The following is a 57,671-nucleotide window of genomic DNA, read 5'->3' on the forward strand; positions in this document are numbered from 1 at the left end:
AGTTGAATTTTCTGTAACAGAAGTCCCAGCTGTTGTTTCTGACATAAATTCATCAACATTAATATATCTTGATGAAGATTTAAAAGAGCCTTTTAAGATGCCTGTATTTGTGGTTGCATAGTTAAAGACATTCTGCAAATAACCATTCATTTTAAAATCAGACTTTCCGTATGTGGCCAAAAAGTTGTTGAAATACATTTTGTCCTGATTGATCTTAAAAATTCCTTCTTTGATGATGAATTTTTTAGGAAGATATTCAGATGTAATGCCGATGTTTCTCAATTCAAGCGTTCCTTTATTGTGCAATTTGCTGTAATTTCCTTTTTCAGCGTCGCTTTGTTTTCCTTTTAAGACCACATCAGCTTTCACGAAACCATCTAAATCAAGACCTTTTTGAGAGAAAACTTTATAGATTTTATTTACATCCAATTCTCCTTTAGCTTTTATGTCATAAGTCAAATCATCAAAGTTGCTCAAGTCAGCTTCTACAAAAACAGGTTTTCCTTCAAAAGTAAATTGCGCCGGTTTTAGTTTTACTTTCAAATCGTCATAAGTTCCTTTTTGATTGTCAATTCTCGATTTTACGGTAATATTGGTAATTGGGTTTGGATAATAAGGCGTTTTTAAATAACCGTTTTCCAAGTTAATTGTTCCTTGTGTTTTTGGAAAAAGCCTGTTCTTTTGGTCAAATTTTCCGTTTACAACAGCGTCTCCGTCAAGATTTCCTTTTAATACGATATTTGGAATTCCTAGAGCTGACATCAATTTTCCAAGATCGATTTTAGCTTTTAAATCCGCGTCAATATTTGGAGTATTTACACCAACAACGTGAAATTTCGATTTCAAATAATCTTTATTGATGTTTAATGATAGGTTTTTGGCCTCAATATCTGCAAGATCTGGATTTAGATTCGGGACTCTGGTTTTAATGTCTAGATTCAGGTTTGAAACCGGAAATGCACTTTTGTTATAATTTACAAATCCGCTGTCGATTTTTACGTCTAAATCTAATTCGGGAGCAATATTTTGAGAAGCAATATAATCGCCTTTTAACGTCAAAAGAAGATTCGTATTTCCTTTTAATTCGGCTTTAGAAAGCCATGTAATGTATTTTGGCGGAAACGCTGTAAAAACATCATATAAGTTGCTATTGTTTGATTTTATAACAAAATCCATATTGTAGCCGTCTTTCAGAAAGTCAAATTTCCCTTTAAAATCTACTACAAGCTGATTGATTTTCAAGTTGTTTTGTTGGAAGAAAAAGGATAAGGAATTTACATTTACTTTCGTAATCAAATCAGCATCGACTTTTTTGTTCATTAAATAAGGCTCATTTTCATAAATCACATTCAGCTTCTCGATTTTGGCTTTCGAATACAAATCAAAAACGGATTTATTTAAATCTCCATTTCCTAGATAATTAAATCCAAAAGCATCAAGATGAACTTTGGTCGATTGGTCGTCGTAAATTATTTTACTGTTTAAAATCTGAATTCGTTCTAATTTTAAAGCGGTTTCAGTGCTGTCTTCGGGTTTTGATGAAGCTTTAGATTTGTAAATATTGTAGTTTGCCTCACCATTTGGATTCACTTTTACATTGATAAACGAATCTGATAAATAAATCTGATCAATTTTTACCGTTTTGCTGAAAACTAAGCTGGCAACATTTATTCCGAAGGAAACTTCTTTTGCCGTAATGAATTTTTCATTCGCATAAGGCGCTGATCCATTCAGGTTTAAGTCGCTTAAGGTTAGAGTAAGTGAAGGGAAATGATGGAAAAATGAAACCGAAACATCAGAATAATTCAGTTCTGCGCTCAGTTTTTCATTTGCTGTTTTCTTAATTTGTTCTTTAATCTTATCTGCAAAAATAATCGGAGTTAAAAAAAGCAGTGCTACGATAACCACGAAAGTTATTCCAAGATATTTTGCAGTTTTTAATAAAATGGATTTGATTTTGCTTTTGGACATGATAAAATATTTAGATTAGAAAAAATGATAAAAAAACATGGATTTTATTTATCCGTGAACAGTTTCATTTTTACCATAATTGGTAATGATAGAACCTTCGTATTCAATCCACTCTTTCCAGCGTTTGTCAATGTCAATATTGTCTTGGTATTTTCTGGCAAATCCTAAAAACGTAGTATAATGTCCGGCTTCAGAAATCATTAAATCACGATAAAATTTAGCTAATTCTTCATCTTTTATATTTTCCGAAAGTACTTTAAAACGCTCACAGCTTCTCGCTTCGATCATTGCCGAGAATAATAAACGATCACAAAGTGCATCTCTTCGGCTTCCGTCTTTTTTCATGAATTTAAAAAGCTCGTTTACATAATGATCTTTTCTTTCACGGCCTAACGTAAGTCCGCGTTCCTTAATGATATTATGAACCATTTGAAAATGTTCCAGTTCTTCTCTGGCAATTTCAAGCATTTCGGTTACCAGTTCTTCAATTTCAGAGTTATAAGTGACGATACTGATCGCGTTTGAAGCTGCCTTTTGTTCACACCAGGCATGATCCGTTAAAATTTCTTCGATATTTGACTCAACGATATTTACCCAGCGAGGGTCTGTAGCTAATTTTAATCCTAACATAATTTCCCAGCATTTAGATTTTGCAAAATTAGTGTTTTTTTACGACCGAATATCTGGAAATTGGGTGCAAATCCGCAGAAAAAAGCATTATTTTGTAATATGAAACAAAGATTATGAATCAAATTAAAAAACTTTTGATTATTGGGTTTGTTTGGCCCGAGCCAAAGTCCTCTGCAGCAGGTGGAAGAATCATGCAATTGATTTCTATTTTTAAGCAAAACGGCTTCGAAATTACATTTGCAAGCGCAGCTCAGGACAGCGATTTTATGGTTGATTTGTCTGAATTTGGAGTAATAAAAAAAAGTATTGAACTTAATTCTTCGAGTTTTGATGATTTTATAAAAGAATTAAATCCAGATGTTGTTTTGTTTGATCGTTTTATGATCGAAGAACAGTTTGGTTGGAGAGTGGTTGAAAAGTGTCCAAAAGCGATCCGAATTTTAGATACTGAAGATTTGCATTGTTTAAGAACCGCAAGGCAAAAAGCTTTTAAAGAAAACCGCATTTGCGAATTAGAAGATTTACTGTCTGAAGAAGTGGCAAAAAGAGAAATTGCTAGTGTTTTACGTTGCGATTTATCTTTGATTATTTCTGAATTTGAAATGAATATTCTAAAAGATGTTTTCAAGATTAATGGAGACTTACTTTTTTATCTTCCTTTTTTGGTTGATGAAATGAAAGAGGAAGATTTGCTAGAATTGCCTTCTTTTGAAGATCGAAAGAATTTTGTTTTCATCGGAAATTTTCTTCACGAACCCAATTGGAATACCGTTCAATATTTAAAAGAAGCCATTTGGCCTTCTATAAAAAAAGATTTTCCAGAAGCAGTTTTGAAGGTTTATGGCGCTTATCCTTCGCAGAAAGTGTTGCAGTTGCATCAGCCTAAAAACGGTTTTTGCATTATGGGAAGAGCAGAAGATGCCAACGAAATAGTAAAAAATGCAAAAGTACTTTTAGCGCCAATTCGCTTTGGAGCTGGTCTGAAAGGAAAACTATTAGAAGCCATGCAATGCGGAACGCCGAGTGCAACCACAACAATTGGTTCTGAAGCCATGCATGCAAATTTGCCTTGGAATGGTTTTATTGAAGATGATGCAGTAGAATTTGCTAAAAAAGCTATTGCGCTGTATCAAAATGAAAATCTTTGGAAGCAGTCTCAGAAAAATGGAATTGCAATTATTAATGAATGTTATCAAAAAAGCAATTATTCTGTTCAACTAATTTCTTTGGTAAATTTACTTTTAATAGATTCTAAAAGTCATCGTCTCCATAATTTTATGGGAAATCTGTTGCAGCATCATGCGTTTAAAAGCACAATGTACATGTCAAAATGGATTGAAGCGAAAAATAAGTAAGCAGTAACAGTTTACAGTAATCAGCAGACTGCGACTGAAAAACTGCGACTCTAAACTAAGCTTCCATTTTTCCAAAACCAACTGTTTCGCGATAAATCTGAGGAGAAACATCTGCATTGGTTTTAAAGAAACGGCTGAAGTAATGTTCGTCGTCATAACCTAACTCGTAGGCAATTTCTTTTACAGTTTTGTTGGTCAAGTACAATTCTCTTTTGGCTTCAATAATAATTCTTTCTGAAATTAAATCGGTTAAGGTTTTATTGAAATAATTCTTAGATAATTTTGCCAAAGCTTTTGGAGAAATATTCAGCAATTCCGCATAATTTCCGGCTGAATGTTTGGTTTTAAAATTCAATTCAATTGCATCTTTCAAGCTTTGAAGAATTAAAGGTTCTTTTGAATCTGGAACCGATTTCATTTCTTCTAATTGTTCTGTTTTTAATCTCGAAGCGGTGATTAAAAAGATTTTTAAATATGAAATCAGCAACTCATATTGCGCCAATTCAGCATTCTGAATTTCAGCTTTCATTTGATCAATAACCATATTAATAGTCTTCGAAGCTTGTTCTGTAACTTGAACATACGGAGGCTGATAGATGTTATTGAACAAAACACCATTGCACGAAACCTCTTTTTGATGCATATGAATGCAATAAAAATCAGGATGAAAATGAATGGCAATTCCTTCAATCGGTTCGTTTACACAAAGCATAAAAGGCTGATACGGAGAAAAGGCGAGAAGAGAGTTTTCTTCAAAATGATGTTCAGCAAAATCAGCTTTTACTTTGCCTTTTCCTTTGGTGACCCAAATTAATGAGTAATAATTGTTTCGTTGTAAATGGTCGAAATGGCTGTTGTCATCAAAAGGAAGGATTTTAAAAGCCAAATTCCCATTCTGCGGATTGATTAAAGTAAAAACATTTTGAGAACTCATGATTTCTTTTGTTTTTGAAAGTATAAAGATAGCCATGAAATAAATTCACAGCTATCTTTATAAATTGTTTTTTGTTATAGTGATTGTGCAAATCTTGATTAAACTGCCGGAAAATCAATTTCTGTATTTGCTACATTATTAAAGTAGTTTGTTAAAACGTTTAAAGCTACGTGACCAATAATTTCTGCAATTTCAGCATCAGAAACTCCTGCATTTTTGGCTTTATTTACATCTTCGTCATTTACTAAACCGCCTTTGCTGATTAATGTTTTAGCCAATTGTAAAATTGCTTCTGTTTTCGCATCATCAGAATTTCCAGATCTTGCTGCTTTTAAAACTGCTGGATCTGCTTTCACTAATTTTTCTCCAATAAAAGTGTGAGCTGCTAAACAGTAATCACAAGAATTGCTTTCTGAAACTGCCAGAGCGATTAATTCTCCTGTTTTTGCGCTTAATTTTCCGTGGCTTAGAGCACCACTTAAGTTTAAATATCCTTCCAGAACTGCTGGAGAATTTCCCATTGTTCTCATCATGTTTGGTACAACGCCTAATTTTGCCTGAACTGCGTTGAATAAATCTTTAGTTTTTCCTGTTACTTCTTCTGGGTTTAAAGCTGTTAATCGTGCCATTTTTATTTAATTTTTAAAGTTGTTATTTGTTGTTGTCTTTTGACATTACAAAGTTGCGACGATTACAGATTTTAGAACATGGAGAATGTACGCTATGTGATGGACAATTTTCCCTGAGCTAATTTTTAGTGTTTTTTAGGAGCTAATCCAGCTTTCCGTTTCAAGTCCTCGCTCAAAACTTTAATTTTCTAAACCATAAAACGAGCTTCCGTTGGTCGCTGTTTTCTGGTAAGAAAATTAGAGTTTCGAGCTCCGGGCTTTCCACTTCAATCTGGGCTAGGGCACTCGTTTTCATAAGAATGTTTTCGTTTATTTTGTCATTTCGAGGAACGAGAAATCACACTAGAAATTCTGCAAACAATTCACGCAATCTTGTCATTTCGATGGAGGAGAAATCTTCGCAAGTAACTCCGCAACGAAAATCCAATCTTTGTCGAGCTTCTCGCGAAGATTTCTCCTCCGTCGAAATGACAAAAAAAGCGTAAAAAAAAGAGTCTGTTCCTTAGGAACAGACTCTTTAAAGCTTATATTTTAGAAAAAAAATTATTTCAAAACCCCTTCAACAGCCTGAATAGTTGTTGCATGATAACCAGATTTTGCTTTATCAAAAACCTGTTTTGCCCAAACTTTTCCTTCAGGAGTTTTAACCATTTCTTTATAAAGCATCATTACAGATCCAGTTCTGCTGATTCCAATTAAAAACTGCTCAATTGCGGGATATGCTGGTTTGTATTGATGACGTAAAGCCTGAACAAACCATTGGCGTTTGATAATGAAATTTCCACCTTTTGTAAAATTGAATTCTTTATCAATTGCTTCCATTTCTTTTACTGTAATATCAGCTGGAAGATGATCTATAAAATGTTGTTTTTCGGCAGTAGTGGTGATTTTTTTGCTTAAACCTGCAACGCCAGTTTCTCTCCAGCTTTTTTGGATAGCATCAATAGCATCAAATTCTGCAGAACTTACCGGAAGGATATTTGATGGAATTCCTGGTTTGTAAATCCAGTTGTCTAATTGGATTTTATCGGCTAAAGCTTTATCTCCTTTAATTAAATTTTCATTTAAATATTTAACGAAATCTTCTGTTGTAATAGATTTGAAAGCATGCGAATCAAAATAATTCTTAATAAACGGGTCAAATTTCTCGCGTCCAACTGCATTTTCAATCACTCTTAAAAAAGCATATCCTTTTACATAAGGAATTTGGCTGATGCCATCGTCAGGATTTCTGCCAGTTAAACTCACTTTTAATTTTGTGTCTGGATTTGTATCTCCGAATTCTGCAACGTTATCAACCAATTCTTTGTTGGTGATTACATTTTGCATGTCAAATTCTTTCTTCCCGAAAATCGCTTCTCCAATTCTGTGTTCAACATAAGTGGTGAAGCCTTCGTTTAGCCAAATATCATCCCAAGTTGCGTTTGTAACTAGGTTTCCGCTCCAGCTATGGCCTAATTCATGTGCTAACAAACTTGTTAAAGAACGATCGCCGGCTATAATTCCCGGAGTTAAAAAAGTCAAGTTTGGATTCTCCATTCCGCCATAAGGGAAACTTGGAGGTAAAACCAATACGTCGTAGCGTCCCCAACGGTATGGCCCGTATAATTTTTCTGCCGCATTTACCATTTTGCCAAGTTCAGCAAATTCATAAGCAGCGCTTTTTAAAACAGATGGTTCTGTATAAACTCCAGTTCTGTTATCGATTGCTTGAAATTCAATATCTCCAACTGCAATTGCCATTAAATAAGAAGGAATTGCTTTGTCTTGTTTGAAAATATAAACTCCGGTATCGTTTTTCTTCTGTGGATTTACTGCGCTCATAACCGCTAATAAATCTTTAGGAACTGTAACTTTTGCATTATAAGTGAAACGAATTCCCGGCGAATCTTGACACGGAATCCATGTACGCGACCAAACGCTTTCGCCTTGAGAGAAAACAAAAGGTTTCTTTTTATCTGCAGTTTGTTCTGGTTTAAGCCATTGCAGTGCAACACCGTCTTTAGTGGTGTTGTAGTAAATGTTTACTCTAGTTGTATTTGGCTCAATAGTAATATGAATTGGCTTTCCGTGAAATTCAACGTCTTTCCCAAGTTCAAATTTGGTTTCTTTTTCTTCTTCTCCTTGCCCTAAAGTAACTTTTGTAATATTCAAAGTGTTTTCATCGAAAATAATTTCATTTCCTTTACTTTTATTGTCAATCGTCCAAGATGCTTTTCCTGAAATGGTCTGAGTATCAAAATCAACTTTGATGTCAAGATCAAGATGTTTTGCAACAGCAAGTTCTGGTTTAGAATAACTGTGTTCGTCAACAACAATAGCTGTTTTTTCTGATTGCTCTTTTTTCTGGCAAGCAAATGCCGTAAGAAATAAAGCGACAAGAATTAATTTTTTCATTTTATGAGATTTTGAATTTGAAGATGAAAATTAAACAAAAAATCCCGTTCTGAAACTTCGGAACGGGATTTAATTATAAAATTAACAAAGATTACGCCAACATTGTAACTGGGCTTTCGATGTATTGTTTTAATGTTTGTAAGAATTGAGCGCCAGTTGCACCGTCAATAGTTCTGTGGTCGCAAGCTAATGATAACATCATTGTGTTTCCAACTACGATTTGACCGTTTTTAACTACTGGTTTCTCAACAATTGCACCTACAGAAAGGATAGCAGAGTTTGGTTGGTTGATAATTGAATTAAATTCAGTAATACCAAACATACCAAGGTTAGATACTGTAAAAGTACTTCCTTCCATTTCTTGTGGTACTAATTTTTTGTTTTTAGCTCTTCCAGCAAGATCTCTTACTGAACCACCAATTTGAGATAAACTCATAGCGTCAGTAAATTTCAATACAGGAACAACTAATCCGTCTTCAACAGCTACAGCAACACCAATGTTTACGTGGTGGTTGATGATGATAGCATCTTCTTTCCAAGTAGAGTTGATTTTTGGATGTTTTTTCAATGCTAAAGCACAAGCTTTGATTACCATATCGTTGAAAGATACTTTTGTATCTGGAACGCTGTTGATAGCAGCTCTAGCTTGCATTGCTTCGTCCATGCTTACTTCGATCACTAAGTTGTAGTGAGGAGCAGTGAATAAAGATTCAGAAAGACGTTTTGCAATAATTTTACGCATTTGAGAGTTTTTGATCTCTTCTGTGAAAACTTCGCCAGCAGGAACAAAAACTTTTGGTGCAGCAGGAGCAGATGCTTCTTGTTTAACAGCAGGTGCTGAAGCAGGAGCTTGTGCTTGCGAAGATGGAGTAAAGTTCTCGATATCGCTTTTTACGATACGTCCGTTTTCTCCAGATCCTTTCACTTGGTTTAATGCGATTCCTTTGTCAGAAGCGATTTTTTTAGCTAATGGTGAAGCTAAAATTCTTCCTCCGTTTGAAGTTTCGGCAACAACTTCTGTAGCTTGTGCAGCGGCAGGAGCAGCTTTTGTTTCTTCAGCAGCAGGAGCACTTGCAGGTGCAGCACCTCCGGCAGTATAATTTTCAGCAATTCCAGAAATATCAGTTCCTGCAGGTCCAATGATAGCTAATAAGCTGTCAACAGGAGCAGTGTTTCCTTCTTGAATTCCAATGTATAATAATGTTCCAGCATTGAAAGATTCAAACTCCATTGTAGCTTTATCTGTTTCAATTTCTGCTAAAATATCACCTTCCGCTACAGCGTCTCCAACTTTTTTTAACCAAGTTGCTACTGTACCTTCAGTCATTGTATCACTCAAACGTGGCATTGTTACTACAATAACACCTTTTGGTAATTCAGTTGCTGCTTTTGCAGGCGCAGCAGTTTCAGTTTTTGCTTCAGCAGCTGGAGCATCCGCTTTTGGAGCTTCGGCAGCAGGAGCGTCACCACCAGCTAAAAGAGCAGAAATATCTTCTCCTTCGTTACCAATGATTGCTAATAATGAATCAACTGGAGCAGTTTCTCCAGCTTGAATTCCAATATGTAAAAGAGTTCCTTCGTTAAAAGATTCGAACTCCATTGTTGCTTTGTCTGTTTCGATTTCAGCTAAGATATCTCCTTCACTGATTTTGTCGCCTACTTTTTTAAGCCAAGTCGCTACCGTTCCTTCCGTCATAGTATCGCTCAAACGAGGCATTGTTACTTTAATCGCCATGATGTTATAGTTTATGAGGTGTAAATGGATAGTCTTCTTGTGCGTATACTACATCGTATAATTGTTGTAAGTCTGGATATGGAGATTCTTCAGCGAATTTCGCACACTCTTCAACCAAGTCTTTAACTCTTTGGTCAATTACTTCGATTTCTTCTTCGGTAGCATATTTTTGATCCAAGATTACATCAAGAACTTGAGTAATTGGGTCGATTTTTTTGTACTCTTCAACCTCTTCTTTAGAACGGTATAATTGTGCATCAGACATAGAGTGTCCTCTGTAACGGTACGTTTTCATTTCAAGGAAAGTTGGTCCATCTCCGCGACGCGCTCTTTCGATAGCTTCGTGCATTGCTTCGGCAACTTTTACAGGGTTCATTCCGTCAACAGGTCCACAAGGCATTTCGTAGCCTAAACCTAATTTCCAGATGTCAGTGTGGTTTGCAGTTCTTTCTACGGAAGTTCCCATTGCATAACCGTTGTTTTCAACGATAAATACCACTGGAAGTTTCCATAACATAGCCATGTTGAAAGCTTCGTGAAGAGAACCTTGTCTAGCAGCTCCATCACCAAAGTAAGTCATGGTAACACCGCCAGTGTTGAAATATTTGTCTGCGAAAGCAATACCAGCTCCCACAGGAATTTGAGCACCTACAATTCCGTGTCCTCCGTAAAAACCGTGCTCTTTAGAGAAAATGTGCATAGAACCTCCCATACCTTTAGAAGTTCCTGTTGCTTTTCCTAAAAGCTCAGCCATTACATTTCTTGGATCAACGCCCATACCGATTGGCTGAACGTGGTTTCTGTAAGCAGTAATCATTTTGTCTTTAGTCAAGTCCATAGCGTGCAATGCACCTGCTAATACAGCTTCTTGACCATTATATAGGTGTAAAAAACCTCTAACTTTTTGTTGAATGTATAATGCTGCAAGTTTGTCTTCAAACTTTCTCCAAAGTAGCATGTCTTCGTACCACTTTAAATACACCTCTTTTGTAACTTCTTTCATCTGAATTCTTTCTTTTGCTAAAGTTTGTTTGTGTTATCAATTGTTGCCTATAACGCAAAATAGTTTCCTCCCACAAATTTGCGCCCGAAAGGTCGGGATGCAAAAATAAGACATTACATTTAAGAACTAAAATTTAAACGCTACTTTTTGGCTTTTTTTTACAAGAACTTTTTATCAAACATAAAAGGAAGCAAATTTTTGAGGGATGCCGATTTGTAAACTTCACCAATTTCGCCCATAAAATAGATTTCTATAGGGGTGTCTTGCTTGATTTCGTATTCTGCAATTGATTGGCGACAAGACCCACAAGGCGGAATAGGAGCGGTGGTTTGATTGGTGTCTGAAGCTGCTGAAATGGCTATTTTTAAGATTTTGGCTTCCGGATATGCGCTTCCTGCGTAAAAAATAGCAGTTCTTTCTGCACATAGTCCTGATGGATAGGCGGCATTTTCTTGATTAGATCCTAAAATTATTTTTCCGTTATCAAGAAGTAGCGCGGCTCCAACTCTAAATTGAGAATAAGGGGCATAAGCTTTTTTACGAATTTCGATTGCCTGATTCATTAAATCCTGTAGATCCTGAGAAAGCTCATTGATGCTGTCGTAAATTGTAAATGATGATGTAATGCTTATTTCTTTCATTGTATTTTGAGGAAAAAAAATCCAAATTCCTAAAAATAGAAATTTGGATTGTTATTGTTTTGTTATTTTGATCGATTAATATTCTTCATATTTGTCTCCAAAGTTAAACGTTAAAGAAAAACGAAGCGTATTTTCTAACGGATTTTTAACTTTTGAAGTTGAGAATAAGTACGAAACGTCAACTTTTACGATGTTGTATTTGAAGCCAGCTCCTAAAGAAAAGAATTGACGAGCTCCTTTTTCAGGACTTTCGTGGAAATATCCTGCACGAAATGCAAACGAATCTTGATACATATATTCTCCTGCAAGGCTGTAAGTTACTTCTTTTATTTCCTCGCTAAATCCGCCTGGCGCATCTCCAAATGATTTAAACATTCCTTGAAACCAGCCTATGTCATTGTATTTATTGTAGGCAATTGTGCTTTGTTCCTGTGCGCTTTCTCCTGGGTCAGTAAAATCGCCATCTCCGTTTAAATCTACTGCTGCTTGTTGCCCTGGAGGAGTTGGTACAAGTAATTTTGTGAATTCAACGCTAACTGCAAATTTGTTGTAATCGTCGAGAATAAAATCAAATCCTCCTCCTAAACGCATGTTGGCAGGCAAAAAATTTGAACTTAAATCATCATTATCGTAACTGATTTTAGGTCCCATATTCTGAAAGTTGAAACCTGCTCTCCATCTTCCGTTAAAACTGCTATAAGCGATTTCTTCAGATTGATAAAATCCAGCAACGTCAACAGCAAATGATGTTCCAGCTGTAGCATCTACATCTTCTGAAGCCACTTTTAAATTAGAGCGAATGTATCTTGCTCCAACAGACATCGAAAAGGTTTCGCTTAATTTCTGTGAATATGATCCGTCTAATGCAAATTCATTTGGTGATACAATATTTGGAACTTCGTTTGGGTCGCCAGTTCTTCTTAATTCGATATCTCCAAATCCGAAATAACGAAAACCTGCCGCAAAGGCGCTTCGATCACTGAATTTGTTGTAATAGGTCAATTGGCCAAGCGAAATATCATTGGCTAAATCTGTTAAATAAGGCGTGTAACTAATAGAAAGCCCTTGCGCATCTGTAGAAAATGCATATTTGGCTGGATTCCATTGTTGAGAGAAAACGTCAGATGACGTAGCCACACCTTGATCCGCTAAGCCTGCTGCTCGTGCATCAGCAGCAACTAATAAGAAAGGAACTCCTGTGGTGATTGGTCGAGTTTCCTGTGCTTTTACGTATGAAATAGTTAAAAGGCAAATTAATAAAAGTGATATTTTTTTCATTTATTAGGACTAATGTTTTGGTGGTGCAAATATATATATTATTACAAGATGACAAGCTTTTCGTACTTTTCTGCTTTTTTATTTGTTAAATTTGATTTTACTGTCAGTTTATAGATATAAACTCCTTTACCTATCCTGTCTCCGTAATCGTCTTTTCCGTCCCAAGTAATTTCTCTTGAAAGGAATCCTTCTGTTGTGATAATTTGGTTTGTCGTCCAGACTACTTTTCCTGTAATAGTCATAACCTGTACTTGAACTTCCAGCGGTTCGTACGGCCTATTGTGTGAAAACCAAAATTGGGTGTAGGTTGAAAAGGGATTCGGGTAATTAAGAACGTGGGTTAAAGATAATGATTCATCTCCAACAACAACAAATTGAATTTCACTAGTTACAGGATTATTGTAAACATCCCATGCTGTAAAACTTATTGTATGCAGTCCAGCTTTTAAATTTCGAAGCGGAAAGCGTAAATTTCCATTAGTATAATCGTCTAATTTTGTTTGATAATAATCATTCAAAATATACGGATTGCTCACGTCTCCATCTAATATCGCTACTATGTCATGTCCAATTCCACTAGCTGTATTAATTCCATTTTCGTCTTCAAGAAAAGCTAAAAGGAACGGATTTTCATTTGTTATGCCACCAGAAACAAATGTTTCGTCGTTCATATATAACTTAACTTTTGGGCTAATATTGTCTTGAGGTGCATTTTCATTTATACCCCCTATTTTAATAGTAGTGTTATAGCCAGATTGGTTTTCTAATCCTTGGTTTTTTTTCGAGTAGAAGCTAATTCGGCCATAATCAACCGGAATTCTAATATCTCTAGGCACAACAAAACTAAATTCAAACTGGCCATTTGTAACTGATGCATTTCCTCTAAAAATAGTTTCGCCAAGTGTTTTGAATGACATTGCAGGGCTGAAACCATCATTGTTTAATGTAGATGTTGTAATCAACTTGTCGAAAATTGCTGTTGCCAATTCGCCATTATAATTGCTTAAAAGTGTGTTGTTTTCATCTGTAATTTCTCCGGAAATTTTGATTTTTGAAAGCGATTTCAAATCGGGAATGGCTTGCGAAATCGCAATGTCATTTATTTTTGTTAAATTAATTCGAGGCTTCGGAATTGCAAGCATTAATGCTGGATCTCCAATATAAAAAATGACATTGCTCGAAGAACTTGGGTTTTCATTTTTCGAAATGCGAAGCGCTTCTGAAATAGTTGTATATTGATTTGATCCATAAGAAAGCAGGTTTTTGCTCAAACTGTCATTAAAATTCTCAGCATTAAATTGGCCAATTGAACGAATTGTCGTCAACATTGAGATTGCGCCTCCTTTTGGGTTCCAATAGGTATATTCGCCGGCAGTTGGTCGTGTTGGATCGTCAAATCTAGAAAATTCGCAAGTAATCGTTATGAACAAAGGATATTTGTATTGATTGTTTGGATTTTGCCCATCTGATTTTTCCCAGATTCTTTCACTGGCCAATCCGTCTTCGCCACCATGGCCTAAATAATTGAAAACCAAAGCGCCTTTTTCAAAAGCATCAAATAGATCAGTTCGTGCTTTTGGATATCGTGATCCGCCGGCAGACGCTTCTTGTGTGTAGGAATCCAAAATGATTTTGTCAATGTTGAAAAAAGGTTTTTGAGTCGCAATAATATCTGCAAGTGCGTTTTGGCGTGATTGAATCGTGGCATCGGAGCTTTGGTCTGAATCGTCGCTTATGAGGACAAAATTATTTTTCCAGCTTCCATAGGATTTGGCGTCGTGATATTCTAGTACTTTATTGACCATTTCGCTGGCCTGAGCATTGTTAGAAACCAGCATTCTGCCTGTAGCGATATCAATTCCGCCAAAGAAACTAGTGATGTTTCCTTCGTCTGCATCCATTAATCCATAAAAATCGTCAGATGCGAATGAGGCTTCTCCCGTAGAGTTGCTAATTGTGGAATGATATATAGGTACAATATTAGTATTGTTTGAAATTCTGTCTTTATAATCATAAGACGCATCTCCAAACAAGTTTACGTATTTGATTCTTTTGTCTGTTGAAGATGCATTTTCATAAACATATCTAATGCAGTTTCTGATGGCGGCAATATCTTGCTTTCCAGAAGAAAATTCTTGATAGATGTTTTCTAAAGCAATAACTTTTACATTCAAATTTGAATAATTCCGATGAAAAGTAGCTAGCTTTTCGGCTTGAGAAGCTAAAGATTTAGGTGAAACTATGATATAATCGATATCCTGAAAGCTGTTTTGCGCATTTTTAAAAAGAGTTCCTTTTAAATTCTGATTCGCAACTTTTGACTGGCTTTCTTTTAAAGGTGTTAAATAATCTAAAGCGTCAATGGCGATATATTTTCTGATTTCTCCCAGAGAAGCTTTAAAGCTGAAAGAGGCTTGATTAGCATTTTCAATTTTGGATACATTATAGATGTCGGTGATGTCCCAAATTTGAGTTATTCCTGCTGCGTTTCCTATCGTGTAATTCACAATTCCGCCCGTAGATCCTGCTTGGTCGTACTGAAATTTGAATTGTTTCCCTGTTCCAAGAAGTTTTCTTTTTGCAATAATATTAATGTAGTCAAGATATCCTTTTGATCCGGGAACACCATTATTATTATAGGTAAGTTTGATTTTTGTGGTTTCAGAAGCTGTAAATGTTGAGTTTGCGGGTAATTTTCCTGTGTAGAATTTAATGTCCGAACTCGACGCTAGTGCATTGAAATTAATATTTCCAATGTTTTGACCATTTGCACTTATTGTGAAAGAAGTCGGGGTAAAGGCTGCTGAAGCCGCAACAACCTCTATTTTTGCCGGAACTGATGTGTCGAGATTTGGGAATGTAAACGAAAATTCCTGTTCTTGGTTAATATCAAATGATTCGCCAAACCATTGACGCCCCAAATGTGCGATGTTTGTTTGGTCAATTTCATGATATTGATAGTCATCAAACGTGTTTAATTCTAAGGTAGCATTGCCAGAAGGCTGATTTAGATTTGAAATTCGTTTTCCATCGCCACCTGTAGTTGTAATGTAATAATAAGATTTCGAGTCATATAGGTTAAGATTGGTCTGGCTTTCTGAATTCCAGTTTTCAACTCCTTCGGCATAAAATAGGATGTAATCTTCATTGTTAAAAGTTCCGTCAGTTTCTCCGATAATTTGGATGGCATTTTCGGTTAAATCATTCGGATAATAAGTGCTATTGGCTAAAGGAAGCATTTCGCCTCCATTTCCGTAGATTTTAATTCTTCTTGGGTCGGTTTTACTAGGATCAAAGCCTAAACTTTGCAAAAAAGATTTGGAAATCTTATAAACGCCTGATTTTTCAACATAAAAGCGATACCAGTCTCCCGAGGCTAAAACGGAATTAGTAATCGCTGCAGTTTTTTGAAAGGAAGAAGTATTGCTGTTTTTTGATGTTGCGCCAGTTGAAGAATAATTGAAAGATTTGATTCGTTTATACCCATTGCCATCTTTTACAATTGGGGAAAGCGACAAGAAAAGTTGCTTTTTGTCTCTTGAAGAAGCAGATTTTAACGTTTCATTTGGTTTTTCGGGAATGTTTTCAAGAGCTAAATCGCCAAGATCATTTGCTGAAATTGCTTCGTAAAAAATATTCGAAAGTTGGATGGAATTGCTCGTTGCCGGACTCGAATCGCTTAAATTAAGAAGCAATGTTAGGCTTTTTTTAGTAGTATCGTACCGAAAACTGTTTCCAGAAAAATAAGGAACAGTGGTTTTGAAATCGCCAAAACTCATTTCTTTTTTACCTTGCCAATCTATTGTGAAGCTCCCATTTATCTGAGAAAAAGCAAGAATCGGAATTAAAAAAAAATATGAGATTAAGACTTGTTTCATAGGTTAAGAAAACGAAATTGATTGCAAAATATTTTAGTAAGTAAAAATATAGTATTTAATGTTATAGTAATAATAAAAAGTATATTTTTGCGTTCGTAACTATAGGTTATTTTCTGGTAAAAAACAGCTAAATAAAATTATTAGAACAGATGTTGCTAATTAAATGTTAATTATTATATTGCAGCACCTAAATTTATCACCTAAGAATGAGTATGAAAGTAAACAAAATTGTAGTCTTGCAATTAATGATGTCAATGGTATTGATGTTGGGCACGGCTAGTTGTAGCAAAAAATCGAGTTCCTCTCACGCTTCTCGAGCGACTGGGTGGGATGTAGATAGTCAAAATGGAACGGCTGCTAGAAATGCAGGAAAAAAACAACAGGCTGGTCCTGGTTTAGTTTTTGTTGAAGGAGGTACATTTACAATGGGTAAAGTACAGGATGATGTTATGCACGATTGGAATAACACACCAACTCAACAACACGTTCAATCATTCTATATGGATGAAACCGAAGTTACGAACGGTATGTACTTAGAATACCTTGAGTGGTTGAAAAAAGTTTTCCCTCCAACAGAAGAAAATTACAAAAACATTTACGAGGGCGCATCTCCTGATACATTGGTATGGAGAAATCGTTTAGGATATAACGAAACTATGACTAACAACTACTTGAGACACCCTGCTTATGCTGAGTATCCTGTAGTTGGTGTTAACTGGATTCAGGCTGTTGAATTTAGTAAATGGAGAACAGACCGTGTAAACGAAGCTGTTTTGGAAAAAGACGGATATCTTAAAAAAGGTGCTAAAACCAACGATGTTACTGCAGAAACGTTGTTTAATACTGAGGCTTATTTAGCTTCTCCTTCAACACAATATGGTGGTAGTGAGGAAATTGTATTAAAGAAAAATCCTAGCGGAAGAAGACCAAAAGCTGGTAAAGATGGAGTAGTTCCAGAAGAGAAAAACGTATATGCACAACGTTCTTCAGGGGTTATTTTGCCTGAGTACAGACTTCCTACTGAAGCAGAATGGGAGTATGCGGCAGCAGCTGATGTTGGACAAAGAGAATACAATATCTACAAAGGACAAAAGAAATATCCTTGGTCTGGAGATTATACTCGTTCAGCAAAACGTAAAAACAGAGGTGATCAATTGGCTAACTTTAAGCAAGGAAATGGTGACTACGGTGGAATTGCAGGTTGGTCTGATGACGGAGCGGATATTACTAACAAAGTAAAAAGCTACGCGCCAAATGATTTCGGATTGTATGATATGGCTGGTAACGTTGCAGAATGGGTAGCCGATGTTTACAGACCTATTATTGATAACGAAGCAAACGACTTCAACTACTTTAGAGGTAACCTTTATGCTAAAAACAAAATTGGCAAAGATGGTAAAATCGAAATCGTTTCAACAGCTAATATTAAATACGATACTTTAAGCAACGGTAAAATTATTGCAAGAAATCTTCCAGGAGAAATTGCTCAAGTTCCAGTTGACGAACAAGAAACTTATTTAAGACAAAACTTTAGCCAAAGCAACAATATCAACTACAGAGATGGTGATAAACAATCTTCTAGATATTTTGACTTCGGAGATTCAGAGTCTGGACCAAAAGCTGATCAAGCAATGTACAACTCTCCTAAACACAACGTAACAACAGACAGTTTAGGAAAAATGATTAGAAAATACGACAGCTCTAGTAAACGTACTACTTTGATCGATGATAAAGTAAGAGTTTACAAAGGAGGTTCTTGGAGAGATAGAGCTTACTGGTTAGATCCAGCGCAAAGAAGATATTTCCCTCAAGATATGGCAACTGATTATATTGGTTTCAGATGTGCAATGTCAAGAGTAGGATCTAAATCTGAAAAAAGAAAATCACCAAGGAATTAAGATTTAGAGATTCCAATATAAAAAATTCCAAATTCCAAAAGCTGAATATTCAGTCTGGAATTTGGAATTTTTGTATTGTTTTTTTTCTACTTTTATCATCTATAAAAAATAATTTAAATGAATATTCAGGACATTCATAATCTGTTTTTACAATGTAAATCGCTTTCAATTGATACAAGAAAGATTGAAAAGGATTCTATGTTTTTTGCTATTAAAGGTGAGAATTTTGATGCTAACACTTTTGCGGCAGAAGCTTTAAAATTAGGAGCTTTATTTGTTGTTATAGACAATGAATCTTACTTTATAGACGAACGGACTATTTTGGTCAAAAACAGTTTAGAAACACTTCAAGAATTGGCCAAATTCCATCGTAACTATTTGAAATTGCCTATTGTTGCCTTGACAGGTAGCAACGGAAAAACAACGACCAAAGAGCTCATCAATGCAGTTTTGTCAAAAAAATATAAAACTAAAGCCACTATTGGAAATTTGAATAATCATATTGGTGTTCCATTGACTTTGTTGTCTTTTACGAAAGAAACCGAAATTGGAATTGTAGAAATGGGTGCAAATCATAAAAAGGAAATTGAATTTTTATGTGAAATTGCACAGCCGGATTATGGTTATATTACCAATTTTGGTAAAGCTCACTTAGAAGGATTTGGTGGTGTCGAAGGTGTAATTCAAGGGAAAAGCGAAATGTACCAATACCTAGCGAAAAATGATAAGGTTGCATTTGTAAATCTGGAAGACCCGATTCAGATCGAAAAATCGGCAGGAATCAAGTCGTTTACTTTTGGTTTGAATAACAAAAATGCTGATGTGAATATCAAAAAGATCGAAGCGAATCCTTTTGTGGTGATTGATTATGAAAATTTCAATGTTGAATCGCATTTAATAGGCTTGTACAATTCAAATAACATAAATGCAGCTGTTTCTATCGGTCATTATTTTAAAGTGAACGATGAGGCTATAAAAGAGGCGATCGAGAATTATATTCCGGAAAACAACAGATCTCAATTGTTGAAAAAAGGCACAAATCAAATTATTCTTGATGCCTATAATGCAAATCCGAGCAGTATGGCTGTAGCGATTGCTAATTTTTTGCAGCTGGATAGCCAGAATAAAATAATGATTTTAGGCGATATGTTTGAATTGGGTGTTGAGAGTCCGCAAGAACATAAAATTATTGTAGAATCATTATCAAATCAAAATAAATCTGAATGCTATTTGATCGGAAAATCGTTTTATGAAAATAAAATTTCGAACGACAAGCTTCACTTTTTTGAGACATTTGATGATTTTGCTGCTCATTTAAAAACACTTCATTTTGACAACAATACTATTTTGATAAAAGGCTCCAGAGGAATGGCTTTGGAACGAACATTAGAATATATTTCGTAACAAAAAGCCATCAGCCGCGGCTGATGGCTTTTTTGCTTTTAAATACTCATCAAAAACCCAATTAGATTTTCTTTTTTATTCAGCCCAAGCTTTTTCCTTAAGCGATATCGGGCTAACTCAACTCCTCCGGTCGAAATATTCATGATTTCGGCGATTTCTTTTGTTGACATATTCATCAATAAATAAGTAGATAAATCTAGTTCTCGTGGAGAGATTGTTGGATATTTTTCTTTTAATCTTTTCAAAAACTCAAAATGCACGTTTTTGATGTGTTTTTCTAAATCCTTCCAACTTTTATCGGTATTTACTTCTTTTACGATGCTTTTGTTGAGTTTGCTAACTTGAAATTTGGTCGAATCGTCAAGTGCTTCAATGTCAATTTCTTTTAGTTTATGAATAATTCCGTTCAAGATCTTGTTTTTCTTTACAACTTGAAGCGAATTGTTTACAAGCTCTTTATCTTTTGCTAAAATTTTAATTTGAAGTTTGTCATTTTTCAGTTTTTCAATCTCTTTTTCAAGATCATATTGTTCCTGTCTGATTTTTGACTCTTTTTCAAGATACAATCTGCGCTGTTCGATTGTTTCGTAATATTTATTCTTTCTGATTTTCATTTTTATTCGATCAGAAATCACATAAATTGCAATTATGATTAAAATAAAATAGATCATCAGTGCCAAGAAATGACGATACCAAGGCGGAGAAACCGTAAATGAAATGGTTGATGGTTCAGACTGGATTCCGTAACTGTTTCTGACTTTTACTTTCATCATATATTCGCCCTCGCGAAGGTTTGTATATTCTTTGATGGAAATGGTTGACCAATTGCTCCATTTGTCGTCAAAAGGCTCTAATTGATATGAAAACTCAACATTTTCAAGGTTTTCATAGGTTGGCGATGAAAAAGTAAAACGCACATGGTTTGACGAATATGGAATGCGAATGTTTTCGATTTTATTTTGATTGTTTCCTAAAATAATAGTATCGCCAGGAAATGAAAAGCTTCTGATAAATGCTTTTGGTTTGGTAACAAAATTGTTCAGTAAATCGGGGTTGTAATGCGCTAATCCGTCAGTCAATCCGATAAAAATATTTTTTGGATCGATTGTGTTTACAGATAGATAATTGCTAACCAGATTTCCTGTCAAATTTGAAAACGGAGCGACAATATTAGTGTAATAATTATTGGTTTTCATTAATACACCAATAGATTCGTCAAAAGCATACCATAAATTAGATTGTGAGTCTTCGCTTAGACTGTTTATTATAGGGATGTTTTTAAACAGTTTTGAAAGGTTTTTATCTTCATAAAATAGGTCTTGTTCTTTAGAATATTTATAGAAATGATTATTGGTCTGAAAATACAATTGATTGTCTATTTTTTGAATACTTCCGATGTTTTTGTACTGAGAGACTAGTTGGTCAATTTTTTTAATTGATGAAAATCGAGTCAAATCTCTGTTTAATGCCATTCTGTAAATCGATTCATCTTTTTTTAGCCATAAATAAGAGTCGTCAAGCTCAAAATTGTTCGATGATTTATCAAATCCAACAACTTGATTTTTATAAACTAATCCGTTTGCTGTGCTTTCAAAAACGGCAAAACCTTCATAGTTGGAACCAATTAAAAATCCGGGATGATTAGGGATTTTTTTAAACCCGAAATAACCCTTTGAGTCTATAATATTAGTTACAGCGCCACCTTTAATAACTAATGCTCCGCGGTTGTTGGAGCAAATCAATTGATTATCTATCACTTGAACGTTCCAGGATTGTGCGGTAGTCCCTTGAACAAGTTTGAAGGTATCTTCTTTAAAACTGTTGTTCCATGCATGATAAAACACACCTTGGTTTGTGGCCACGTATAAATTTCCTTGATAAATTACCGAGGCGTATACAGTACTAATATCGTAGCTGAAGCCAAAGTATGTAAAAGGCGATCCTTCGTTTACAAACGCGATACCATTGTCTAAACCAAGCCAAAGATTGTTTTTGTTGTCAATAAATGAGGTCAGTACTGTGTTGTTCTGCAAGCCTTTTTTACGGTTCAAATGCTGGATTATCTTGCCATTATAATCGCAAATGACAATTCCGTCCAGTACTGAATTTAATACTATAAAATTGTGGTTTATCGTTACGCCTCCGAGAGAGTTGTTTTTTTTGACAAAATTATTGGCTTCAGTATTCCATGGTTTTACAACATTGTTCTCATATACAAATAAGCCTTTTTCTAGGGTTATTATTAAGGTCTTGTCTTTTGTTAAATTATACATTCCCCAAATCTCTGTATTGTTTAGGCTTGTAGTGTTTGGCAAGGAATAAAGTTTGCCATTTTTATATTCTAGAATTCCTTTTTCAATGTCTTGCAAATAAAGTTTGCCATTAACGACAAAAGAAAATTGAAATCGTTTTGGTGCTTCTAATATTGTAAGCTTGTCATCTTTTAAAATATAGACTCTTGCAAAAGACTGAAAAATGGTTTGTTTGTTAATGGTATGAATTTTCCAGATGAAGTCAATTATTTTGATTTTATTACGATCGACTTTTTTAGATAATGATGTGTATTGAAGTTTGCCTTTTTCATTTGGTTTGAAATAGCCAAATTCGTTATAACCGCCTACAAATACTTTTCCATCACTAGCAATCTTTAAACATCTTACAGATGTTAAATTAGGGAGCGGATATTTTCTCCATGACGATCCGTCAAACTGCAAAAGGCCGTTATTGTTGGCAAAATATAGATTTCCGTTTTTATCTTGGTCAATACTCCAGTTTTGTGTTCCTCCCTTGTATTCGTTTCGTTTGTAATTTCTTACATCTGGAAGTCCGATGTCTTTAACTTGTCCAAAAATATTAATTGATAATAATGTAAAAAAAGTAATAATAAAATATGATTTTGTCAATTTCATAAATTTTTTGGCTTTTTTGGGTTTTGGTGGCTTAATTGTCTTGTTTGTAGTGTTTTACAATAGTTTTTTTGCTACTATTTCGTTGTAGAAACACATTTTATTGATAAAAATAAGGAATCTTATACAACTGTAGTGTTTATTTTTATAATTAACATTTCGATAACATCTTAATTTTAATTTTTAATTTATTATAAATCAAATATTTGAAAAAAAAATGATGTGTTTTTGTAATGTATTAAAATTTGTTTTGATGTGTTTTTGTAGTGAATTTTACTTGTTGATAGTAAAAAAATAACATTATTATTGCATCAAATTACTAATTAATTAACCAAAATTTTTAGAAAAATGAAATTAACAAAACTACTTGTTTTTTGTATTTCATCTCTGTTATTCTCGGTTATAGCTGTGGCTCAGGATGTCACAGTAAACGGAATAATAAATGATGAAAATGGGATGCCAGTTCCTGGTGCAACTGTTGTATTAAAAGGTACAAAAAAGTCTACTGCATCAGATTTTGATGGAAAATTCCAAATTCAAGCGCCTTCAAATGGTGTTTTGACAGTTACTTTTATTGGATACAGCACAATTAGTGAAGCTGTAAATGGAAGAACAAAAATTACATTTCAATTAAAACCAGAATCACAATCATTAAATGAAGTTGTGGTTGTTGGATACGGTACTCAAAAGAAATCAGTTGTTACTGGAGCAATTTCTAGTGTTAAAGCTGCAGATTTAGAGAAAGTACCAAACGGACGTGTGGAGCAGTCTTTACAAGGTAGAGTAGCGGGGGTTTCTGTTGCTGCTACTTCTGGACAGCCTGGTTCAGCTTCAAAAGTACGTGTTAGAGGTATCACTACTTTTAGAGAAGGCGGAAACGATCCTTTATGGGTTGTTGATGGTATCGCAGTAGATGCTGGAGCAATTGGTTTTATTAATCAAAGTGACATCGAGTCTATCGAGGTTCTTAAAGACGCTGCTTCGGCTGCTATTTATGGTACTCGTGCTGCAACTGGGGTTATCTTGGTTACAACTAAAAAAGGTAAATCAGGTAAAATTTCTGTAAATTATAATGGTTTTGCAGGAACTTCTGCACCAGCTAAAACATTAAACATGCTTAATGCTACTCAGTATGGAGCAATCATGAATGAGAAATCTTTAGCAGACGGTGGTCCTATTAAATATGCTGACCCTACAGCTTTAGGAAAAGGAACTGATTGGCAAGATGCAATCTTTAATCATTCAGCTTTTAGATACACTCACGAATTAAGCATTAGCGGCGGTGGTGAAAAATCTACTTTCTATGCTTCTTTTGGAATTCAAGATCAAGATGGTATCGTAGCTACAGAAATTTCAAACTATAGCAAAAAGAATTTCCGTTTAAACTCAACACACAAAATTTCTGATTATTTTACTTTCGGACAAACGTTTGGTTATACACACCAAAAAACTAAAGGAATTGGAAACACAAATAGTGAGTTTGGAGGACCTTTAAGTTCTGCAATCAATTTAGATCCAATTACTCCATTAGTTGAAACTGATCCTACTAAAAATACTGTTGGGTTCTATGCAAATCCAAACGTTATTAGAGATGCAAACGGAAATCCTTACGGAATTTCTACTTTAGTTCAACAAGAGATGAGTAACCCATTAGCTTATACTCAAACAAGATTAGGCGGTTACAGCTGGTCTGATGATTTTGTTGGAAACGCTTATTTAGAGGCAAATATTACAAGCCACTTAAAATTAAGAACTACACTTGGAGGTAAATTAGCTTACTGGGGAAGTGAAGGTTTTACACCTGTTTTCTTCTTAAATCCTAATATTAAGGCGGATAGAAACAATTACAACCAAAATAATGAAAAATCATTTGCTTGGACTCTTGAAAATACTTTAGCTTATGCTAACAAATTTGGAGATCATAATGTTAGCGTTTTGGCTGGACAAGGTGCTTATGTAGAGAATATTGGTAAAGCTGTTAACACAACAATGTTTGGACTTCCAATTACTAACTACAAAGATGCTTCTTGGAATTTTAATGTTCCTCAAACGGATAGATCAACATCTACAAGTGATAAAACACAACACAAGTTGGCTTCATTATTCTTACGTGCAAACTATGATTATATGGAGAAATATCTTTTCACTGGTATTGTTCGTCGTGATGGATCTACTCGTTTTGGAGATAATAAAAAATGGGGTGTTTTCCCTTCATTCTCTTTAGGTTGGGTTGTTTCAAAAGAAGGATTCTGGAAAGAAAACAATGTAGTTAATACTTTAAAAGTTCGTGGAGGTTATGGAGTTGTAGGTAACGATAACATTGATGACTTCAAATATAGAGCGGTAGTTGTTGGTGGATATAACTATGCAGTAGGAACTTCAGGTGATATTACAACTGGTTATGGAAACTCAACTTTGCCAAATCCTGATTTAGGATGGGAAGAAACATCTCAAACTACTATTGGTATTGATGCAAAACTTTTCAACGACTTTACATTAACTGCTGATTACTACAAAAAAACTACTAAAGGAATCTTGAGAGATGTTGTTATTCCTGGTTATGTTGGAGTTGTTACAGCGCCATCTGCAAATATCGCAGATATGGATAACAGTGGTTTTGAGATTGAATTAGGTTACAAGAAAAGACTTGGTGAGTTTAACTTAGGAGTTAACGGGAACGTTGCTTACTTGAAAAACGAAATCACTTATGTAGGTTCATCTACAAATTATATTGTTGGAGATGCTAGTTTCCAATCTATGGGACCTGTTACAAGAACTGCAGTTGGTCACTCTTTCAATGAGTTTTATGGTTACAAAACTGCTGGAATTTTTCAAAATGAAGCAGAAGTTGCAGCTTACAAAAATGCAGCTGGAGGATTAATTCAACCAAATGCTAAGCCAGGAGATTTCCGTTGGGTAGATACAAATGGTGATGGAGCTATTTCTGATGATGACAAGCAATTTTTAGGAACAAACTTGCCTAAATATACTTTCGGTCTTACATTAAACTTAGACTACAAAAACTTTGATTTTATGGCATTTGCTCAAGGAACTGCAGGAAGCAAAATTTTCCAAGGTTTAAGAAGACTTGATATCTTAAATGCAAACTACCAAACAAAAGCTTTAGAGCGTTGGGTTGGTGAAGGTACTTCAAATGATTACCCAAGATTAAGTAATAACGATCCAAATAAAAACTTCACTAACATGTCTGATTTTTATTTAGAAAATGGAAATTACTTACGCTTAAAAATCGTTCAGCTTGGTTATACAATGCCAGTTAATTTATCATCTAAAATTGGAGCTGACAAAATTCGTTTTTACCTAACAGGAGAAAACTTAATCACTTTTACAAAATATACTGGATATGACCCAGAAATTGGTGGTCAGGTTTATGGTGTAGATAAAGGAGTTTATCCACAAGCAAGATCTATTCTGTTTGGAGCAAACTTTCAATTTTAAAAATTAAAGAATTATGAAAAGTATAAAATTAAAATATATATATGTTGCATTGGCATTTGCCGCTTTAGGAGCTTGTTCTGAAGATTTTGTAACAATCGACCCAAAAGGACAATTTGACACAGATACTTATTTTTCTAATGAATCTGAGTGTTACGCTGCTTTAGTTGGAGTTTATGACCCACTAAGAAAAAATACTGGTGGTTTTGAAAACATGGTAGCCATGCTGAACGCTGGGTCTGATGATTTCTACGCTGGTGGAGGAGGTCCAACAGATGGAACTGGAATTCAAAATTTCTCTACACACTCACTTACATCTATTATCGTTCCTGGAAGTTATTGGAGCGACCATTATCAAGGAGTTTCTAGAGCAAATCTTTTATTGAATAAGCTACCAGCTGCTTCAATGGATAATAATAAAAGAGCTAGGTTTGCTGCAGAAGCAAAAACACTTCGTGCGTTTTACTATTTCAATTTAGTAAGATTGTTCAAAAATATTCCTTTGATTTTACAACCATTGAATACAAGTTCAATTTATAGTCCAGAGCAAGCAAAACCAGAAGAGGTATATGCACAAATAGAAAAAGACTTGTTAGAAGCAATTCCTGTTTTGCCAAATACAGTTGTAGCATCAACTGAAGCTGGAAGATTTAACAAAGGTGCTGCTCAAGCATTATTAGGTAAAGTATATTTATTTGAAGGTAAAAAAGCCGACGCAGCTGCAGTTTTGGCTCAAGTAAATGGAACGCCTGGACAAGCAAATCAATACGGAAATAAATTGTTGGCTAAATTCAGTGATTTATGGGTAGTTGCTAATAAATTCAACACAGAGTCTTTAATTGAAGTATCACACTCTAGTGCTGGTAACTCAAACTGGGATTTCTGGGGTTCTGGAAGAGATGAAGGAAACTCATTAAACGTTATGGTTGGACCAAGAGGTTATTCTAAAAAAGGTTCAAATGCACCAGATCTTCCATCAGGATGGAGCTTCAGCGTACCAACTCAAAAATTGTATGATTTCATGAAAAACGATCCTCGTTTTGCTGCGACAATTCTTGACGTTAAAGCGCTTAAAGCTGCTGGTGAAGCTGACTATATTGGTGGATACCAAGATACAGGTTATTTCTTGAACAAATTCCTTCCAAGAACTGGCGATGTTCGTACAGGTGGAGGTGCTGCCGAGTTAAACTACAAACAAAATTCTTATGTTATCAGACTTGCTGATACTTACTTAATGGAAGCAGAAGCATTAGGTTCTGGACCAAGAGCGCAAGCATTACTTGATGCAGTTAGAGCTAGAGTTGGTCTTGCATCAGTTCCTGTAACATTAGACGCTATTAAAGCTGAAAGAAGAATGGAGTTAGCTGGTGAAGGACACAGATTCTTTGATTTAGTAAGATGGGGAGATGCTGCTGCGGCATTATCTGATAGAGGTTTCAACGCTGGAACTGACGAGATTTTCCCTATTCCATATACTGAGTTAAATGGAACTAAATTGAAACAAAATCCTAACTACCAATAGTCAATAACTGAATAACAGTAACCAAATACCACAAAAAAATGAACCTAAATATAAATATAAAAAGAAGTGTATTCCTAATGCTAGCTATAGCATTAGGTACACTATCAAGCTGTGATGACGAGGTTAATCCTAATACATTAATAGCTTCAAACGTTGATGCTTCATTTACTCTAACTCCTGTAGCGGGTGCAGTAAACACTTATCTTGCAACAGCACAGACTAAGGGTGTAATCTCATCAATGTGGGATACTGGAACTGGTGCTTCACCAGGAAAAATGACTCAAACTATTGTTCTTCCAGATGCTGGAACTTACACAATTACACATACAGCTATTGGAGCAGGAGGTGCAACAGGTACAGCAAAGACTCAAGTAGTTGTGGCAACTTCAGACCCTGTAAAAGGTAACCTTGTAAAAGGTGGTTCTTTTGCAACTGCTGCTGACCAAGCTAATTGGAAAAAAGTGATTTATGGAGCTGGTGGTGACTGGACGTATAGTGCTAAAGGAGCTACCGTAAGTGGTGGTCACGCAGGAATCTATCAAGCAATAGATGTTGTAAAAGACAAAGAATACACTGTTGATATGGTTGTTTCTGGTGGAGCTTCAACTGATATGTGGTTTGAAGTTTATGCAGGAAAAACAGATCCAGCTACAGTTTCAGGAGATTATAGTGACGGAGGAGCTGTTATGGGATTAAACACTTGGAATGGCTGTGGAAACAATACAGTATCAGGTAAGTTATCTGCTGTTGGATGTGTAAAAAATGCTAGATTAGGTACAGTTAGCAATGTTGTAAAATTTGATATTACAGGAAAAATTTATTTGATGATTAGATGCGGTGGAGGAATTGCTCCAGGCGGTATCACAATCAAAGGCGTGGAATTACGCGGAAAATAATAAAGATTAAGTTAAGTTTAAGTTTGGTTGTAAATAGCCCATAATCGTTATGAGTATGGGCTATTTTTTAAATCCTTCCTTAAGCTGTCAGGAAATGAGTTTCTGAGAACTTGCAATTAGAAATAATATAATAAGGAAAGAATGAAAAATAATAGTTTAAAAATTCTATGTTTTTTGTTTTCAGTGGCAGCCTTTGCCCAGCCTAAAGCAAAAAAAGAATTTACAACCAACGGAAAAAAAATTACCGTATATACTACAGCTGAAAATTCTAATTTAAGATTAACTTCTACAGATAATTTGACATTTTCAGCATCAAAGCAACCCCTTGAAATAGAATCTTCTGTTTTTGTAGAACCATCAAAAAAATTCCAGACTTTTATGGGAATTGGTGGAGCTATTACAGACGCGAGTGCCGAAATTTTTGCTAAACTTTCAAAAGAAAAACAAGAAGAATTTTTAAATGCCTACTATGATAAACAAAAAGGAATTGCCTATTCTTTGCTAAGAACAACAATTCAAAGCTCTGATTTTAGCAGTGGAAGCTATTCTTATATTGAAGAAGGTGATAAAGATTTGAAAACTTTCTCTATTGATCATGACAGACAATTTCGCATTCCATTGATCAAACAAGCTATCGCAAAAGCGGGCGGAAAATTGACAACTTATGTAGCTCCTTGGTCGCCAAATGCGTTCATGAAAGACAATAAAAATGTCTTAAAAGGAGGAACATTACTGCCTGAATACTACCAAACTTGGGCTAATTTTTATGCAAAATTCATTAAGGCTTATGAAAAAGAAGGTATTCCAATTTGGGGAACTTCAACTCAAAATGAGCCGATGGCGGTTCAAACTTGGGAATCGTGCATTTATACTGCCGAAGCCGAAAGAGATTTTATCAAAAATTTCCTTGGGCCAACTTTGAAAAAAGAAAAATTAGGTGACGTAAAAATCATTGCATGGGATCACAATCGTGATTTGATGAATTACAGAGCCAACGTAATTTACTCTGATCCAGAAGCTTCTAAATATGTTTGGGGAATGGGTTTTCACTGGTATGAAAACTGGTCTGGAGGAGCTTCAATGTTTGACAATGTTGGAAAAGTAAACGAAGCGTATCCAAACAAAGGGCTTTTATTCACAGAAGGCTGTGTTGAAAAATTTGATGCAAAAAAATATCAGTTTTGGGCTAATGGCGAAAGATATGGTATTTCAATGATAAATGATTTCAACAACGGAACAGCGGGTTGGACAGATTGGAATATCCTTTTAGATCAAAACGGAGGGCCAAATCACGTTGGTAATTTTTGTTTTGCTCCAATTCATGCTGATACAACAACAGGGGAGTTGATTTATACACCATCTTACTATTACATCGGACATTTTTCGAAATTTATTCGCCTAAATGCTGTTCGAGTTAGTACCGCTGTAAGCAGAAGTGCACTATTAAGTACTTCATTTTTAAATACTGATGGAACAATGGCAACAATTGTCATGAACCAATCAGATAAAGAGATTACCTATAACTTGATTATAGCTTCTGAGAAGACTGTAGTTAAGATTCCTGCACACGCAATCCAAACGCTTGTATATTAATATTTTATTGGTAAATGACGAGGGTTGATCTGAATCATCCAAATCGACCCTCAATTTACTTTTTCTAATCAAATCCCTTTTTTGAAAGTACAATGAAAGCCATAAGCAGCATTTTAATCGCCCCAATACTATTATTGCAATTTAGTTGTAATTCATCAAAAATTGCAGATGCTTCTGCGGTTTCTGGTTCCAAATCAAATAAGAAAATAGAGGTTTATACTACGGCCGAAAATACCAATCTGAAATTAACATTATCAAATAACTTAATTTCAAACAACACATCACAACAAACAAATTCAACAGTATCTATTAATGTAGATGCTGCACAAACAGACCAGACTTTCCTCGGGATTGGAGGTGCAATTACAGATGCAAGTGCCGAAGTTTTTGCCAAGTTATCTCCAAAAAAACAGCAGGAATTTCTAAATGCATATTACGATAAAAATAAAGGAATTGGTTATTCATTAGCCAGAACCAACATACATAGCTGTGATTTTAGCAGTGACAGTTACACTTATATTGCTGAAGGTGACAAAGAACTAAAAACCTTCAACATTGATCACGATCGAAAATATAGAATTCCACTTCTTAAAAAAGCAATCAAAACAGCCGGCGGGAAATTAACCTTATTTGTCAGTCCGTGGAGTCCCCCAGCTTTTATGAAAGACAATAATGATATTTTGCACGGCGGCGTTTTATTGCCAGAATTTGCACAATCATGGGCAAATTATTATGTGAAATTTATTAGAGAATATGAAAAAGAAGGTATTCCGATTTGGGGATTAACCATTCAAAATGAGCCAGCGGCAAAACAAAGATGGGAATCTTGCATATATACTCCAGAAGCTGAAAGAGATTTCTTGAAGAATTTCCTTGGACCAACTTTACAAAAAGAAGGACTTGCTTCAAAAAATGTAATTATCTGGGATCATAACCGTGGAGAAATGCTTGAAAAAAGAGCAAATCTTGTTTTCTCTGATCCTGAAGTTTCAAAATATGCATGGGGAATCGGATTCCACTGGTATGAAACATGGAGTGGCGGTCCACCAAGATTTGAATCTGTTGGTGTTGTCCACAAAGCGTTTCCAAACAAAGGACTTTTATTTACAGAAGGATGCATTGAAAAATTTGATGCGTCAAGATTTCAGTTTTGGGGAAATGCTGAACGTTATGGTCTTAATATGATCAACGATTTCAACAACGGAACAGTAGGTTGGACAGATTGGAATATTCTTTTGGACCAAAACGGAGGACCAAATCATGTTGGCAATTTTTGCTTTGCACCAATCCATGCTGACACGACGAAAGATGAATTGATCTACACGCCGATGTACTATTATATTGGACATTTTTCAAAATTCATTCATACAAATGCGAAACGCATAACACAAACAATAAGTGATAAAACCCTTTTGAGTACGTCTTTTAAAAATACTGACGGAAAAATTGCCACTATTGTTATGAATCAATCAGATAAAGAAGTTGTATATAATTTAACCAGCAACACTTTAAAAACTACTATAACTATCCCGGCACACGCTATACAAACAATTGTTTACTAAGCGGTACTATTAACTAAAAAACTAAAAAAATGAACTTTAATTCGAAAACCACTATAAAAGCACTATTTCTTGCTTTAGCAATTTTTACGCAAGTAAAATGTTCATCGTCAAATGATGCTACAGATCCAACACCTGTAACTCCTCCCGTTGTGACGCCACCAGTAACAGTAACAAATGATGTTGATTTTTGGCTGACAAAGGGAGACCAAAGTGTTCTTTTGGCTAAACAAAATACAACTTTAGGGTTTAATACATCATACAACACATATCCTAATATTGTTGTAGATGACGCATTAAAATACCAAACTGTTGATGGTTTTGGTTACACACTAACAGGAGGAAGTGCTGAAATGATAAATCAATTAACGCCAGCTAAAAAGAGCGCTCTTTTGCAAGAATTATTTGGCTCAAGCGAAACTTCAATCGGCATAAGTTATATCCGAATTAGTATCGGTGCTTCAGATTTACATGGATCATCATTTACTTATGATGATATTGCAACTGGTGAAACCGATTTGGATTTGGCTAAATTTAGTTTAGAAAAAGATAAAGCAGGCGTAATTGCTCTTTTGAAAGAAATTTTAGCGATTAATCCTAAAATTTTGATTTTGGCAACGCCTTGGACAGCGCCACTTTGGATGAAGGATAAAAACAGTTTTGTTGGAGGAAAATTGCAGACTCAATATTATGATGTTTACGCAAAATATTTTGTAAAATACATTCAGCAAATGAAAGCTGAAGGAATTACAATTGATGCCGTAACGCCACAAAATGAGCCATTACACGATGGGAATAATCCAAGTATGTATATGTCTGCTTTAGAACAGACTAATTTTATAAAATCAAATTTAGGACCTGCATTTAAGGCTGCCGGACTTAAAACAAAAATTATTGCTTATGATCACAATTGCGATCAGCCGGGTTATCCAAAAGCAGTGTTGGCAGATGCCGATGCATTTCCTTTTGTAGATGGTTCTGCATTTCACTTATATGCGGGAGATATCAGCGCACTTTCAAATGTGTACAATGCTTTTCCAACTAAAAATGTTTATTTCACAGAACAATGGACTTCGTCTACAGGAGATTTTGGAGGTGATTTAAAGTGGCATCTCAAAAATGTAGTGATCGGTTCAATGAGAAATTATAGTAAGAATGCATTAGAATGGAATCTTGCAAATAATGGATCTTTTGAGCCTCATACGCAAGGCGGATGTACAATGTGTAAAGGTGCTTTGACCATAACATCAAGCGAAACTTTTCAGCGTAATGTTGCTTATTATATTATTGCTCATGCCTCAAAATTTGTTCCGGCGGGTTCAGTTAGAATTTCTAGCAATACTAGTGGAAATCTTCAAAATGTCGCTTTTATTACACCAACAGGTTCTAAAGTTTTAATTGTAGAAAATGACGGATCTGGAGTAGAAGTTTTCAACATCAAATACAATGACAAATGGGTGACTATTACATTGGAAGCTGGTGCAGTGGGAACATTTACTTGGAAATAAAACAATTTTGAACAGAAAATAGTTTTCAGCATGAAAAAAATAATTATTGCAACTCAACTTTTATTTACTGTTGCTTCATTTGGGCAAGGGTTTCTGCATCGAGATGGACAAAATATAGTTGACGGAAATGGCAAAAATATAATTTTAAGAGGTTTAGGTCTCGGAGGATGGATGGTTCAAGAAGGCTATATGTTGCAGACACAGCCTTTTGCAAGTCCACAGTATCAGATTAAACAAAAAATTCAGGACGTTGTTGGAGAACAAGGAACAAAAGAATTTTATGCGGCTTACAAAGCAAACGGAATCACAAAACGTGATATTGATTCATTAGCTAAATGGGGTTTCAATTCGGTTCGTCTTCCAATGCATTACAATCTATATACACCATCAATTCAAGAAGAAAAAAATGGTGAAATTACTTGGATTGAAGAAGGTTTCGCGATTACCGATAATCTAGTGAAATGGTGCGCTGAGAATAAAATGTACTTGATTTTAGATTTGCACGCAGCACCAGGAGGACAAGGAAATGACGCAGCAATTTCGGATTACGATACTACGAAACCATCACTTTGGAACAGCGAAGCCAATCAGAAAAAAATGATTGCTTTATGGAAAAAATTGGCTTCTCGTTACAGAGACAATCAATGGATTGGTGGATACGATATTATAAATGAGCCAAACTGGAATTTTACTGGAACCAATAAAAATGGCTGTGATGAAAATTCAAACGGACCATTGAGAGATTTGATGGTTGCAGTGACAAAAGCCATTCGCGAAGTCGATCCAAATCACTTGGTAATTATTGAAGGAAACTGTTGGGGAAATAATTACAACGGAATTTTTCCTTTATGGGATGAAAATATGGCGTTGAGTTTTCACAAATATTGGAACTACAACACGATTGGTTCAATCCAAAAAATGTTGGATTACAGAAAACAATATAATGTGCCAATTTGGTTAGGAGAAAGTGGCGAGAACTCTAATGTTTGGTTCAAAGATGTTCTGACTTTGGTAGAAAGCAATAATATTGGTTGGGCTTTTTGGCCAATGAAGAAAATAGAAAATATTGCCGGTGTAACTTCGGTTACAAAAATTCCTGACTATGATGTTTTGTTGAAATATTGGAAAGATGGCGGGCAAAAGCCAACTCCAGAATTTGCAAAGAAAACTTTAATGAAAATGGCAGATAATTATAAAATGGAAAACGTAACCGTTAAGCCAGATGTAATTGATGCGATGTTCAGACAAGTGCAAACAAATGATACAAAACCATATAAAAAACATGTAATTCCAGGGAAAATTGCTGCAACCCAGTATGATTTAGGAACAAATGGATATGCATATTCAGATAAAGATTTTATCAACTACAGAGTAGAAACTGGAAATTTTGACCAATGGAATAAAGGAAACACCATGCGAAATGATGGTGTAGATATTTTGCCATGTAAAGATTCTGGATCAAATGGTTATCAGGTTTCATTTATTGAAGATGGCGAATGGTTGCAATTTACTTCTGAAGTAAAAAAGCAAGGAATTTATAAGGTTGCGATTCGTTACTCAAGTGAAAAATCAGAAGGGAAACTTTATTTTGAAACTGAGAACGGAAAAAAATCAGAAGCAATTGTGCTTCCTGCAACAGGAGGAAATGATAAATGGAAAACAGTCGTTTTATCTGGAATTCAATTAGAAGCTGGAACAAACAAAATTAAAGCTGTTTTTGAAAAAGGAGGCTTCAATTTGAATTATTTGGATTTTTCTGAAGGGAAAAAATAAGCTTCAAAAAACTAACTAAAAACCAAAACCAATGAACCTAAATACTTTAATAAAGAAAATAAGCTTTTTGATAGCCTTGTTATTTGTCTTCCAATCCTGCAGCGGTGGAAGTGATTCTGGTGATGATACGCCTGTTGCGACTGGTCCATCAAATCTTTCGGTTCAAGTAGAAGTTATTGGAAAAACAGCAGATAAACCTGATGGCGACGGAAGCGGAAAAATAAAACTTACTATTTCAGCAACAAATGCAACGTCTTATAAGGTTTTGATCGATAATCAATTAAAAGAAATTACGACTGGAGATTTTACTTATGAATTTTCCGGTTCTGGAACTAAAAATTATCCAATAGTGGTTTCAGCTTACAACGGATTAAAGTTTGTAAGCACAACAACTTCTGTCAATATTTTTGTTGCAAGAAAACTGCTTTGGGCTGATGAGTTTGATGTAAATGGTGCACCAAATTCTTCAAAATGGGGATATAATACTGGAACCGGCGATGGCTGGGGAAATAACGAATTAGAATATTATACCACTCGTCCTGAAAACGTGATTGTTGAAAATGGAATTTTAAAAATAAAAGCAATAAAAGAAGAATATATGGGAAGCCATTATACTTCGGCAAGAATGCTTACAAAAGGGAAATTTTCATTTAAATACGGCCGTGCCGAAGTTCGCGCAAAATTGCCAGTTGGTGGCGGAACTTGGCCAGCTTTCTGGATGTTGGGGGACAATATTGATACAGCACCGTGGCCTGCGTGTGGTGAGGTTGATATTTTAGAGTCAGTTGGAAATAACCCAAATGTTAATCATTCTTCATTGCATTCACCTGGACGTTCAGGAAACACGCCTGATACAGCTATTACAACAGTTCCAAACTCGGCTACAGAATTTCACGTTTATGCCGCAGAATGGAGCGCAGAAAGCATCAAGTTTTATGTAGATGATAATTTGTTTTATACTTACGGAAACAGTAGTTCGACACCATTTAATGCCAAGTTTTTCTTGATTTTGAATTTAGCCATGGGCGGAAATTTTGGCGGAAAAGTAGATCCCAACTTTACCAGCGCAACGTTCGAAGTGGATTACGTTAGAGTATATAATTAACATAATTTTTAAATGATTTATTTTTTGTAAAGCCTCGGAAAACCTAGCTTTACGAGATTAAATTTTTAAATATGAAAACAGTAAATAAAATAGTTTTAGCAGTAATGCTTGTTTTGGCAAGTCAATCTTTTTTTGGTCAGAATTTGAAATTGATGACCTATAATATTCGTTTGGATGTAGCTTCAGATGGTGAAAATGCTTGGCCAAATAGAAAGGAATATTTTGCTTCTCAGTTGCAGTTTTATAGTCCGGATATTTTTGGGATTCAGGAAGGATTGCCAAATCAAGTAATTGATATTGCATCGGCTTTGCCAAATTATGCCAAGTTTGGGATTGGAAGAGAGGAGAACGGAACGGGAGAAGCGGCTGCGATATTTTATAAAAAAGATCGTTTTCAGGTGCAGCAATCAAATACATTTTGGTTGTCTGAAACACCAAATAAAGTTTCTAAAGGCTGGGATGGCGCTTGCAACAGAGTTTGTACATATGGACTCTTTAAAGATCTAAAAACAAAAAAGACATTTTGGGTTTTTAATCTTCACCTAGATCATATTGGTGAAGTTGCGAGAGTAAAAGGAGTTGAACTTGTTTTGTCGAAGATTGCAGAACTGAATACTAAAAAACTTCCTGTTTTTTTAATGGGAGATTTCAATTCCGAACCTGATACGAAACAAATTTTAGAAATAAAAAGGGTTATGGATGATACCAAAGATGTTTCAAAAGAAAAACCATTTGGTCCTTATGGAACTTTCAATGCATTCCAACATGACAAACCAGTGAACCTATTGATCGATTATATTTTTGTGTCGAAAAATAGCGGACTTAAAATTCAAAAACATGCAGTTTTAAGTGATTCGAAAGATTTAAAATATCCGTCAGATCATTTACCTGTTCTAATAGAAATAGATTGAATATGAAAAACATCAACAAAAAACTTCAAATTTTACTTTTACTGCCTTTGATCGCAGTTCAAATAAAATGCGGAACTTCAAAAAACACAGCGGCCAATTCTGGTAAAGCTGAGTCTTGGATTACTACGACAGATGAAACATCAAAATTGAAAAAACAGCCAGATTTGGTTTTTAATTCTGATGCAAATTCGAATCAAACCATTACGGTTGACGCTTCGCAAAAATTCCAAACTATTGAAGGTTTTGGATTTTCTTTGACAGGAGGAAGCGCTCAAACCATTTTGAAATTGGATAAGGCTAAAAGAGAGGCATTGCTTCAAGAGCTTTTTTCAAGAAAAAATGATGCGATTGGTATAAGTTATTTAAGAATCAGTATTGGTGCTTCAGATTTGAATGAAGTAGTTTTTTCGTATGATGATATGCCAGAAGGACAAACCGATTTAAAACTGGAGCATTTTAATCTTGGACCAGACTTGAAAGATGTCGTTCCGGTTTTAAAGGAGATTTTAGCCATAAATCCGAAAATTAAAATTATGGGTTCGCCGTGGTCGCCACCAGTTTGGATGAAAGACAACGGAAGCTCAAAAGGTGGTAGTTTACAGCCAAAATACTACCAAGTTTACGCTGAATATTTTGTGAGATATATTCAGGCAATGAAAGCGCAAGGAATTGTAATTGACGCTATCACGCCTCAGAATGAACCTTTACATCCGGGAAACAATCCGAGTATGTTGATGCTGGCTGAACAACAAGCAGATTTTATTGGAAATAATCTAGGACCAGCTTTTAAGGCAGCCGGAATCAAAACTAAAATTATTGTTTACGATCATAATTGCAACAAGCCAGAATATCCTTTGACGATTTTAAAAGATCCAAAAGCAAATCCTTATGTTGCAGGTTCTGCATTTCACTTATATGAAGGTGACATCAGTGCTTTGACAACAGTTCATGATGCATTCCCGAATAAAGATTTGTACTTCACAGAGCAATATACGGGATCAAAAAGTAGTTTTGAAAACGATTTGAAATGGAGTGTAAAAAATGTTGTAATTGGTTCTATGCGCAACTGGAGTAAAAATGCACTTTCATGGGGATTGGCAAATGATGAATATTATAAGCCATTTACGCCAGGAGGTTGCTCAACTTGCAAAGGTGCTTTAATGATTGATCAAAATCAAAACATTAAGAGAGAAGTTGGATATTATATTATTGGTCATGCTTCAAAATTTGTTCCTGAAGGTTCAGTAAGAATTGGAAGCAATATCGCAGGAAACTTACATAATGCGGCTTTCAAAACTCCATCAGGACAAATTGTTCTAATTGTAGAAAATGATGGAACGGCAGCAGAAACATTCAATATCAAATACAATCAAAAACAAATTTCAACTACTTTAAATGCAGGTGCAGTAGCAACTTACGTTTGGTAACCAAAATTAAATTCATGAAAAAAATAACCACATTTGCCTTGTTGATGGCAGCGCTTTTTGCGACAGCTCAGCAGCAGACAATAGATCAGAAAGTAAATGATTTATTGAAAAAAATGACTATTGAGGAAAAAATTGGTCAGCTTAATCAATATACAGGTGACAATCAAGCAACAGGACCAATTACAATAAATCCCAATAAAGAATCTGAAATTAAAGCAGGATTGATTGGTTCGATGCTGAATATCATTGGAACAAAATATACAAGACAGTATCAGCAATTAGCAATGCAATCACGTCTTAAAATTCCGTTGTTGTTTGGTCAAGATGTTATTCATGGTTACAAAACAACATTCCCGATTCCATTGGCTGAGGCAGCAAGCTGGGATTTGGCAGCAATCGAATTAGCAGCTAGAGTCGCAGCGACAGAAGCATCTGCAAGTGGAATTCACTGGACATTTGCTCCAATGGTCGATATTGGGCGTGACCCAAGATGGGGAAGAGTTATGGAAGGAGCAGGAGAAGATACTTATCTAGGTTCTAAAATTGCTTATGCACGCGTAAAAGGTTTTCAAGGAAATAAGTTAGGAGACTTGAATTCGGTGATGGCTTGCGTGAAACACTTTGCTGCTTATGGTGCTGGTGTTGGCGGAAGAGATTATAACTCAGTTGATATGAGCGAAAGAATGTTGTTGGAAACCTATTTGCCACCATTCAAAGCGGCTTTAGATGCTGGAGCAGCAACTTTTATGAATTCGTTCAATGACTTAAACGGAATTCCAGCTACTGGAAACGCACATTTGCAACGCGATATTTTAAAAGGAAAATGGAATTTTCAAGGTTTCGTAGTTTCTGACTGGGGATCAATTGGTGAAATGGTAGCGCACGGTTATTCAAAAGATTTGAAAGAAGCTGCTTATTCGGCAATCACTGCGGGAAGTGATATGGATATGGAAAGTAATGCATACCGCTACAATCTTGCAGCTTTAGTAAAAGAAGGAAGAGTTTCAATTGATTTGATTGATGATGCAGTGAAACGTATTTTACGCAAGAAATTCGAATTAGGTTTGTTTGATGATCCATACAAATATTCAGATGATAAAAGAGCTGAAAAAGTTTTAGGAAATCCTGAAAACCGAAAAGCCGCACTTGAAGTTGCTGAGAAAAGTATCGTCTTGTTGAAAAACGAAAATCAGACTTTGCCACTTTCTAAAAACCTGAAAACTATTGCTTTTATTGGTCCAATGGTGAAAGAATACAAAGCCAATATGGGATTCTGGGCTGTTGAATTACCAGAAGTAAATTACGATAAATGGGTAGTTTCGCAATGGGATGGTTTACAGAATAAAGTTGGAAAAAATACCAAATTGCTGTACGCAAAAGGATGTGAAGTTGATGGGGACAACAAAGATGGTTTTGCAGAAGCAGTTGCAACTGCTAAACAAGCTGATGTTGTAATTTTAAGTATTGGTGAAAGACACAATATGAGCGGTGAAGCAAAAAGCCGAAGCGATCTTCATATTCCTGGCGTTCAAGAAGATTTAGTAAAAGAAATTATGGCAACTGGAAAACCGGTTGTGGTTTTAGTAAATGCTGGAAGACCACTTATTTTCAATTGGACTGCAGACAATGCTCCCGCAATTGTATATACATGGTGGTTAGGTACTGAAGCTGGAAATGCAATCGCTGATGTTTTATTTGGAGATTACAATCCGTCTGGAAAATTGCCTATGACTTTCCCAAGAGAAGTAGGACAAGTGCCAATTTATTACAACCACTTCAGCACAGGACGTCCTGCAAAAAATGAAGATTCTAAAAACTATGTTTCAGCTTATATCGATTTGAAAAACTCACCAAAATTTCCATTTGGATACGGTTTGAGTTATACAAAATTCAATTATTCTGATTTGAAATTATCTTCAACAAAAATCAAAAGCAACGAAACAATTAAAGTTTCTTTTCAATTGTCGAATGTTGGAAAAGTAGCGGGTGAAGAAGTGGCGCAACTTTATTTAAAAGACAAATTTGGATCTGTAGTGCGACCAGTTTTAGAATTAAGAGATTTCCAGAAAGTGAAATTGAATCCAGGTGAATCTAAAACAATTGAATTTACAATTGATAAAGAAAAACTTTCTTTCTACAATAATAAATTAGAATGGGTTGCTGAACCAGGCGATTTCGAAGTAATGATCGGAGCTTCTTCAGCAGATATAAAACTTAGAGCAGACTTTGAATTAGTACAATAGTAAAAGTCAATTTAAATTTTGGCGTTATGGATTTTATAAAAGTTTTGAGTTATTTCAAAACAGTATTTATAAAATCCATAGCGCCAATTCCTTTGTATGAAGCACACAAAGCTTTGTCAAAAGCTTCGCGTTTTGCTTTTTTATCTTTAGCTTCAGTTTCGATAATCATTTGATTGAAAATTTTCTCCTGTTGCTCACTGTATTTTATGGATTCCTCCAATAAATAAGTTTTTGAAACAAATCCGAAAGAAGTCCAAATTTTTGTTCGTATTCTTTGATTTATATTTTTTAATGGATTAGTGCTCATATCTCTCACGCTGATTTACTGAATCACAAAATAATTGTAATAATTTACTCTCTTTTAACTTAAAATAATAACAAATTTATTTAAATGTGTTATTATGACGCAATGTACTTATTTTTTTTATATTTGATTTTAATTTTAAGTTAAAATTGTGATAGACACACTTATTTAATAAAGACTAATTTTGATTGTAACCACTTTGATTGGATTTATTTTCATTAAAATGAAGTAAATTGCAGCGTTGTTCTAAAATCAAAAAGTCGTATTTAAATGGCAAAAATGTTAAAAGACATTATAGAAAATAATGAAAATTATCAGCCGGGATTGTCAATTGATTGCGTCATTTTTGGCTTTCATGATAATCAACTCAAGGTTCTTCTGATTAAAGTGGCAACAAACCCAAAATGGTCTTTGCCTGGTGGTTTCATTCCTATTGATCAAGATATTGATACTGCCGCAGTTACTATTTTGAACGACAGAACTGGTGTTGATGGCATTTTTTTAAGACAGTTTGCGACTTTTGGAAAAGTGAAACGCAACGATCAACATTTTGATAAGCAGGTTTTAGAATATCTAGAAATTGAAGAGGCAAAAGGCAAATGGCTGATGCGACGTTTTGTGACAATTGGTTATTATGCTTTGGTCGATTTTTTGAAAACAATTCCGAAACCTTCGAGTGAATTTGAAATTATAGAATGGATTGATCATAAAGAAGTTCCCGAATTAATTTTAGATCACCGTGAAATTCTTGATAAAGCATTGGATACTTTAAGAATGGAACTGAATTTAATGCCCATCGGTTACAATTTATTGCCAGAAAAATTTACAATGCCTGAACTTCAAAAATTGTACGAAACGATTTTGGATAAAAAGTTGGACCGAAGAAACTTCCTCCGAAAAATAACCAACATTGGAATTGTAAAAAAACTTGACGAAAAGAAAAGCAACGTAGCACACAAAGCACCGAATTTATATTCTTTTGATAAAGAAAAATACGATGAAGTCTTAAAAAATGGACTGAGTCAAGGTTGGTAAAATAGGATTCTAATCTTTAAAAATGATATTATGATTTCAATTGAAGAATTTAGAAAATTAGCATTATCATTTCCAGATGCAACCGAAGAACCTCATTTTGAGAAAACCTCTTTCCGAATCAAAAAGAAGATTTTTGCCACTTTTGACGAAAAAAATAATCACGCTGTTTTAAAATTAAACGAAATTGATCAATCTGTTTTTTGTGCTTCTAGCGAAAAGATTTTTTATCCAATTCCGAATAAATGGGGAACACAAGGCTGGACAATTGTTGAACTTTCAAAAGTAAGACCGGAAATGTTTGAAGATGCTTTAAAGCTTTCGTATGAAAATGTTGCTCCAAAAAAGAAGTGAGATTTCTATCTTACGATAGTTCTAAAAGTCAAATTTACTCTTGGTTTTTGAGTAGTTTTTGTTGGCGGAAGCCGATGTAACCAATGCGTTTGTGTTTCATCTTTCATGATCAATAAGCTTCCATGTTCTAGGATAAGAGAAACCGTTTCTTTAGATTCTTTATGCTTGAAAGCAAATTTGCGCTCGGCACCAAAACTTAAAGAACCAATTGCACCATTTTTCTTCAAATCTTTTTCGGCGTCGCTGTGCCAAGCCATTCCTTCTTCGCCTGAATGATATAAATTCAGCAAACAAGAATTGAACGTTTCACCAGTTTTCTCTTCAATGATTTTTTTTAATTCTAAAAGTTCTGTTGTCCAAGGCAATGCTTTTTTTGTGGTATTCGAATATGTATATTCAAATTCCTGATCGCCGTACCAAGCTACTTTTCGTTTGGTTAAAATTAATTTTCCAAAGATGATGGCTTCGTCATTTTTCCATTCGATTGTATTTAAAAGTATGTCTCGATAAAAATCGGCTTCTGGTCTCGAAAATAATTTTCCGTAATAATTCACCGTTCCATCTTTCGGAAGTAAATTGGTGTTTTCGTCAGTTTCAGGATTAAATAAGTCCATTTTTCCAGTTTTGATATTCGGTTTTCATACAGTGACCGCAAGGTCTGAAACCATTTTTTATAGCTTCATTTTCAGATAAAAAGAAAACCCGATTTTCTCGTTTCATTCTTTTTCCTGAAGAACATTTTAGTGTTCCGTAGATTTTTAATTTTTGGTTTCCACCAAAACAAATTTCCGCATTTTTAATTTTAATACGAAGAGCTGAATCTGAAATTTCAATATGCTTTATCATTTTATTTTATGGATATTTTTATCGTAGAGACGTACAACTATGTGCCTAAAAACAGGCGGGTAAATCTCTCGCAAAGTCGCGAAGACGCAAAGGACTACATCTTACTTTGTGTTTTAAGTTTTTTTAAATAGAAACTTTGCGCCTTCGCGACTTTGCGAGATTAAAACTAAGTCAATGCATCATGAAAAATAATGCCTAATGTATATCTTTCGCCCGAATGAATCTCGCTCACCCCATGTTTCATATTAACTCGATAATAACCTTTGGTACCTTTTATTGGTCTGAAATTGGTTGTGAAAACTAAAATATCTCCTTTTTTAGGTTTTAAAACAATTGCTTTTGATTGCGCTCTTGGCGTTTGTTGTGTCAATACAAATTCTCCGCCGGTAAAATCTTCATCGGGATCAGAAAGGAATAGCACAATTTGAATAGGGAAATAAACATCGCCATACAAGTCCTGATGTAAAGTATTAAAGCCACTTTTACCATATTTAAGAATCAAAACAGTCGCTTTTAACTGATTATTATCGTGACATTGTTTTAGTAATTCTTCATGATTTATTGGAAAAGCAGTGTTGATATTTAAGGCTTTCATCCATGCATTTGCGATCGGTGCTAATTTCGGATAAATCAAAGAACGAATGTTTTGAATCAAATCTGGCAAAGGATAATTGAAATATTTGTATTCACCCAAACCGAAACGATAGTGTTCCATAACAACGGTTTTTCGGTATAAATTTGGATTGTCATAATCGAATTTTAAATCCTCACATTGTTCGTTACTGAGAATTTTTGGAATAATGGCAAAGCCATTTTCATGCATAGATTCGGTGATGCTTTCCCAATTTTGAGAAGCAATTTTTGATTGTATATTTTGCATAAAATTAAATTAGTTTGTGTTCCAATTTTCATCGTAGAGACGCACTGCCGTCCGTCTGCAGAAAGATTGTAGATAAGATTCTTACGGAAATACAGGAGGTTAGACGCACAGCTGTGCGTCTCTACGATGTTGCGGTGTGTGAATTATAATCCAGAATTTACCTGCGCGCCTTCCCAGCCAATAATAGCTGTTTTTCTAGTATTTCCCCACATATAACCTCCAAAAACTCCTGAAGATTGAATGACACGATGACACGGAATTAGAAACGCAACAGGATTACTGCCAATGGCTGTGCCAACTGCGCGAGAGGCATTTGGTTTTTGAATTTGATGCGCAATATTCCCATAAGTAGAAAGTTGACCCATTGGGATTTTTAATAAAGTTTCCCAAACTTTAAGTTGAAAATCGGTGCCTTTTAAATGAAGTTTTATTTCAGATAATTTGCTCCAGTCGTTTTGGAAAATAAATAAAGCATTTTGCTGAGCCAAATCTAGTTTTTTAGAAAATTGAGCATTCGGAAATTTATGTTTTAAATCCTGAAATCCGATTTCTTCTTCTTCGGCGAAAGCCATAAAACAAACGCCTTTTTGAGTCGAAGCAACAATTATATTCCCAAACGGACTTTCGGCAAAACTATAATTTATTTCGAGATTTTTTCCCCCGTTTTTATATTCAGCAGGCGTCATTCCTTCGATATTTACAAATAAATCGTGAAGTCGGCTTGTTCCTGAAAGTCCAGTTTCAAAAGCAGTTTCAGAAACGGTTGCCTGATTTTCTTTGAGTAGTTTTTTGGCATGCTCGATGCTCATATATTGTAAAAATTTCTTCGGACTGGTTCCTGCCCAATCACTAAAAAGCCTCTGAAAGTGAAACGGACTCAAATGTACTTTCTCTGCAACCTCATCAAGATTGGGCTGCTCTTTAAAATTTGCTTTGATATAATCGATCGCTTCGGCAATACGATTATAATTAATGGTTTCTTGTGTGTTCATTTTTCTTCCATTTTATAAGGTAAGGCAAAGATCGATTGGTTTTGGCAGATAGAAAATCCGAAACTTGCGGAAATAGTTTTTTGTTTGTTTTGTTTCATGTTTCACGTTCTGCAGTAACTTGAAACCTGGAACATGAAACTAATATTTAATTTCTTTTTCCATTTTATAATTAATAATTTCAACGTCTTTGACTATGTTCTTTTGTTCCGCTTTTACAACAAATCCTTTCTTTTCAAAAAACGGTTTTGCGGTTATGCTTACGTCTGAAATTATTGTTTTTGAATGCTGTTTTTTAGCTTCAAGTTCTAATTCGGTTAAGATTTTATTGGCAATTCCTTTTCTTTGAAAATCTTTGTGAATGAAAAAGAAATCAATATAATTTCCGTCTTTCAAAGTTCCGAAACCCACAATTTTATTTTCAATTATAGCAAGTAAAACCAATTGTTTTTCGATAACATCAATCCAGCGCTGTGTGAGTTTTACGCCAGAAATCCAAGCTTCAATTTGATCAGGATTGTAATCGTTTTTACAGACCGATTGAATGGTTTGGACGAATAATTCCTGCATTTCTGGAAGATCTGCGATTGTGGCTTTTTTGAGAAACATAATGTAATGATTTTAAGCTTTAATAATTTTGATAGTATCATTTGATACTATCATTATCTTCACTAATGCGCCACAGTTTTAGAAAAAACATTAATGATAATAACACCAATGATAATGAAACTCAATCCAATTATCGCAGGTAAATCAGATATTTCTTTAAAAAATATAGCGCCAATTGCTGTAATTAAAACAATTCCGACGCCAGACCAAATCGCGTAAGCAAAACCAACAGGAATGGTTCGAATTGCAAAACTTAAGCAGTAAAATGCACCACAATATCCAATTACAGTAATGATGCTTGGAACTAGTTTAGTGAACTCTGAAGATTTTTTTAATGCTGAAGTAGCGATGATTTCGAAGATTATGGCGATAAATAAAAATAAAAAATTCTTCATGATTGTCGTTTTTACAAAGTTAAGCTTTGTTTAAAACGAAAAGGAATTTATTTATCGAAGATGAATTTCTATTTCATTATTTTTTACCTCATCAAAACAATCAATGCATAGCATTTGAAAATCGGCTTTAGTTTTAAAAACGTCAGTCCATTCTTCACCATTATCAAGAAGCCATTGTTCGCATTCTCTACACCAAGCAATCTGAGGAAGATCTTCTTCGGCTTCTGAATAGTAAAAACCTACTTTTTCTTTAGAATCTATTGCCATTGCAATATGAATACAGCCAAAAGCCATTTCTTTTACACCATGTGTTTCACATAAAACTTTCTCAATCATAATTTTCTTTTCGCCCTTTATTTTTTTGATGGACTCTTGGGTTCCAAACTTACACTTTTAGGATTGATTCTCCTATGGGTTAAGCGATAATCCTACGCTGAAAAACAATCTGACTTTATCAATATTATTGATCCAAGAAGTGTCGAAATGAATTGGGCCTAAAATGGATTGATACGAAATTGCGGCTCCTCCAGATAATACAAGGCTAGGCTCAAAATTATCATCCCACTTTCCTTTTGGGGTGAAGGCGTGATCTATATAATCGTTAAAAGTACCAAAGCCAACGGTTGCGATGTTGAAATGAGGTATCACATAAATTTTTCCGGTAATATTTACTTGAGATCCGAGTTTAAGACCCATATATTGTGTAGCATTGAGTTCGTCTTCATGCAAACCTGCGAATGAAAATCGATTACTGCCTGAACTTGGTATAATGCCTCCAATGAAATATTTTGCAGCATAACCAAAATCTGAAAATGGAATATCACCATTTTTGAGTTTGTCTTGAAAAATAAAATAAGAATCGAATCCTATTATTCCTGTAATTTTCTTTTCTATGGGCAGTCTCCTTTCAAAACTAAAGCCAAATTTTGTGTAGCCATTTGTTGAGCCGGAAATGTCTGTTATATCTGGGTCAGAATATGAGGAATTAATATCGGTAAGAAATGATCGAGCTATATTTGATTTTATGATTGTTCCGTTTGTAGCAAAGAAAACTTTATCCATATCATTATAAGAATAATGCATGTTGAGTTCGATGTTGTTAAAGTTGTAATTGGTTAATGAAATTGAGTTTGGATTGTATTCTCGATCGTATTTTGGTTTTAAATTCGTGTAATGATAGTTTAGGCCAAAACCAAAATAACTTTTCAGCGAATTTAAATTTCTGTTTATCTCATTGTTGAATTCAAAAGCGTTATAAAGTATATTGTCTGAGGCTTTACCATTAATATAAATTTCCTGCCTCAGCAAGGCTCCATAAGCTTCAGATGCCCACCACCATTCTCTGTGGCCCCCAAAATTTTTCTGATAATTGATTCTGCCTTTTGGCTGTTCGGCAATATCGGCAGTGATTAGAAGACGAGATGCATCTGCAAGAACATTTCTGCCGGTGTAATTAAAAATGATTCCGACACCTCTATATGTATCATAATGTATGGAGGTGTTGAGCTGATTTTTGGCGCGCTCAGATCCAAACAATGTAATTCCGAGTTTGTCTCCGTCTTTGACAAAATAGCTATAGGTAATCTCATCAAAAAGATTAGTTCCCATGGCTCTGTTTATACCGGCGATTAAATCTTTGGTTGTATATTTTACGTGGGTTTTAAGATTTGCTCTTCCAACAACCAATGGCATATTTTCTGGGCTTATTTTTTTATAGACTATGGTGTCTAGAACAAATTCTTTGGGCATATCAGACAATGCATGAGTTCGTTGCGGAAATGCTTTTAGTTTTTCTGATAAAGCAATTAAAGCAGCAAGATTTTGATTTGTTGCTATTTTGCCGTCTTTGTAGATTTCATCGCTGTCTGCAAAATCAGCAGTTGAGAAACGTAAGTTGGGTAAATGATCGACCAATATTGTACATCGATCACGATTTTCAGGATTCTTAATATTACTAGGAAACATACTGGTTTGCATCAATATGGTCATAACATTGTTGAGTTTGTCTATTGGTTCCAATCCGCCACCAACATCACTTCCAATAATAATATCAGCTCCCATTTTTTGGGCAACATCAGTAGGGAAATTGTTTAAAACTCCTCCATCTACTAATACTGATTTTTCGTAAGGCATAGGCTTGAAAATCGCAGGCAATGACATACTGGCGCGCATAGCATAAGCTAAACTGCCTTTGCTTAAAATAACTTCTTTTCCCTCAACCAAGTCGGTTGCCATAGCTCTGAAAGGTATTGGGAGACTATCAAAATCTCTAACATTATATACGGGAAAGGTTAATTCAGAAAGGTATTCTCTTAGGTTTTGATCATTTAAAAGAGAACCAATACTATTAAGTTTTCCATCTTTAACACCAATTCCCACGACATATCTTTGAAACTCTCGTTTTTCTTCGGCACTTACAGATCGTAAGGATTGGCCTCCGCCGAGAAGTTTGTCCCAATTAATACTTTTGGTTAAATTTTCAATACTATCGCCAGAATATCCCATAGCATAAAGTCCTCCTATGATACTTCCCATACTGTTTCCAACAATAAGGTCTGGAACAATATGTAGCGAATCTAGTTTTTGTAAAAGCGGAATATGTGCAATTCCTTTTGCTCCGCCACCGCTTAAAACTAAAACGACTTTAGGTTTTTTTTCCTGAGAAAAAATAATCTGCGGAAGGCTTAATAAAAATAAGAAGACGAATAAATAAGATGTTTTTTTCAAGTTTACAGCGTTTATGTAGTTGAGAAATAGATTCTTATTTTGATTCTTAAAAGTAAGTAGATATTTGTAAACGTGCAATTTTTTGTTAGAAATGTTTTGCTAAAGTATAAAACAGAAAACCCGACAGGTTTTAAAAACCTGTCGGGTTTGAATATGTAATCGAAGAAATCTAATCCCGAGGCTTCGAGACAGAAATCTTCAATCTAAAATCAATTAGTATCTGTAGTACTCTGGTTTGAATGGACCTTGAACTTCAACACCAATGTAAGCAGCTTGATCTTCACGTAAAGTTTCTAATTCAACGCCTAATTTAGCTAAGTGTAAAGCGGCAACTTTTTCATCTAAATGTTTTGGTAACATGTAAACTTCGTTTTTGTAAGCTGCGCTGTTGTTCCATAATTCGATTTGAGCCAAAGTTTGGTTTGTAAATGAGTTACTCATTACAAAACTTGGGTGACCTGTAGCACATCCAAGGTTTACTAAACGACCTTCAGCCAAGATAATAATATCTTTTCCAGCGATAGTATATTTGTCAACCTGAGGTTTGATTTCAATTTTAGAAGCACCGTGGTTTTTGTTTAACCAAGCCATGTCGATTTCGTTATCAAAGTGTCCGATGTTACAAACAACAGTTTTGTCTTTCATTTTTTCGAAATGACTTCCCACCACGATATCTTTATTTCCTGTAGTTGTAATGATGATATCAGCATTAGCAATTACAGTATCTAATTTTTTAACTTCGTAACCGTCCATTGCAGCTTGTAAAGCACAAATTGGATCAATTTCAGTAACTGTTACAATAGAACCAGCACCTCTAAAAGAAGCTGCAGTTCCTTTTCCTACGTCACCATATCCACAAACAATTACTCTTTTTCCAGCCAACATTAAGTCAGTTGCACGACGAATAGCATCTACTGCAGATTCTTTACATCCGTATTTGTTATCAAATTTAGATTTAGTAACAGAGTCGTTAATGTTGATAGCAGGCATTGGCAACGTTCCAGCTTTTACTCTTTCGTAAAGTCTGTGAACACCAGTTGTAGTTTCTTCAGAAAGACCTTTAATTCCAGGAACCAATTCTGGGTAACGATCAATAACCATGTTAGTTAAATCTCCACCGTCATCAAGAATCATGTTCAATGGTTTTCTGTCTTCACCAAAGAATAAAGTTTGCTCAATACACCAGTCAAATTCTTCTTCATTTAAACCTTTCCAAGCGTACACAGAAATTCCAGCAGCAGCAATTGCAGCAGCAGCTTGATCCTGAGTAGAGAAAATGTTACAAGAAGACCAAGTAACTTCTGCACCAAGAGCAATTAAAGTTTCGATCAAAACAGCAGTTTGAATCGTCATGTGCAAACATCCAGCAATACGAGCACCTTTTAATGGTTGTTCGTCTTTATATTCAGCGCGAAGTGCCATTAAACCTGGCATTTCAGCTTCAGCTAGTTCAATTTCTTTTCTTCCCCAAGCCGCTAGAGAAATGTCTTTTACTTTGAAAGCCACATATGGCGTAGTTGTAGTACTCATTTATATTATTATATTATATTTGTATAATTACTTCGTCCGTTCGCCTTTTAGGCTCGGGTGTAAATTTTTTGCAAATTTAAGGAATAGCTTTTTATTTTTACTAATTTCTATCAGATTTGTGAAATCTTTAATTTCTTAATCTTTAGAATGTTAGTTTAGGAATCGTTTTTAGACCATATTAGTGATATAAGTTCATTTAAAAAGATTCTGAAACTATTACCTTTGCACTGAATTGCTTATATTTACTAATACATTTTTAAGCCAACAGTTATATTTTCTTAAATGACTTATGGTTTAAAAATTCACAATTAACCATTCATAATTCACAATTAAAAAGTAATGCCTTTATTTCAGACCATACAATTCAATGAAACTACTAAAATTTTAATTTGGGAAATAACCGAATCTTTTGAGGAATTGTACAGTCGCGTTACTTTGAAAGAAAAGACACAACGAAGACTCGACGGAATGAAATCGCAAATGCATCAGCGTGCTTTTTTAAGTGTTCGAATGCTGATTCAAGAAATGGGGTTTACAGATAAAGATTTGCATTATGATGAATTTGGGAAACCTTATTTTGATTGTGATAATCATATCTCAATTACACATTCGTACCATTTTGCGGCAATAATTATAAGCAAAGAAAAGGTTGGAATTGATATGGAATTGCAACGCGAAAAGATTCAGAGAATTGCAGATAAATTTACGGATTACGAATGCAATTATCTAAAGTCAGAATTTACAGAGGAATACATAAAAAAGCTTACTGTAATCTGGGGTGCAAAAGAAGCAATCTTCAAAATCAGAAATGAAAAAGGAATTAGTTTTAAAGATCATATTCAGGTCGAAAATTTTTCTTTAGAGAAATCCCAAACACAGGCAAGTCTTCATTTTGATGATTTGGTTAAAGATTTCGATGTGCATTATCAAGAAGTTAAATCAGATAATTTTGAGGGGACTTTTACTTTGGTTTATGCTTTTGAGAAATAAATTTTAATATAAAAATTCCAAATTCCAAATTCCAAAATTAAAAGTATTAAACTTCACTTTCCTTTTGCCTATGCTGAAACATACTTACATACAAAAAAGTGCTCATCTTTCTAGCTCGACGTTTTAATGTTTCTACATTTTCACCTTCAAAATGTTCATCTAAAGTTTGTGCCCAATAATTCAGCCAGATTCCAAATTCATTTGCTGTAATCTTGCTTCCAAAATGTTCGTCAACTTCATTATGAACCGCATGTGGATTTCCTTTGTATTTACGCACGGCAAATAGATTTGTCTCCCAAAAATCGGTCAGTTTTTCAAGATGTGCATCCCAATCCGTAATCATTTCATTAAAATAAAAGCCGATTTCCTCATCGGCTCTTATTTTAGCATAGAATTGATGAACTAAAAAAGAAATATCTTCTCTATTTTCTATTTGTTTTTTCATAGTATAAAACTATTTAAGAGTATAAAAAATACGCTTAATACTGCACTTGTAATTATAAAATTAAAAACTGTTTTGTGTTTCATTTGTGCCAAAATAGAAGTATTAGCAAAGACACAAGCTAAAACAATGATGCCCAACTGAAGCATTTGAAAAATTGAAGTTCCGTTAGCTAAAACGTACATCGCTGCGGCGCCTCCTAAACAGCTTTGTCCAATTACTGCCATTGCAGCTGAACCCATATAATTTTTATTGAAAATGTCGAATGTTGATTGATATAGTGTCATGATATTGTGTTTTTTTATACCAACAAAGGTACATGCACAATACAGCTACGTTTTATGATTAAAATCATAAAACAAAAACTTTTTTATCGATATACTTTTCGGTTAATAATCTTCAATTCACCTTTTTTCTCCAAAGACTTTATTGTTCTGATGACTGTTTCAACACGTAAACCAGTCAAATCACCAATTTGTTGTCGGGTAAAATTGATGAGGTAGCCGTTTGTATCTTTTTTGAAATTAAAATAAGCAATTCCGTGATCGATTAATTTTAAAACCCGATGTTCTGGCTCCTGAGTAGATATTTCAGCAGCCATAACTGATTTATAATATAATCGTTGCGCTAAATTCTCGATTATTTTAATGCCGATTTTTGGATTTTCTTCCAGCAGTTTCATAAAGTTTGATTTTGGAAGAAGAAGAATTTCGCTGTCATCGACCGCAATAGCATTGGCAGGATATTTTTGGTTTAAAAACAAAGGCGGTTCACCAAAAGATTGTCCTTTATAAAATATTCCCTGAATAAATTCACGACCGTCATCATTGTAGTTGCTCATTTTTATTTCTCCAGAAAGTATCTGATAATAATTTGCAGGAAAAATTCCTTCTTCAAAAATAGTTTGATTTTTATCGAAAGATTTTTTCAAAGCGCCATATTTTTCTAATAATTCGGGAGCAATCATATCCTTATCACTTTGGTTTTCATTAACAGCAATACAAATATAATTTATTCAAAATAGTTCTTCACATTAAAAACTTTTACTTTTACGGCCACTATGAGGCAAAAAATACTTAACATCCATCAACAGATTATAGAAGCCAAAAGAAGTGGCAAAAAATTGCTGGCGATTCTTTTGGATCCTGATAAAATTGTTTGGGAAAATTTAGATCATTTATTAGACAAGATAAATCAATCTCCTGCGACACATATTTTTGTGGGCGGAAGCATTGTTCAGGCAATAATTTTAGAAGATTTGATTACACAATTAAAACTAAAAACAAACCTTCCAGTAATTATATTTCCTGGAGATCCGTCACAAATTTCCCCTCAAGCCGATGCTATTTTATTTCTGTCGTTATTATCAGGTAGAAATCCAGATTATTTAATTGAATACCAGGTTCAAGCAGCGCCAATTCTAAAAAAAACAAATCTTGAAGTAATTTCTACAGGATATATTTTGATAGAAAGTGGCAATGAAACGGCGGTCGCACGCGTTAGTAAAACGAAACCGCTTAATCGTGAAAACTTTGATTTGGCTCTAGCCACTGCACAAGCAGGCGAAATGCTTGGAAATAAATTGATGTATTTAGAAGCTGGAAGTGGCGCTAAAAATGCAGTGCCACTGAAAATGATAGAGTTAATTGCGCAAAATATTGAAATTCCTATAATTGTTGGCGGAGGAATTGTAGATTTGCACGGAATTCAAAATGCGTACAAAGCTGGAGCCGATTTAGTAGTCATTGGAACTGCTTTTGAAAACAACAGTCGTTTTTTTGAATTCTAAACCAACCCAAAACAGCTTGACCCAATGATGGATTTTTTTCTAGACAGTTACAAAAATGCACCGCTATGGCACATTGCTCTTGAATTTTTAGTTTTTGTCTGTGGTATTTTAAGCGTTTGGTTTGCTAAAAAAGAAAACATTTGGGTGTATCCAACAGGACTAATCGCAACCGTAATTTCAGTGTATTTGCTTTATATTGCGGGTTATATTGGCGATATGATTATCAATGGATATTTTTCGATTATGAGTATTTACGGTTGGTATGTATGGGCGAGAGGAGGAACGGTTGAGGATAATTTACCAATTACTCGTACAAATCTTAATGAAAAAATAATCGGAATCGTACTGTTTATTGTAACCGTTTTTGTAGTTTTCGGCATTTATAAATATTTTGATTATGAAATCAAGAAAGACAATTATGTCGATATGATTTCGTCAGGAATATTTTTTGCAGGAATGTGGTATATGGCCAGGAAAAAAATCGAAAACTGGACACTTTGGATTATTGGCGATATTATTGTTGTGCCTCTTTATGCTTATCGCGGCTTAGGGATGCTGTCACTTCAATATTTAATTTTTACAATTTTGGCTATTTCAGCTTATTTAGAATGGAGAAAAATCTTAGACAGCAAAAAACAACTATCATAAAAATTGCTTTGTTTGGTCCTGAAAGTACAGGAAAAACGACTTTAGCAAAACAGCTTGCAGAATACTACGAAACCGAATGGGTTCCAGAGTTTGCTCGTGATTATTTACAAGAAAAATGGGAAGAAAATCAACACATTTGTGTGGCCGATGATATGATGCCTATTGCATACGGACAAACTGCTTTGGAAAATGAAAAACTTTCTCAGGCAAAAAAATACCTTTTCTGCGATACCAATTTGATGGTGACCAAAGTTTTCTCTGAAATGTATTATGGTTTCTGCGATCCGCTTTTAAACGAAGCGGCGTTGGAACATGAATACGACTTGTTTTTTTTGACCGATATTGATGTTCCTTGGGAAAAAGATGATATTAGAGATACACCAGATGGAAGAGAAACTGTATTTTCTGTTTTTAAACAAACTTTAATTGATACTAAAAAACCTTTTATAATTCTTTCAGGGAATAAAGAAAGCCGTTTGGCAAAAGCAACTGCAATTATTGATGAGCTTGCTATGGCCAAAGAACGTGGCTTTTCATCAGAAGATTTTGTTCAGTTGTATGAGCGAGGGATATCTTTTGAGAATGTTCTTAAGCAATTGAAAATTTTCAAAAAAGGAATCACAAAAAGCAACTTAATTGATGCCGCAACAATTGATGACGGAATTTTAGCTTTTTCAGAAACGGAATTCGAAGAGAAAGCAGTGTTTTTTGATTCGCAGGCAAAGAACCTGAAAATTAAAAAATTCGTTCCAGCTTCTGGCGCGGCGACAAGAATGTTTAAGTTTTTAAGAGCTTTTTTGAATGAATTTGACATCGAAAAAGAAACGATAAACGCTTATATAAATAGAAAGAAAGATAAAGAATTGTCCATTTTTATTGTTGCAATGGATAAGTTTCCATTTTTTAAAGCAGTCGATAAAAAGCTGAGATCAATTTATCCTGATTTTGATAGTTTAGAGCGTGATTATAAAAATTACTATTTCATAAAAACATTGCTTTCGCAGGATTATTTTGCTTTCGCAGATAAGCCAAAAGCGGTTTTGCCTTTCCATAAATACAAAGATCATATCGCTAATCCGATTGAAGAACATTTGAATGAATGCGCTCATTATGCTTCTTCAAATAAGGTTTCAAATCTTCATTTTACGGTAACCGAAGCGCATCAGCAATTATTTGAAAAAGAAATTGTAATTCTAAAAGATAAAGTCGAAAAAGATTCAGGAATTCAAATTAATATCGGCTATTCTTACCAAAATGCCAGTACAGATTCTATCGCTGTTGATACAAAAAACAAATTGGTAAGAGATAAAAATGAAGCCTTGATTTTCAGACCGGGCGGGCATGGCGCATTGATTCAAAATCTAAATAAGCTTGATGCCGATATTGTTTTTATTAAAAATATCGACAATGTGATTCAGAATCATATTGATAAAATTACATTGTATAAAAAAGCGCTTGCCGGAATCTTGATTGAAGCACAACAGAAAGTTTTTAGCTATTTAAGTGCTATTGATGAGCAAAAAATCGATGAAACTGAATTAGAAGAGATTGTTTGCTTTTTGTCTGAAAATTTGAATGTAGAAATCTCTAGTGATTTTAAAATGTTCACTTTTGAGAATAAAATCAACAAAGTCAAAGAACTTTTAGATCGCCCGATCAGAGTTTGCGGCATGGTGAAAAATGAGGGAGAACCTGGTGGAGGACCTTTTTGGGTTATGAGCGACAAAGGCATAAAATCGCTTCAAATTGTTGAAACATCCCAAATTGATTTATCGGATAAAAAGCAGGCTAAAATTTTGGCAGAATCTACTCATTTTAATCCGGTAGATTTGGTTTGTGGAATTAAAAATTATAAAGGTGAGAAGTTTGATTTGCAAAACTTTGTAGATCATAAAACGGGTTTTATTGTTGAGAAAAGTGTTGAAGGCAAAACAGTAAAAAATTATGAATTGCCAGGATTATGGAATGGTTCAATGGCACATTGGCTGACTATTTTTGTTGCCGTGCCACTGATTACTTTTAATCCAGTGAAAACGGTAAATGATTTACTTAAAGCACCACATCAGCCACAATAATGGATATTGATAAAATTATATCAGAATTAGGTTTTAAAGCCGTTCGCAGCAGTGGCGCCGGCGGACAAAACGTGAACAAAGTTTCTTCAAAAGTGGTTTTGTCTTTTGATTTAGAAGCTTCGCAAGCCTTGTCTGATGATGAAAAATTGCTTTTAAAAGAAAATATATCGGCGAGATTAACTTCTGAAAATATCCTGATTTTAAATTGTGACGAAGATCGAAGCCAGCTTAAAAACAAAGAAATCGTCACAAAGCGTTTTCTGGAAATAATCAAAAAAGGATTATTTGTTCCGAAAGTTAGAAAAGCAACAAAAGTTCCAAAAGCTGTAATTAAAAAACGAATCAAGGATAAAAAGAATATTTCTGATTTAAAACAATCTCGTAGAAAACCTGATTTTTAGTATTAAGACTATAGAATTAAGTATTAAGACATCAAAAACTAAAAATCTTAATACTTAATACATTTTTCTTAATACTTTTCTATATTTGCACTGTCTCAAAGGGGTGCTCTAAATAACGAGCTGAGATCATACCCAAAGAACCTGAGCGAGTAATGTTGCTAAGGGAAAAAACGACACTATCGAGCGTGCACACTTTATTTTGTCGTGAAACACATTTATTAATTTAACAAAAGAATAATTCCCCCTTTTATTCGTAATTTTTTACGAATGAAAACACTTTTTAAAGTTACAAAGTTACAAAGTTACAAAGTTGCAAAGCTGAGTAACAAATCTATTTTCTTTACTCTATTCACTATTTTCCTTACTCTAATTTCTTTTGCGCAAGAGCAAGATTCAACCAAGGTGAATAAATTAGATGACGTATTAGTTTCGGCAGTTCGTGTGACTTCAAAAACTCCGGTTACGTTTAGTAATATGGATAAAAAAGAAATCAAATTCAGAAATCTAGGGCAAGATATTCCTACTTTGATGAATTATCTTCCTTCTGTAGTTACAACTTCTGATGCCGGAAACGGAATTGGTTATAGCGGAATCAGAGTCCGCGGAAGCGATGCAACTCGCGTGAATGTTACCATCAACGGAATTCCATACAACGATGCAGAAAGTCAAGGAACTTTTTGGGTAAACATGCCCGATTTTGCTTCTTCGGTAGAAAGTTTGCAGTTGCAAAGAGGAGTTGGAACTTCAACAAACGGTTCAGGTGCTTTTGGAGCAAGTTTGAACATGTTGACCGATAATTATGCATCTAAAGCAACTGGCGAAATTTCAAGCTCTTTCGGAAGTTTTAATTCGCAGAAAAATACCGTGAAATTCAGCACAGGATTATTGAATGATCATTTTGAATTGGCTGGGCGTTTGTCTCGAATTAAATCTGATGGATATATTGACAGGGCAAGTTCTGATTTGAAATCGTATTTTCTTCAGGGAACTTACGTTGGAAAAACTACT

The 57,671-nt window shown here is 34.7% G+C and carries 46 protein-coding genes (2 of these 46 running past the window's edge); 22 read left to right on the top strand and 24 right to left on the bottom strand.

Annotated elements, in window-relative coordinates:
• Positions 1 to 1,971, bottom strand: partial view of an AsmA family protein gene (locus SCB73_RS09550; protein WP_320569802.1) — the 5' portion only. 786 nt of this gene lie to the left of the window's left edge; the window shows 1,971 of its 2,757 coding nt (coding positions 1–1,971); the start codon lies at positions 1,969 to 1,971; the stop codon falls past the left edge of the window.
• Positions 1,972 to 2,019: 48 nt separating this feature from the next.
• A complete protein-coding gene (locus SCB73_RS09555) occupies positions 2,020 to 2,601 on the bottom strand; it encodes a MiaE family protein (protein WP_320569803.1) in 582 nt (193 codons plus the stop codon).
• A gap of 113 nt (positions 2,602 to 2,714) precedes the next feature.
• On the opposite strand from SCB73_RS09555, the gene SCB73_RS09560 reads away from it, so the two are divergent.
• Positions 2,715 to 3,956 carry a glycosyltransferase family 4 protein gene (locus tag SCB73_RS09560; RefSeq protein ID WP_320569804.1) on the top strand — a complete coding sequence of 414 codons (1,242 nt, stop codon included), beginning with the start codon at positions 2,715 to 2,717 and terminating at the stop codon, positions 3,954 to 3,956.
• 55 nt (positions 3,957 to 4,011) lie between these two features.
• Here the strand turns inward: SCB73_RS09560 and SCB73_RS09565 are convergent, their stop codons facing one another.
• The 8 genes from SCB73_RS09565 to porU all read right to left on the bottom strand — a co-directional run bounded on the left by SCB73_RS09565 (position 4,012) and on the right by porU (position 16,451).
• Positions 4,012 to 4,890, bottom strand: a complete 879-nt coding sequence (locus SCB73_RS09565) for a helix-turn-helix domain-containing protein (protein WP_320569805.1) — start codon at positions 4,888 to 4,890, stop codon at positions 4,012 to 4,014.
• 98 nt (positions 4,891 to 4,988) lie between these two features.
• On the bottom strand, positions 4,989 to 5,519 hold the full coding sequence (locus tag SCB73_RS09570; protein WP_320569806.1) for a carboxymuconolactone decarboxylase family protein: 531 nt from the start codon (positions 5,517 to 5,519) through the stop codon (positions 4,989 to 4,991).
• Positions 5,520 to 6,062: 543 nt separating this feature from the next.
• A complete protein-coding gene (locus SCB73_RS09575) occupies positions 6,063 to 7,916 on the bottom strand; it encodes a hydrolase/aminopeptidase (protein WP_320569807.1) in 1,854 nt (617 codons plus the stop codon).
• A 91-nt stretch (positions 7,917 to 8,007) separates the two neighbouring features.
• The gene (locus SCB73_RS09580) at positions 8,008 to 9,651 is read right to left on the bottom strand and encodes a pyruvate dehydrogenase complex dihydrolipoamide acetyltransferase (protein WP_320569808.1); all 1,644 of its coding nucleotides are present in this window, start codon (positions 9,649 to 9,651) and stop codon (positions 8,008 to 8,010) included.
• A 4-nt stretch (positions 9,652 to 9,655) separates the two neighbouring features.
• Entirely contained in the window at positions 9,656 to 10,654 is a 999-nt protein-coding gene (pdhA, locus tag SCB73_RS09585; protein WP_026728681.1) for a pyruvate dehydrogenase (acetyl-transferring) E1 component subunit alpha, read from the bottom strand.
• Positions 10,655 to 10,812: 158 nt separating this feature from the next.
• The gene (gene cdd, locus SCB73_RS09590; RefSeq protein ID WP_320569809.1) at positions 10,813 to 11,295 is read right to left on the bottom strand and encodes a cytidine deaminase; all 483 of its coding nucleotides are present in this window, start codon (positions 11,293 to 11,295) and stop codon (positions 10,813 to 10,815) included.
• A gap of 75 nt (positions 11,296 to 11,370) precedes the next feature.
• Entirely contained in the window at positions 11,371 to 12,573 is a 1,203-nt protein-coding gene (gene porV, locus SCB73_RS09595) for a type IX secretion system outer membrane channel protein PorV (RefSeq protein WP_320569810.1), read from the bottom strand.
• A gap of 41 nt (positions 12,574 to 12,614) precedes the next feature.
• Complete coding sequence (gene porU, locus SCB73_RS09600; protein WP_320569811.1) at positions 12,615 to 16,451, bottom strand: type IX secretion system sortase PorU; 3,837 nt, start codon at positions 16,449 to 16,451, stop codon at positions 12,615 to 12,617.
• Positions 16,452 to 16,663: 212 nt separating this feature from the next.
• Here porU and gldJ point away from each other — a divergent pair, with 212 nt between their 5' ends.
• Both gldJ and SCB73_RS09610 read left to right on the top strand, forming a co-directional pair.
• On the top strand, positions 16,664 to 18,349 hold the full coding sequence (gene gldJ / locus SCB73_RS09605) for a gliding motility lipoprotein GldJ (protein WP_320569812.1): 1,686 nt from the start codon (positions 16,664 to 16,666) through the stop codon (positions 18,347 to 18,349).
• A 117-nt stretch (positions 18,350 to 18,466) separates the two neighbouring features.
• A complete protein-coding gene (locus SCB73_RS09610) occupies positions 18,467 to 19,753 on the top strand; it encodes a UDP-N-acetylmuramoyl-tripeptide--D-alanyl-D-alanine ligase (protein ID WP_320569813.1) in 1,287 nt (428 codons plus the stop codon).
• Between the two features lie 38 nt (positions 19,754 to 19,791).
• Here the strand turns inward: SCB73_RS09610 and SCB73_RS09615 are convergent, their stop codons facing one another.
• Positions 19,792 to 22,662 (bottom strand): triple tyrosine motif-containing protein, encoded by a 2,871-nt coding sequence (locus tag SCB73_RS09615; protein WP_320569814.1) that lies wholly within the window; start codon positions 22,660 to 22,662, stop codon positions 19,792 to 19,794.
• Positions 22,663 to 23,007: 345 nt separating this feature from the next.
• On the opposite strand from SCB73_RS09615, the gene SCB73_RS09620 reads away from it, so the two are divergent.
• The 11 genes from SCB73_RS09620 to SCB73_RS09670 all read left to right on the top strand — a co-directional run bounded on the left by SCB73_RS09620 (position 23,008) and on the right by SCB73_RS09670 (position 40,652).
• Complete coding sequence (locus tag SCB73_RS09620; RefSeq protein WP_320569815.1) at positions 23,008 to 26,118, top strand: SusC/RagA family TonB-linked outer membrane protein; 3,111 nt, start codon at positions 23,008 to 23,010, stop codon at positions 26,116 to 26,118.
• Positions 26,119 to 26,131: 13 nt separating this feature from the next.
• Complete coding sequence (locus SCB73_RS09625; protein ID WP_320569816.1) at positions 26,132 to 27,637, top strand: RagB/SusD family nutrient uptake outer membrane protein; 1,506 nt, start codon at positions 26,132 to 26,134, stop codon at positions 27,635 to 27,637.
• 38 nt (positions 27,638 to 27,675) lie between these two features.
• On the top strand, positions 27,676 to 28,533 hold the full coding sequence (locus SCB73_RS09630; protein WP_320569817.1) for a hypothetical protein: 858 nt from the start codon (positions 27,676 to 27,678) through the stop codon (positions 28,531 to 28,533).
• 141 nt (positions 28,534 to 28,674) lie between these two features.
• Positions 28,675 to 30,126, top strand: a complete 1,452-nt coding sequence (locus SCB73_RS09635) for a glycoside hydrolase family 30 protein (RefSeq protein WP_320569818.1) — start codon at positions 28,675 to 28,677, stop codon at positions 30,124 to 30,126.
• A 92-nt stretch (positions 30,127 to 30,218) separates the two neighbouring features.
• Complete coding sequence (locus SCB73_RS09640) at positions 30,219 to 31,688, top strand: glycoside hydrolase family 30 protein (RefSeq protein WP_320569819.1); 1,470 nt, start codon at positions 30,219 to 30,221, stop codon at positions 31,686 to 31,688.
• A 29-nt stretch (positions 31,689 to 31,717) separates the two neighbouring features.
• Entirely contained in the window at positions 31,718 to 33,193 is a 1,476-nt protein-coding gene (locus SCB73_RS09645; RefSeq protein ID WP_320569820.1) for a glycoside hydrolase family 30 protein, read from the top strand.
• A 30-nt stretch (positions 33,194 to 33,223) separates the two neighbouring features.
• Positions 33,224 to 34,966, top strand: coding sequence for a cellulase family glycosylhydrolase (locus SCB73_RS09650; RefSeq protein ID WP_320569821.1), 1,743 nt, complete (start codon positions 33,224 to 33,226; stop codon positions 34,964 to 34,966).
• A gap of 31 nt (positions 34,967 to 34,997) precedes the next feature.
• Positions 34,998 to 36,071 (top strand): glycoside hydrolase family 16 protein, encoded by a 1,074-nt coding sequence (locus tag SCB73_RS09655; protein WP_320569822.1) that lies wholly within the window; start codon positions 34,998 to 35,000, stop codon positions 36,069 to 36,071.
• Positions 36,072 to 36,142: 71 nt separating this feature from the next.
• Positions 36,143 to 36,982, top strand: coding sequence for an endonuclease/exonuclease/phosphatase family protein (locus SCB73_RS09660; protein ID WP_320569823.1), 840 nt, complete (start codon positions 36,143 to 36,145; stop codon positions 36,980 to 36,982).
• A gap of 2 nt (positions 36,983 to 36,984) precedes the next feature.
• Positions 36,985 to 38,409 carry a glycoside hydrolase family 30 protein gene (locus tag SCB73_RS09665; protein ID WP_320569824.1) on the top strand — a complete coding sequence of 475 codons (1,425 nt, stop codon included), beginning with the start codon at positions 36,985 to 36,987 and terminating at the stop codon, positions 38,407 to 38,409.
• A gap of 14 nt (positions 38,410 to 38,423) precedes the next feature.
• Positions 38,424 to 40,652, top strand: a complete 2,229-nt coding sequence (locus SCB73_RS09670; protein WP_320569825.1) for a glycoside hydrolase family 3 N-terminal domain-containing protein — start codon at positions 38,424 to 38,426, stop codon at positions 40,650 to 40,652.
• Between the two features lie 49 nt (positions 40,653 to 40,701).
• On the opposite strand, the gene SCB73_RS09675 is transcribed toward SCB73_RS09670, so the two are convergent.
• Positions 40,702 to 40,959 (bottom strand): hypothetical protein, encoded by a 258-nt coding sequence (locus tag SCB73_RS09675; RefSeq protein WP_320569826.1) that lies wholly within the window; start codon positions 40,957 to 40,959, stop codon positions 40,702 to 40,704.
• A gap of 276 nt (positions 40,960 to 41,235) precedes the next feature.
• Between SCB73_RS09675 and SCB73_RS09680 the strand changes: the two genes are divergently transcribed.
• On the top strand, positions 41,236 to 41,991 hold the full coding sequence (locus SCB73_RS09680) for an NUDIX hydrolase (protein WP_413927829.1): 756 nt from the start codon (positions 41,236 to 41,238) through the stop codon (positions 41,989 to 41,991).
• Between the two features lie 30 nt (positions 41,992 to 42,021).
• Positions 42,022 to 42,342, top strand: coding sequence for an MmcQ/YjbR family DNA-binding protein (locus SCB73_RS09685; RefSeq protein ID WP_320569828.1), 321 nt, complete (start codon positions 42,022 to 42,024; stop codon positions 42,340 to 42,342).
• 5 nt (positions 42,343 to 42,347) lie between these two features.
• Here SCB73_RS09685 and SCB73_RS09690 read toward each other — a convergent pair whose 3' ends face one another.
• The 9 genes from SCB73_RS09690 to ahcY form a co-directional block, all read right to left on the bottom strand.
• Positions 42,348 to 42,956, bottom strand: a complete 609-nt coding sequence (locus SCB73_RS09690; protein ID WP_320569829.1) for an alpha-ketoglutarate-dependent dioxygenase AlkB family protein — start codon at positions 42,954 to 42,956, stop codon at positions 42,348 to 42,350.
• Positions 42,943 to 43,188: an Ada metal-binding domain-containing protein gene (locus tag SCB73_RS09695; protein ID WP_320569830.1), complete on the bottom strand. Its 246-nt coding sequence runs from the start codon at positions 43,186 to 43,188 to the stop codon at positions 42,943 to 42,945. Before SCB73_RS09695 ends, SCB73_RS09690 begins: the two co-directional genes overlap by 14 nt.
• 166 nt (positions 43,189 to 43,354) lie before the next feature.
• Positions 43,355 to 44,068, bottom strand: coding sequence for a 2OG-Fe(II) oxygenase (locus SCB73_RS09700; protein ID WP_320569831.1), 714 nt, complete (start codon positions 44,066 to 44,068; stop codon positions 43,355 to 43,357).
• Between the two features lie 143 nt (positions 44,069 to 44,211).
• Positions 44,212 to 45,060, bottom strand: a complete 849-nt coding sequence (locus SCB73_RS09705; protein ID WP_320569832.1) for a bifunctional helix-turn-helix domain-containing protein/methylated-DNA--[protein]-cysteine S-methyltransferase — start codon at positions 45,058 to 45,060, stop codon at positions 44,212 to 44,214.
• Between the two features lie 138 nt (positions 45,061 to 45,198).
• Positions 45,199 to 45,666: a GNAT family N-acetyltransferase gene (locus tag SCB73_RS09710; protein ID WP_320569833.1), complete on the bottom strand. Its 468-nt coding sequence runs from the start codon at positions 45,664 to 45,666 to the stop codon at positions 45,199 to 45,201.
• Positions 45,667 to 45,728: 62 nt separating this feature from the next.
• Positions 45,729 to 46,061 (bottom strand): DMT family transporter, encoded by a 333-nt coding sequence (locus SCB73_RS09715; protein WP_320569834.1) that lies wholly within the window; start codon positions 46,059 to 46,061, stop codon positions 45,729 to 45,731.
• A gap of 51 nt (positions 46,062 to 46,112) precedes the next feature.
• Entirely contained in the window at positions 46,113 to 46,397 is a 285-nt protein-coding gene (locus SCB73_RS09720) for a hypothetical protein (RefSeq protein WP_320569835.1), read from the bottom strand.
• A gap of 72 nt (positions 46,398 to 46,469) precedes the next feature.
• Positions 46,470 to 48,788, bottom strand: a complete 2,319-nt coding sequence (locus tag SCB73_RS09725) for a patatin-like phospholipase family protein (RefSeq protein WP_320569836.1) — start codon at positions 48,786 to 48,788, stop codon at positions 46,470 to 46,472.
• A 213-nt stretch (positions 48,789 to 49,001) separates the two neighbouring features.
• A complete protein-coding gene (gene ahcY / locus SCB73_RS09730; RefSeq protein ID WP_201998671.1) occupies positions 49,002 to 50,318 on the bottom strand; it encodes an adenosylhomocysteinase in 1,317 nt (438 codons plus the stop codon).
• 339 nt (positions 50,319 to 50,657) lie between these two features.
• Here ahcY and SCB73_RS09735 point away from each other — a divergent pair, with 339 nt between their 5' ends.
• Complete coding sequence (locus SCB73_RS09735; protein WP_320569837.1) at positions 50,658 to 51,308, top strand: 4'-phosphopantetheinyl transferase family protein; 651 nt, start codon at positions 50,658 to 50,660, stop codon at positions 51,306 to 51,308.
• Between the two features lie 46 nt (positions 51,309 to 51,354).
• Here the strand turns inward: SCB73_RS09735 and SCB73_RS09740 are convergent, their stop codons facing one another.
• From SCB73_RS09740 to SCB73_RS09750, 3 genes are all read right to left on the bottom strand, one after another.
• A complete protein-coding gene (locus SCB73_RS09740) occupies positions 51,355 to 51,753 on the bottom strand; it encodes a group III truncated hemoglobin (protein WP_320569838.1) in 399 nt (132 codons plus the stop codon).
• Positions 51,750 to 52,037: a hypothetical protein gene (locus tag SCB73_RS09745; RefSeq protein WP_320569839.1), complete on the bottom strand. Its 288-nt coding sequence runs from the start codon at positions 52,035 to 52,037 to the stop codon at positions 51,750 to 51,752. The genes SCB73_RS09740 and SCB73_RS09745 overlap by 4 nt, the downstream gene beginning before the upstream one ends.
• A gap of 83 nt (positions 52,038 to 52,120) precedes the next feature.
• Positions 52,121 to 52,717, bottom strand: coding sequence for a Crp/Fnr family transcriptional regulator (locus tag SCB73_RS09750; RefSeq protein WP_320569840.1), 597 nt, complete (start codon positions 52,715 to 52,717; stop codon positions 52,121 to 52,123).
• Between the two features lie 93 nt (positions 52,718 to 52,810).
• Between SCB73_RS09750 and SCB73_RS09755 the strand changes: the two genes are divergently transcribed.
• The 5 genes from SCB73_RS09755 to SCB73_RS09775 form a co-directional block, all read left to right on the top strand.
• Positions 52,811 to 53,539 carry a phosphoglycerol geranylgeranyltransferase gene (locus SCB73_RS09755; protein ID WP_320569841.1) on the top strand — a complete coding sequence of 243 codons (729 nt, stop codon included), beginning with the start codon at positions 52,811 to 52,813 and terminating at the stop codon, positions 53,537 to 53,539.
• 24 nt (positions 53,540 to 53,563) lie between these two features.
• Positions 53,564 to 54,187 carry a nicotinamide riboside transporter PnuC gene (gene pnuC, locus SCB73_RS09760; RefSeq protein WP_320569842.1) on the top strand — a complete coding sequence of 208 codons (624 nt, stop codon included), beginning with the start codon at positions 53,564 to 53,566 and terminating at the stop codon, positions 54,185 to 54,187.
• Positions 54,148 to 56,262 carry a DUF4301 family protein gene (locus SCB73_RS09765; protein WP_320569843.1) on the top strand — a complete coding sequence of 705 codons (2,115 nt, stop codon included), beginning with the start codon at positions 54,148 to 54,150 and terminating at the stop codon, positions 56,260 to 56,262. Before pnuC ends, SCB73_RS09765 begins: the two co-directional genes overlap by 40 nt.
• Complete coding sequence (gene arfB / locus SCB73_RS09770) at positions 56,262 to 56,663, top strand: alternative ribosome rescue aminoacyl-tRNA hydrolase ArfB (RefSeq protein WP_320569844.1); 402 nt, start codon at positions 56,262 to 56,264, stop codon at positions 56,661 to 56,663. The genes SCB73_RS09765 and arfB overlap by 1 nt, the downstream gene beginning before the upstream one ends.
• Before the next feature lie 267 nt (positions 56,664 to 56,930).
• Positions 56,931 to 57,671, top strand: partial view of a TonB-dependent receptor gene (locus SCB73_RS09775; protein WP_320569845.1) — the 5' end (the start) only. It continues 1,410 nt past the right edge of the window; only the first 741 of its 2,151 coding nucleotides appear in the window; it begins with the start codon at positions 56,931 to 56,933; its stop codon lies beyond the right edge, outside the window.

It is taken from the genome of Flavobacterium sp. KACC 22761 (genome assembly GCF_034058155.1).
In the GTDB taxonomy this organism is placed as follows: domain Bacteria; phylum Bacteroidota; class Bacteroidia; order Flavobacteriales; family Flavobacteriaceae; genus Flavobacterium.

What these genes read in the sequence shown, in the direction of transcription:
- SCB73_RS09555 (WP_320569803.1), bottom strand. Translation starts at nt 2,601, where the DNA reads ATGTTAGGATTAAAATTAGCTACAGACCCTCGCTGGGTAAATATCGTT.
- SCB73_RS09560 (WP_320569804.1), top strand. Translation starts at nt 2,715, where the DNA reads ATGAATCAAATTAAAAAACTTTTGATTATTGGGTTTGTTTGGCCCGAG.
- SCB73_RS09565 (WP_320569805.1), bottom strand. Translation starts at nt 4,890, where the DNA reads ATGAGTTCTCAAAATGTTTTTACTTTAATCAATCCGCAGAATGGGAAT.
- SCB73_RS09570 (WP_320569806.1), bottom strand. Translation starts at nt 5,519, where the DNA reads ATGGCACGATTAACAGCTTTAAACCCAGAAGAAGTAACAGGAAAAACT.
- SCB73_RS09575 (WP_320569807.1), bottom strand. Translation starts at nt 7,916, where the DNA reads ATGAAAAAATTAATTCTTGTCGCTTTATTTCTTACGGCATTTGCTTGC.
- SCB73_RS09580 (WP_320569808.1), bottom strand. Translation starts at nt 9,651, where the DNA reads ATGGCGATTAAAGTAACAATGCCTCGTTTGAGCGATACTATGACGGAA.
- pdhA (WP_026728681.1), bottom strand. Translation starts at nt 10,654, where the DNA reads ATGAAAGAAGTTACAAAAGAGGTGTATTTAAAGTGGTACGAAGACATG.
- cdd (WP_320569809.1), bottom strand. Translation starts at nt 11,295, where the DNA reads ATGAAAGAAATAAGCATTACATCATCATTTACAATTTACGACAGCATC.
- porV (WP_320569810.1), bottom strand. Translation starts at nt 12,573, where the DNA reads ATGAAAAAAATATCACTTTTATTAATTTGCCTTTTAACTATTTCATAC.
- porU (WP_320569811.1), bottom strand. Translation starts at nt 16,451, where the DNA reads ATGAAACAAGTCTTAATCTCATATTTTTTTTTAATTCCGATTCTTGCT.
- gldJ (WP_320569812.1), top strand. Translation starts at nt 16,664, where the DNA reads ATGAAAGTAAACAAAATTGTAGTCTTGCAATTAATGATGTCAATGGTA.
- SCB73_RS09610 (WP_320569813.1), top strand. Translation starts at nt 18,467, where the DNA reads ATGAATATTCAGGACATTCATAATCTGTTTTTACAATGTAAATCGCTT.
- SCB73_RS09615 (WP_320569814.1), bottom strand. Translation starts at nt 22,662, where the DNA reads ATGAAATTGACAAAATCATATTTTATTATTACTTTTTTTACATTATTA.
- SCB73_RS09620 (WP_320569815.1), top strand. Translation starts at nt 23,008, where the DNA reads ATGAAATTAACAAAACTACTTGTTTTTTGTATTTCATCTCTGTTATTC.
- SCB73_RS09625 (WP_320569816.1), top strand. Translation starts at nt 26,132, where the DNA reads ATGAAAAGTATAAAATTAAAATATATATATGTTGCATTGGCATTTGCC.
- SCB73_RS09630 (WP_320569817.1), top strand. Translation starts at nt 27,676, where the DNA reads ATGAACCTAAATATAAATATAAAAAGAAGTGTATTCCTAATGCTAGCT.
- SCB73_RS09635 (WP_320569818.1), top strand. Translation starts at nt 28,675, where the DNA reads ATGAAAAATAATAGTTTAAAAATTCTATGTTTTTTGTTTTCAGTGGCA.
- SCB73_RS09640 (WP_320569819.1), top strand. Translation starts at nt 30,219, where the DNA reads ATGAAAGCCATAAGCAGCATTTTAATCGCCCCAATACTATTATTGCAA.
- SCB73_RS09645 (WP_320569820.1), top strand. Translation starts at nt 31,718, where the DNA reads ATGAACTTTAATTCGAAAACCACTATAAAAGCACTATTTCTTGCTTTA.
- SCB73_RS09650 (WP_320569821.1), top strand. Translation starts at nt 33,224, where the DNA reads ATGAAAAAAATAATTATTGCAACTCAACTTTTATTTACTGTTGCTTCA.
- SCB73_RS09655 (WP_320569822.1), top strand. Translation starts at nt 34,998, where the DNA reads ATGAACCTAAATACTTTAATAAAGAAAATAAGCTTTTTGATAGCCTTG.
- SCB73_RS09660 (WP_320569823.1), top strand. Translation starts at nt 36,143, where the DNA reads ATGAAAACAGTAAATAAAATAGTTTTAGCAGTAATGCTTGTTTTGGCA.
- SCB73_RS09665 (WP_320569824.1), top strand. Translation starts at nt 36,985, where the DNA reads ATGAAAAACATCAACAAAAAACTTCAAATTTTACTTTTACTGCCTTTG.
- SCB73_RS09670 (WP_320569825.1), top strand. Translation starts at nt 38,424, where the DNA reads ATGAAAAAAATAACCACATTTGCCTTGTTGATGGCAGCGCTTTTTGCG.
- SCB73_RS09675 (WP_320569826.1), bottom strand. Translation starts at nt 40,959, where the DNA reads ATGAGCACTAATCCATTAAAAAATATAAATCAAAGAATACGAACAAAA.
- SCB73_RS09680 (WP_413927829.1), top strand. Translation starts at nt 41,236, where the DNA reads ATGTTAAAAGACATTATAGAAAATAATGAAAATTATCAGCCGGGATTG.
- SCB73_RS09685 (WP_320569828.1), top strand. Translation starts at nt 42,022, where the DNA reads ATGATTTCAATTGAAGAATTTAGAAAATTAGCATTATCATTTCCAGAT.
- SCB73_RS09690 (WP_320569829.1), bottom strand. Translation starts at nt 42,956, where the DNA reads ATGGACTTATTTAATCCTGAAACTGACGAAAACACCAATTTACTTCCG.
- SCB73_RS09695 (WP_320569830.1), bottom strand. Translation starts at nt 43,188, where the DNA reads ATGATAAAGCATATTGAAATTTCAGATTCAGCTCTTCGTATTAAAATT.
- SCB73_RS09700 (WP_320569831.1), bottom strand. Translation starts at nt 44,068, where the DNA reads ATGCAAAATATACAATCAAAAATTGCTTCTCAAAATTGGGAAAGCATC.
- SCB73_RS09705 (WP_320569832.1), bottom strand. Translation starts at nt 45,060, where the DNA reads ATGAACACACAAGAAACCATTAATTATAATCGTATTGCCGAAGCGATC.
- SCB73_RS09710 (WP_320569833.1), bottom strand. Translation starts at nt 45,666, where the DNA reads ATGTTTCTCAAAAAAGCCACAATCGCAGATCTTCCAGAAATGCAGGAA.
- SCB73_RS09715 (WP_320569834.1), bottom strand. Translation starts at nt 46,061, where the DNA reads ATGAAGAATTTTTTATTTTTATTTATCGCCATAATCTTCGAAATCATC.
- SCB73_RS09720 (WP_320569835.1), bottom strand. Translation starts at nt 46,397, where the DNA reads ATGATTGAGAAAGTTTTATGTGAAACACATGGTGTAAAAGAAATGGCT.
- ahcY (WP_201998671.1), bottom strand. Translation starts at nt 50,318, where the DNA reads ATGAGTACTACAACTACGCCATATGTGGCTTTCAAAGTAAAAGACATT.
- SCB73_RS09735 (WP_320569837.1), top strand. Translation starts at nt 50,658, where the DNA reads ATGCCTTTATTTCAGACCATACAATTCAATGAAACTACTAAAATTTTA.
- SCB73_RS09740 (WP_320569838.1), bottom strand. Translation starts at nt 51,753, where the DNA reads ATGAAAAAACAAATAGAAAATAGAGAAGATATTTCTTTTTTAGTTCAT.
- SCB73_RS09745 (WP_320569839.1), bottom strand. Translation starts at nt 52,037, where the DNA reads ATGACACTATATCAATCAACATTCGACATTTTCAATAAAAATTATATG.
- SCB73_RS09750 (WP_320569840.1), bottom strand. Translation starts at nt 52,717, where the DNA reads ATGATTGCTCCCGAATTATTAGAAAAATATGGCGCTTTGAAAAAATCT.
- SCB73_RS09755 (WP_320569841.1), top strand. Translation starts at nt 52,811, where the DNA reads ATGAGGCAAAAAATACTTAACATCCATCAACAGATTATAGAAGCCAAA.
- pnuC (WP_320569842.1), top strand. Translation starts at nt 53,564, where the DNA reads ATGATGGATTTTTTTCTAGACAGTTACAAAAATGCACCGCTATGGCAC.
- SCB73_RS09765 (WP_320569843.1), top strand. Translation starts at nt 54,148, where the DNA reads ATGGAGAAAAATCTTAGACAGCAAAAAACAACTATCATAAAAATTGCT.
- arfB (WP_320569844.1), top strand. Translation starts at nt 56,262, where the DNA reads ATGGATATTGATAAAATTATATCAGAATTAGGTTTTAAAGCCGTTCGC.